We start from the raw sequence: 54686 nt of genomic DNA on the forward strand, positions 1-54686 counted from the left end.
CGCCGTCGCCGTCCCGGTGCGGGTAGTCGCCGCCGAGAATCCGCGCGTACTCCCCCGAGTCGATCCACTTCCGCAGCTCAGCGGCCCGAGCGACGGGTACGGGGTGACTGTTCCACGCGGTCAGCCCGATCTTGTGGATGCTGTCGCGCAGGTCGCCGCCGCCCTCGTACTCCGCCGCCTGCTCAAGGAACGCGGCCGTGTCGATCTGCGACAGGTCCCCACCGCCGGCCAGCTTCATCAGCAGCCGCAGCGAGGCGGCCGGGTCCTGACCGGCGAGCAGACCGGCCCGGTCGGCGGACAGCTCCGCCTTGCGCCACCACTCCAGCATCGCCGCGATGATCCCGCGCAACGCGATCGCGCCGACCGGCAGCCAGCTCAGATTCGCCGCCCAGCTGGTCAGGATCGTCATGATGGTCTTGTAGACGGCGTGGCCGCTGCGCACGTGGCCCAGCTCGTGCCCGAGCAGCGCCCGCAACTCGTCGTCGTCGAGCTTCTCCACGGCGCCGGTGGTCAGCGCGATGAACGGCCGGTCCAGACCGATCGCCTGACCGTTGATCCGCGGGTCCTGCGTCACGTACAGCTCCGGCAGGTCGGGCACGTCCAGCGCCGCCGCCGCCTCGGTGAACCGTTGGTAGACCCGCGGGTACTGCCGGTGGTCCACGCGAATGCCGCCGGCCAGGAACATGAGCCGGAAACCCCGCTCGTTCCACATGCCGAAGAACGTCTTCACCACGTCGTCGAACCCGCGCAACTCGCGTAGGGCGGAGAGCGCGCCCTTGTCGGCCGGATGCTCCCAGGCGCGTGAACTGATCCCGGTCAGGGTCACCCGGCGGCGCACCGGCCGGCTGTCGTCCTCGGTGGTCATCTGTGTCACCCCGTCCTCGCCGCTGCCGCGGCGCAGGGCCGCGCTTCCGGGCCCAACGTACGCCCGCGACGCAACGCGTGTCCCTGCCGGCGACCCGGAGAAGACCCGGAGATCGATCCCTAGGGAGCACCCGGGGGAAGGAACGGCAACCCCGGTGGGGCACCCTGCTCGATCAGCCGCCAGAGGGCGGCGGTGTCCAGGTTCTCCTCGACCAGATCACCGAGTACGTCCAGCGCGCGCTCGCGGACGGCCGCGAACCGGGTGTCCGGGGCGACCGTGAACCCGCGCCGGCCGGCCTGCCGGGCCACCTCGGTGAGGAAGCGGCGACGGAACTCGTCGGACTCGAAGGCACCGTGCCAGTGCGTGCCGTGGACGTTGCCGGCCACCGCGCCCTCGGGACGGCCGTCGTCGTACCGCAGCAGCGGGTCGGGGGTGCCCGCGGAGACGTACCCGTGATGGATCTCGTAACCGCTCACCGGCGCGCCCAGGCCGCTCCCCGCCGGGCGGGCCAGCGTCTTGCGGGCCGCGAAGGTGATGCCGACCGGCAGCAGGCCCAGGCCGGGCACCGTGCCGTGGCCGCTCTCCACCTCGTCGTGGATGGTCTCGGCGAGCATCTGGTAGCCGCCGCAGATGCCGAGCAACGGCCGGCCCGCGGCGGCGTGCGCGCGGATCGCGCCGGCCAGGCCGGTGTCGCGCAGCCAGGCCAGATCGCTCACGGTGGCCTTGGAGCCGGGCAGCACGACCAGGTCGGCGTCGGCGATCTCGCCCGGCTCGATCGTCAACCTGACCTGTACGCCGGGCTCGGCGGCGAGCGCCTCGACGTCGGTGGCGTTCGAGATCCGCGGCAGGCGGACCACGGCGACGCGCAGCCACTCGGTTCCGCGTGGCGGTCCGGGACGGCCCAGGACCCGGCCGTACGCGAGGGAGTCCTCCGCGTCGAGCCAGACGTCCAGATGGAACGGCAGGACACCGTGCACCGGCCGGCCGGTCGCCTTGGTGATCATGTCGAGTCCGGGGCGCAGCAGGCCGGGGTCCCCGCGGAACTTGTTGATCACGAAGCCGGCGACGAGCTCCTGGTCCTCCGGGGCGAGCAGGGCCAGCGTGCCGAAGAAGGCGGCGAACACGCCGCCGCGGTCGATGTCGCCGACCACCACGGTCGGCAGGCCGAAACGGCGGGCCAGGCCCATGTTGACGAAATCGCCGTCGCGAAGGTTGATCTCGGTGGGACTTCCGGCCCCTTCACAGATCAGGACATCGTACGCGGAGCGCAGCTCCTCGAACGCCGCGAAGGCCGTCTCGGCCAGGCGTGGGCGCAGGGTGCGGTAGTTGCCGGCGGTGACCGTGTCGACCGCCTCGCCCAGGAGGACGACCTGGCTGGAGCGGTCGCTCCCGGGCTTCAGCAGGACCGGGTTGAAACGCAGGTCGGGGGCTATGCCGCAGGCGGCGGCCTGCATGGCCTGGGCTCTGCCCAGCTCGCCGCCACGGCCGTCCGCGGTGACCACGACGGCCGAGTTGTTGGACATGTTCTGGGATTTGAAGGGGGCGACGCGTACGCCGTTGCGATGCAGCCAGCGGCAGATGCCGGCGGTGAGGATGCTCTTGCCGGCGTCGGAGGTGGTGCCGGTGACCAGGAGGGCGCCGGTCATCGACGAGACCCCCGGACGGGCGTCATCAGGCCCCGTGCCGCCGCCAGGGCGGCCGCCATCCCCAGAGCCACCACCCCGACCGCCCCCGACACCCGGGCGGCCCGTCGCAGATGCCCCGCCGACGGCCGCGGCCCGTCCCCCAGGAGCGGCCGCACCTCACTGCGTCCGAAATAGACGTTCCGCCCACCGAGCCGCACTCCCAGCGCCCCGGCCATGGCGGATTCGCACTGCCCCGCGTTGGGCGACGGATGGTCCCCGCGATCCCGCCGCCACACCCGCAGCGTCTCCCGGACGGACCCGCCCGCCACCGGCGAGACGGCCGCCGTGACGACCCCGGTGACCCGCGACGGCGCCAGGTTCAGGAGATCGTCCAGCCGGGCGGCCGGCGTCCCGAATCGCGCGTACCGCTCGGACCGGTGCCCGACCATGGCGTCGAGTGTGTTCGCCGCCCGGTATCCGAGCAGTCCGGCCGGCCCGAGCAGCGCTCCCCAGAAGAGTGGGGCGACGACCGCGTCGGACGTGTTCTCGGCGACGGACTCCACGGTGGCCCGGGCGAGTTCCGGCTCGTCGAGTGCGGACGGATCCCGCCCGCACAGGTGCCCGAGCCGCCCCCGGGCCGCCGGCAGGTCCCCGGCTTCCAGGTGGCCCGCCATGATTCGCGCTTCGCGCCGGAGGGTACGCCCGCCGAGCACCGTCCACGTGGCGGCCGCGGTGACGGCGGCCCGGGCGACCGGCCGGTTGCGGGTGGCCCGTGCGGCGGCGAGCCCGGCGAGGACGGGCACACCGACGGCGATGGCGGTGTACGCCGTCCCCGCGCGCCGGTGGGGCCGGTAGAGCCGTCGCTCCAGCGCCGCGGCGGCGGTGCCGTAGCCGGCTACCGGGTGCAGCCGGCGTGGGTCACCGAGTGCCGCGTCGAGCAGGTAGCCGCCGATGAGGCCGGCCGCGTCCGCGGTCCACCGTGGCATCACTCTCAGCGGCCGAACGGGGGTGAGGTCGAACGCCCAGACGGCGAGCGCGGGTGGTTCGACGCTGTCGGGGTAGGGCACGGGTTCGAGTTCACCCCAGGCGATGGAGCCGGGGGCCCGGTCCTCGAGGAACTCGACGACGATGCCCCGGAGGTCTTCGGTGACCTGGTATCCGTCGTTGAACGGCAGGTCGCTGGGTTTGCGGGTGCCGGCGGAGCAGCGGAGCTGCCCGGCGATGGTGTCGTGCCAGACGTAGAAGGTGGCGGTGCCCCGATGACCGGAGCCGGCCACCTGGTCGCGTAGTACCGCCGCGGTCTCCTCGAACGCGGTGACGACCTCGTCCGCGGACAGCCCCATGCGTTCATGGGGTGGCGCACCGAACCAGTTGGTGTTGGTGTCCTCGGCCGTCTGGTCCTCCGGCGATAGCACCATCTGCTCGGTCACGATGGCGCGGATGTCCTTCAGCAGCACGGGTTCAGTCTGCCCGGTTGCCGTACCCGGGGCCTAGCCGGGCCGCTCCGACTGGCGGCCGGTTGCTTCGGCACGATCGGCCCATCCTGATAGAAGGAACCGCCGGGGCCGGCCTCGCGGTGGCCCGGCCGGGGGTGCTTCCGGCCGGGCCACCCGGGCGCCGCGCACCTGGCGATCGGCAGGGTGATCGATGCCGGTGGCGGCGGTGGGGAAGGTCTCAGGCGGCGACGGGTTCGCGCCGTTTGACCCGGCGGACCGGGCGGGTCTCCGGTGTGCCGGGGTCACCGCCGGGCTCGTCGCCGGGCTCGGCGGTCTGGTCCGCGATGCCGGCGACGACCTCCTGGAAGGTGGGTCCCTCATCGTCGGGGTCGCGCTCGGGCAGGCCGTCGCCGAAGGTCACCGGGATCTCGTCGTCGGGAAGGACGGCGGAGGGTTCGCCACCGATGAGGGCGTCGGTGTCCGGGCCTTCGACGGTGCTGTCGGCGGGCGCGGGCTTGTTGCGGAAGAACTGGGAACGGCCGCGGGCGAGGTCGTGGCCGATGGCGAAGGCCTCGACCTCGTAGGAGACGCGGTTGTTGTTGGCGTCGTCGACCCAGTCGCGGGTGTAGATGCGGCCGTAGACGATGACGGGGTCACCGACGGTGATGGAGGAGGCCACGCCTTCGGCGAGCCGGCGCCAGGCGGTGACCCGGACGCGGAGGCTGTTGCCGTCGGTCCAGCGGCCGGTCTCGCGGTCGTAGCGGCGGGCGGTGGAGGCGAGCCGGAAGTTGGTGACGAGCCTGTTGCTGTCGCCGACGCGTCTCCACTCGGGTGCGGTGAGCACGTTGCCGACGATGACGATGTTGGTCTCGAACACGGTGCCGTCTCCCTGGTGGGGTGTGGGGTGTTTCGGTCGTCGCCGAGCTTGGCGGATGCGGAGGGGCGGCCGGGTCGACGGCTGTGGACGGCGGCGGGTTGTGGACGGCGGCCGGTACGGGCGGGATTTTGGTATGGCGCGCCGGGCGGTACTCATGGGTAACCTGTGGTCGTGGAGACCGACGTCCTCGGATGGCCGTACGAGCGGCACACCATCGAACTGGGCAGTGACGACGAGGGGCCGGTGGTGGCGACGCTGGTGCGCCGCCGGGCGGAGACGCCGACGCGGCGGGCGGTGCTGCACGTCCACGGGTTCGTGGACTACTTCTTCCAGACGCATCTGGCGGATTTCTTCGTCGAGCGGGGCTGGGATTTCTACGCGCTGGATCTGCGGAAGTACGGGCGCAGCCTGTTGCCGCATCAGACGCCGAACTTCGCCCGGAGCATGACCGACTACTTCCCGGAGCTGGACGAGGCGGTCCGGATCATCCGGGAGCAGGACGGTCACGACCAGCTACTGGTGAGCGCACATTCGACGGGCGGCCTGATCACGTCGTTGTGGGCGCACTGCCGGCATGAGCGGGGCATGATCGACGGTCTTTTCCTGAACAGCCCGTTCTTCGATTTCAATCTGCCGTGGCTCATGCGGCGGCCGTTGATGTCGATGGTGCTGGCGGTGACCGGCCGCAGGCCGTACCGGAAGATACCGACGGCGTCGCTGGGCCTGTACGGCAAGAGTCTGCACGCGGACCACCACGGCGAGTGGACCTACGACCTGGCGTGGAAGCCGATTCTGGGTTTCCCGGTGCGGATGGGCTGGCTGGAGGCGATCCGGCGGGGACAGCGCAAGCTGCGCTCGGGCCTGGCGATCGACGCGCCGGTGCTGGTGGCGTGTTCGACGCGGACGTTCCGGGGCCGGCAGTGGCATGACGATGTGCAGGTGACCGATGCGGTGCTGGACGTGGAGCACATCGCGCGGTGGGCTCCCGGTCTGGGTCCGCGGGTGACGATCGCCCGGTTCGACGGTGGCATGCACGATCTGACGTTGTCCGGCAAGGATGTGCGGGCCGAGGTGTTCCGCGAGTTGGGACGCTGGGTGGACGCGTTCCTGCCGGCTCCGGGGACTCCTGAGGTGGATGTTCCGCCCGCGCCGGAGGATCAAGCGGGCATAGCCACCGTTCTGGAGGCGGCCGAGGCTGTGGTGGAGGGGATCGCCGCGGACGAGGCGGACGACAAGTCCGGCACGACCGCCTAGTATGTGCTGGCCAGCGCTCGTAGCTCAGCGGATAGAGCAACGGACTTCTAATCCGTCGGTCGCAGGTTCGAATCCTGCCGGGCGCGCACAGGTCAGAGGCCATCTCTGATGCAACATTGATCGCGGCATGGAGCCATGTGTGGAGCGAGACGCTACCGTGGCTCCATGCCGACCGGATCGAAGGCACGTCGCCGCTCGCGCGGCGAGATTGAGACGCTGCCCAGCGGGTCGCTCAGGGTGCGGGTCTATGCGGGCATCGACCCCGTGTCGAAAAAGCGCCACTACCTCGTTGAGACTGTGCCGGCCGGTCCGACAGCCGCGAAGCAGGCGGAAAAGGTACGCACGCGGTTACTGAGCGAGGTTGACGAGAAGCGCAACCCGAAGACGAAAGCGACTGTCGACCGGCTCATAGATCGGTACTTCGAGCTGGTCGATATCGACGAAACAACGCGTGTCACCTACGAGGGATACGCCCGGAACCACATCCGGCCGCTTCTCGGCCATCTCCCCCTCGGTCGCCTTGACGGGGAGACCCTCGATTCCTTCTACGCGCAGTTGCGCGCGTGCCGCGCACACTGCCGCGGGCGGCGATTCGTGGAGCACCGAGTCACGCAGGAGCATGAGTGCGACGACCGGTGCCGACTGCACGTGTGCAGCCCGTTGGCGGACAACTCGATCCGACAGATCCACGCAGTCTTGAAGGGGGCGTGCGCCCGGGCGGTGCGGTGGCGCTGGCTGGGCACGAACCCGATGGATCAGGTGGATCCGCCGGCCGCCGGCGCGCCGGATCCACAGCCTCCGAGCCCAGAGCAGGCGGCGCGCATCGCCAACGAGGCGTGGCGGGATCCCGATTGGGGGATGCTCGTCTGGGTCGCGCTGATGACGGGAGCCCGCCGCGGCGAGGTGTGCGCGCTGTCGTGGGACAGGCTCGACTTTGGCACCGGTGTTGTCACGATCCGTTCGAGCATCGCGCAGCTCGGCTCCAGGACGTGGGAGAAGGACACGAAGACCCACCAGCGGCGGCACATCACGCTGGATGACGGGACCATGGCCCTGCTGCGTGCCTATCGGCAGCGCTGCGAGGATCAGGCCGAAGCCCTCGATATCGACCTTCCGCCGACCGCTCGGGTGTTCTCTCGCTCGCCGGACGGCAGCACGTGGCTCAAACCGGATTCGGTGGGCCAGCGATACACACGGATGTGTCTGCGGTTGGGCTGGGACATGAACCTTCACCAGCTTCGCCACTACTCCGCAACTGAGCTGATTGCGGCGGGCGTCGACGTTCGAACCGTAGCCGGTCGCCTCGGGCACGGCGGCGGCGGCGCCACGACGCTACGGGTCTACAGCGCGTGGGTGGCCGAGGCGGACCAGCGCGCCGCAGGCGCGCTCGCCGGCCGGATGCCGGAGCTTCCGGCCGGGGTCGACGTCGGCCAGGTGGTCGTGCCCGCTCCTCGGACCGCCGCCGAGGACTCGGCGCCGTACCGGCGCATTGCCGAAGACGTCCGCGGCGCCATCCGATGTGGCGCACTGGCGCCGGGTGACGCGGTGCCCGCGGTAGCCGATCTCGCAGCCCGATATGGAGTCGCGGTGAGCACGGCTCACCGAGCAATTGCAGAGCTGTCCGCGGAAGGTGCGGTGCGTACCTCCCGGGGGAAACGAGCGCGAGTCGCTGCCTGCTAGGCAGGCGATGTCTCGTCCAAGATCCACTGGATGTACGCGGGACTTCCAGCGGCGATCGGAAGAGCTATTACGCACGGCGTCTCGTAGGGATGTTCTTGGTTGGCGCGCTCGATGATCGCCGGGACGAGGTCAAGCCGCGTGTGGAGAGCAACCCGGGCCTCTTCCTCATCATGAACATCACCTCTCCACCGGTAGATGGATCGGATGGCCGCGATGTTGTGGCCGCATGCGCTCAGGCGCTCGTCGATCAGTTTCCGAGTGAAGTTCGCCAGCCAGTCGGCATTCGGCGCCGTGATGATCACTTCGCAGACCTCGGTCGTCATGTCAGCCCCTGCCCCTTCAACTCAGCAATGATCTCCGTGGCTCGGACCTTTTCACGCGCCATTGCGCCCCAGCCTGTGACGATCTTTCCGTCGTAACTCATGCCTACCCAGCGGCCGGACATCCACTGGCCGTGAGGGTGAAGGATGAAGTACATCGTCCCCTTGGACCGGACGGACCCGTCAGCAGCGGCGTACCAGCCCATCAATACCTCGTTGTCCCATAGACGAAGCTCGCCGCGCCAGTGGTATCCGCCCTCTTCGACTGTGACATTGCCGCGCGTCGTCGTCTCAACGTCAAGCAGGTCACCTTGCTGGCGGAAGCGGACCTCCTGAAGCGTGATGACCTCCTCCCCGTCCTTCGAGGTCTGCCACGACGCCCACCACTCTCCCGAGAGCTTGACGCCGTGGGTGGGAATTCCGGCTAGCTCCCCCACGGAGATCTTTAATGCGTCAGCGATCGCGACGGCGACCGACAGAACCGGCTGCTGCTCCGCAGCTTCGTACCGCCTGATTTGACGCTTATCTACGCGAGCAAGGGCTGCTAGGTCTGCCTGGGACATCCCCAGTTCGGTACGCCTACGTCGTAGCACTTCGGCCATCATCTCGATCTGCACCCCTCCATCATCGGGGACGTTTTGGTCCCGCTCTAGGGGACCCTGTGGGTTCACTGCGGTCTTATTAGTCCTTGACACCAGACGCTTCCGTCCCCATCATGGGAAGCAGAAGTCCCTACTAGGGACTTATAGGTCCTTAGGGCTTGAGGGTAGAGGAGGGTCCCGTGTTAGGTCTAAGCGTGGAGTCAGCAGGAGCTGACAGGCGCTTCTTCACCGTGGCGGAGGCTGCCGAACTGCTCGGCCTGTCAGAGCCGACGGTCTACCGCGCGATTCGCGCGGGTGAGTTTCCGGCGATCAAGGTCCGCGGTCGGTACGTAGTGCCGGCAAAGGCGATTGACGAGATGGAGGCGGCCGCGATCGCGGCCGCCGCGATCGAGCGGCCCATCGGGAGCGTGGCGTGATGCGCGTGTTGGAGTCCGCCGCGGGCGGTGTAGTCGCGACCGTCGTGGTGCTCATGGTGGCGAGCCGGATGCCGGTCAAGCTTGACCTTGTGATCGCGGGTGCGGTCGCGTTCTTGGTCGGCTTCCTAATGGTGATGTTGCGGCCGGACCGTCAGTACGTGGAGAAAGGCCGCAAATGAACGGGCGGCTTCTCTGGGACGTGGCCTGTGAGCTGGTGACCGGTCGGCCGCGGCTGACCGTGCGCAGCGCGGCGGTGGAGTTCGGGCCGCCGCCCGGCGCGGTCTACGAGGCGGAGTTGTCGGCGTTCAGCGACGCTGAGCTGTACGCCCACGGCGATGAGATCCTCGCCGTGGCCCGGCGGTACCACGAGCGACGGATGCGGCGGTGGGCGAGTCAGGGCGGAGGTTCGGACCGGGTAGCAGCCGGCCCGAACCCCGGAGGCTCATCGTCGCACGGGCAGCGGCGCCGCGGTGAGATGCGCAGAGTGCAGCCTGTTCTGCCGGGCAGCGGGCTAGGCCCGCCCCTCAAGGCCGGGGCCGGCCGAGAAGCCCGGTAGGAGCTGCCGCAAGCGGCAGCCGTTCCTTCTAGGGCTAGCACCCTGGCTACACCGCCCCGTCTCCCGGTCAAGGGGTCCGAAACATCTTGGCCGCCCTTCGGGCCGCTTCGCTCGGCCAACATCTTTCGGCCTGATCCCTTGACCGCGAGCCTCTCGGGGCGGTGACGGCGCCAGTAAAGGCGGCAGGCACAGCCGCCGCCTCGCCCCAACGGGCGCTAGCAAACCCGCCGTTCCTCTCCCGCTTGTGAGGAGGCAAGGACCGTGATCAAGCGATTCGACGCTCTCGGCATGGACGACACGGTGTGGTTGGAGCCGCGGACGTTGGGCTGTCACCGGATCTGCTACCTGCGGCCGTCCGGGAAGGTCAAGAGCACCGCGGAGTGGCCGTTCGTGATCGTCGAGATCCGCGGCGTCCGGTACCGGGTGCACGCGGACAACCTGTGCCAGTCCAACCCGGCGGCGCGGCAGACCGAACGCAAGAGCCCTCGTCGGCTGACGTTGCCGGACGGATTTGAAGAGCAACCCCTTTTCTGACCGGCTCATGGAAGAAGGCACCGTGATGAACGACGTTCGGATCCGGACCTTCGAGGACGCGACGAGGGTTGGCGCATACGAGCTGTCCCGCCGGTGGGCCGACTCGGTCGGCAAGGTCGGACGCACGGCGGACGGTGAGATCCAGGAGCTGGCCACCATGGCGGCGCTGGCGCACTGGCTGACGCGGTGGCTTCCGACGCAGACGCATCGTGCGGCTCTCGCCGGTGCCGATCGAGTGACCATCGCTGCCGCCTTGGGCGTGACCGTGGAGGAGGCGGCCGCCCGCTGGAGCGAATGGGCGCGCGGGCAGCGTGACCTCTACGAGGCGACCGGGCGGGACGGCAAGACCCCGATCGGTATCAGCGCGGGAGAGTGCGCCCAGGTCGCGGCCGTCCTCGGAATCCCCGGGCGGAGGCCCTGATGGGCAAGCGCAGGCAGCAGAACAGGACGCCGGGCACGGGTTCGTCCGTGCGGACGTTCATCGAACCGGAGGAGCCGCACGGCTGCGGCAGCAGCAGCTTCCGACGTGTCGAGACGGCGCGGGACGTGCGGATCGCCTGCAACGGCTGCGGCCGGCAGGACAACTACTGGCGCAGGTAGGCGTCAACCCGGAGCGCGACCAACGGCCTGGAAAACCTGGTCGCGCCCCGGTCTCCCCTTTCAGCTCTAACCCCTCAAGGAGAGGCCCCAATCATGTCCGACAAGTGGCTGAACAACCAGCACACCGAGGTCAAGCAACGCAACAAGGACCAGCGCGAAACCACGATGCGTGAGGCGCAGCGGCTGGCCGACGAGCGCCGCAACCGGCAGGAATCCCGGCCGTGAGCCGCCGACCGAAGGACCCGCAGACCAAGCAGCTGATGGCAACGATCGATTCGGAGTCGCGGCCGTACACCGACCGCGCTGCGAAGTACCCGCGGGCACGGCAGTACCAGCAGGCCCGCGACGAGGGCGTCACGCGTAGGCGCTGACGGCTTCCGTGGTCGCCCGGTCACTTCCCCGACCGGGCGCCCGCGGTGGCCGCCGGACAGTCCGGCGGGCAAGAGGGGTTGGGACGAGTAGCAGTCGCCTCAACCTCCCCGCAAATCCCGGATCAACGTGGAGAGGTTCGACGTGAGTCAGCAGACCGCAGTTGCAGAACAGGAAGCCGCGGCGGCCCGTAAAGCGTTGCCGCTACCCGCACGGCGGCAGGCCGCGCGGGTCATGTACCGCGAGAGCGTCAGCGCCGGCATGCCGATGACCCCGGCCGAGGTGGGCGAGGCGTTCGGGATGAGCGTGCGGTGGAGCCGCGAGCGAGTGGCCGAGGTTGGCGCGGATCTTGCCGAGCTTGCCGACTTGGCCGATCCTGCCGAACGTGCCGAGCGTGCCGAGCCCGTGACCAGCGACGACAGCCCCAGCGGCGAGGACAACACGGATCCGGCCGCCGGGCGGGGATGGGGATCAGCCGAGGCCCGAGCAGCGTGGCAAGGTGACCTGCTACGCCGCGCCGAGCGCGTAAGCGACCCGGAGGAGGCCGCCGACCTCCGAGAGCAGGCCGCCGAGGCAGTGGCAGCCGACCAGCCGACCGCCGCCAGGGTCATGGCTCCCGCTGACGGTTCGCTGGCGCAACACAAGCGGATCCGGTGGGGTGTACGTGCCGCGCTGACGTTGGGCGTGGTCGCCTCGACGGTGGCCAACGTGCTGCACGCCGTGGACAACCCGATCAGCCAGACGATCGCGGCGTGGCCGCCGCTGGCGCTGCTGTTCACTGTCGAGCTGATCTCCCGGGTGCCGGTGCACCGCCGCTGGCTGGCGACCGTGCGGCTGGTCGCGACCGCGGTGATCGCCGGGATCGCGGCGTGGGTGTCGTACTGGCACATGGCAGACGTGATCGCCCGATACGGCGAGACCGGCGCCAGCCCCTACCTGATCCCGCTGACCGTTGACGGCCTGGTCATCGTCGCCTCCGTGTGCCTGGTCGAGCTGGGCAGCCGGATCCGGTCGCTATCCGAGCAGGTGACCCAGTGACCAGCCTCGCGAAGGTGGCATACGTGACCAGCCCGGAGACCAACGTGTGGCGCGAGTGTGCCGGCTGCGGGGCGTCCACCCCGCTGCCGCCCGACGTGGACCGCTGCGACAGGTGTGTCGCCGCTCCGGCTTCGCCGCGGCGGCGACCCCGCTCGGACGCTGGACAGGTCCGGCTTACCGAGCGGGATCTGGCGGTGTTCCGCTGGCTGTCCGACATGAAGGCCGTTTACGAGGACGACCTGGGTCCCTTGCTGCGGCGGATGCCAGGGACGGCGTGGACGGCTGCCGGGCAGCGGCCCTCTCCGCGGCGGCTACGTGGCATGGTCACCCGGTGGCAGCGCGCCGGCTATGCCGACGTGCGTAGGTTCGTCAACGGTGTGCCACGGATCGTGCGGCTGTCGAGGGCTGGGGCCGCGCTCGCTGGCGTCGATGGTTTTCGTGAGACGGCGACCGTGACGGCGATGCATCAGTGCGAGGTGTCTCGGCTGCGGCTGGTACTGGAGGGCCGGCCGTCGCCGTCGCTCGGCCGGTTGGTGGCGTGGGAGTCGGAGCGAGCCTTCCGGTCGGATCTTGACGCGCTGGGATTGGCCCGTCGCGGGCAAAGCCCACGGGATCGGGTGCACGTGCCGGACGGCGTGGCCACCTACGAGCAGGGCACGCGGGTGGCGATCGAGGTCGAGCGCAATGTGAAGGCTCCCGCGCGGCTGGTCCGGATCGTGGAGGAACTGCTGACCAACTACGCAGTGACCCTGTACGCGGTAGCCGGTAACGAGGTCCGAAACGCGGTGGCCGCGGCCGAGCGCAACGCCCGGACCACGTTGACGCATCGGCAGATCAGCGCCGACCGGATCGGCGCGCTGTCCATCATCGACATGCCGAGCGAGGTGGCGAGGTGAAATTCCTGCTCGGGAGCCACCATCCCGCATGGCTGGGCTCGGCCCAGGTCCCGCTGTTCATCTCGGATCGTCGGCTGCGGGGCTACCGCCGGATGCCCCGAGCGGCGATGCCGTGGGCTTTGGACTCGGGCGGGTTCACGGAACTGTCGACGTACGGCAGTTGGGAGCAGGGGCCGACTCCACAGCAGTACATCGCCCGGGTGCGCCGTTACTACGACGAGATCGGCAGGCTGGAGTGGGTGGCTCCGCAGGACTGGATGTGCGAGCCGTGGATCCTGGCCAAGACCGGCCTGACGGTGCGCCAGCATCAACGGCTGACGGTGGACAACTACTGCCGGCTCCGGGATCTCGCCGTCGCCGCGGACCTACCGGCCGACCTGATCAAGCGGGTGGTGCAGGGCTGGACACCGGACGAATACCTGTGGTGCGCAGACGCGTATGACCGGGCCGGCGTCAACCTGGCCGACGGATCGCTGGTCGGGGTCGGCACGGTGTGTCGACGCCAGGCCACCGACGACGCGGGCCGAATCTTGGCGAACCTGCACAGCATCGGTGTCACGCGGCTACACGGGTTCGGTTTCAAGGTCAAGGGATTACAGCGCTTCGGAGCGCTGCTGGCCTCGGCCGATTCGCTGGCCTGGTCGTTCACTGCTCGCCGCCGGCCAGCGTTGGCGGATTGCACCGGTCACAAGAACTGTGCGAACTGTCCGCGTTATGCCTACCAGTGGCATGAACAGCACATCCGGCCGCTGCTCGAAGGCGCTGACCACGCCAGTTTCGTTCAATCGACACTGTTTGATCTGGCGGGGGTGGCCTAGTGCGTGCTTTCCGCTGGACATGCGGGGTGCTGTTCGCGCTGGCGCTGCCGGTGGCCGCCGCGATAACCGGGCTGGCCTACCTGGCGTTGCGGCGCCGCTGGCCGGACCGCCTGATCGCAGGAACAGCAGTGTTGCTCGGCTCACTGATGTCGTGGTGGGCGCTGTCAATGCTGTCGTACTGGACAGCGTGGCAGCGCATCGGCGCTTGGCTGGTGCGGCTTTCGGACCGGCCGGCAACCGGAGCGGAGTGGGCGACGGTGACCGGTGTCGGCCTGGTGATCGGCCCGGCGCTCGGCGGCCTGTTGTGGCTGGCCACGCAGCGGCACAGGGAGCGGTCGCCGTTCGACGGCGCCGACGAGCGGGAGCATCGCCTGCGGTGCGAGGAGCGACGCCGCCTGGTCGTCACGCACGCCGCACAACGTGCCCGGCACGCTGGGCGGCGGCCGGTGGCGATCGCCGCCTGGCCGTTCACGGTCGGTTTGGGTGACGAGAACGGCCCGATCCTGGGCCGATTCCAGCGCGGCGACCTACGCGGCCCGTGGCGCACGCACGGCCGCACTCGGCTGCCGATGCGGCACCCCGACAACCGGCACCTGTTGATCCTGGGAGCGACCGGGTTGGGCAAGACCGAGACAGCCTTGGAGATCGCGGAGTGGGCAGCGAAGCACGGCCGTCAGGTGATCTACCTGACGTGCAAGGAGCCGCCGTCCGCGGGTAAGTCGGTGGCGCCGCGGCTGGCTGCGGTCGCCGAGGAGCATGGGTTGCGGTTCCGGTCGCTGACCGCTCGGACGGCGCCCTACGATCCGATGCGCGGCCCGACGACTGAGGTACGTGACCGGCTGATCCGCATCGAGGAATGGGGAGACCGGTACTGGGCAGCGGTCGCGAACACCCTGGTGGCGTTGGCACTCGAGCTCAACGCGGAGCAGGGCCAGGCCGTGGACGCGCTACCGGACCTGGTGTATTCGCTAGTGCGTGGACGGTTGGCGAACCTGGCCAAGAACTCCCGCGATCCGCGGGTGGCCGAGCTGGTCGACGCGTTCAACTCCAACGACCTCGGCGGCGCGCTGATGCGGTACGCGTCGCTGGCGATCCACCTGCGCGGCTGGATCGGCCCGGAGACCGCGGGCGGCTGGGCATTCGAGGACGCCGACATCGCGTGTATCGAGCTGCCCACGGTCAGCCGCCCCGAGGCGGCAACGGCGCTGATGCGGCTGATCCTGCGGGACTTCGGTTCGTACCTGGTGGACCCGCGGCGGCGGCAGGTCGGCCCGGACGGTCAGCCGCGGCCGGTGGTCATCGTCATCGAGGAAGCCGGGGCGGTATCCGGAGATCCGGTGATAGGCCGCGAGTTCGTCAACCAGGTCGAACGGAACCGGGACGCGGGCGCCTACAGCGTGTTGACCGCCCAGGACCCGACCGGGTTCGGGGGCGGGCACACCTGGTCGGCACTGTCGACCAACGCTGTGGTGCTGAGCTATCGGCAGAGTGAACAGGCCGAACCGATCGCGAAGCTGGCCGGCACGGAGCGGGTGACGGAGGGCGGCGCCGACTACGACACCGACAACACGCTCAAGCTGCAAGGTGTCGCCCGGCGACAGCACGCGTTCAAGGTGAACCCGCAATTGCTGCGCACACTGGGTGTGGGCGAATTCGTGCTGATCTCGGCGGGCCGGTACGCGAAGGTTGCGGCCGCGCTGTCGCGGCTTTCGTTCGGGCTGCCGGACGTGCCCGCGGTTCGCGAGGCGAGGGCAGCTATCGAGGCAGCGCGGGTAGCAGCCGCACTGCCGCCGAAGCGCCGGCCCCGGCCGCGGCCCGAACCGGAGAGCAGCGTAGAGCCGGGTGGTCAGCCGACCGCCCGCGGGCCGGTCTTGTTCTAGTTCTAGGCGGTAGCCGCCGGAATGCCCGCCAGGGCTGTGGAGGCCCTGGCGGGCATTCCGGCGGGTTTGCTAGCGCCCGTTGGGGCGAGGCGGCGGCTGTGCCCGCCGCCTTTACTGGCGCCCTCACCGCCCCGAGAGGCTCGCGGTCAAGGGATCAGGCCGAAAGATGTTGGCCGAGCGAAGCGGCCCGAAGGGCGGCCAAGATGTTTCGGACCCCTTGACCGGGAGACGGGGCGGTGTAGCCAGGGTGCTAGCCCTAGAAGGAACGGCTGCCGCTTGCGGCAGCTCCTACCGGGCTTCTCGGCCGGCCCCGGCCTTGAGGGGCGACAGCAACGATCGCCGGACATGAGCCGCCCCGGGAGCACACGTCGAGTGCAGGCTAAAACCCGGCTAGAACCCGCCTAAAACCCGCCGTGACCGGAAGGGTTTTAGACCGGGTTTTGGGATGGGTTTTGCTGGGCGTTGTGGCTGCTCACCCACCCTGCCCAGGGCAGCCCATACCAAACCCCAACCACAATCAAGCTTCGCTATTTGATCGTGGTTGGGGTTTGGTATGGGCAGGGCAGGGTGGGTGAGCAGTAGGTGGGTGGGTGTTGTGGGTGTGGGTTGGTGGTTGAGGTGGGTGGGTTAGTGCGGTGGGTGGGTGGTTGCGGTGGGGCGACGACGCTTCGCGCGTCGCCAAGATCGGATCGAGCTGCGCTCGATTCAAGGTCAACACCTGTAGGTGTTGGTGCTGGTGCATGGGCCGACCGACCGGGTGGAGCACTCGCGGCCCGCTACTCTCACAGAGGAGCAGTCATGAACGTCAAATTGTTTTGGCGTCGAGATAGTGCCAATCCGCAGTATCGCCTCAGGCTTGTTGATTAGCGCGCCCCCGCCGCTGCTCTGGCACGACTGCACCTTGCCGGGGCCGGATTCTGGACCGAGCCTTCTGCGAATCTCGCAAAATGCCGACATCGCTATCGACAAGACCGCCCTCAATCCATGCGTGGCATTGGTTCTCCATGGTATGCGGGCTGATCCATTGAACGCGTTTGATCGGATCGTGAGCGGCCGCAACCTCAGCGGCCAAGCGACCTGATCGATTGTCGCTCGAAATCACCGCGCAGGTATATGAAATGGCTAACTCTAGAAGATGAACGTCCTTTAGGAGAGCGGCCACGTCAGCCGAATCCTGCAACGTGTTTCTGATCATCTTCCGCAAAAGTCGATTGGGTCTATCCTTGACCCGGATTGCAAGACCGCGCGACTCCATGGCGGCACGCCATCGCACAGAAAACGCTGAAGCATGCCTCTGCCACTCCGCTATTACACTTTCTGAGAATAGGACGTGAGCCTTAGATCGCTGAAGCTGCATAAGCGCAGACCGCGCCTGCCCTGAGTAGGGGTGGTTGCCTTCCGTCGCCGACTTCGCGACGCAGGCATCCACTACTGCAGAGCGCATTCCTGGTGACCATGTCCTCTGGCTGGTCACTCGACGGCGCCCTCCGCCAGCCCATCCAACTCTGCCGCGGCGGCCTCCGCCGCTTCGAGCTCATCCTGCCTACGGTCGGCCGCGTCTAAGTAAGCCATGTCTGCCTCCATCGCAACGTCATCGAAGTCAGCCGGCCAGTCGTAGAAGCGGCCGATGGGGTCTGGCTGAGCTGTTGAAACCTGGGAGAAGCCATCCTCGGGCGATCGAGTGAACCAGTGAAGAGCTACGTCGCGTGAACGGATCTTTTCAGTCGCTATTGCCGTCTGGACGCCTCGAATGAGAAGCGAACTGTGGGTCTCCGTGACAACGATCACGCCGCGCTCGGCGTGTTCGGCGAGGATAGCCGCGAGATGAGTTTGGGCACGTGGGTGCAAATGAATCTCCGGCTGCTCTAAATAGACGATCTGCCCGGGGCGTGCGGCCACGAGCGCCACGAGCACTGGCAGAGTCTGCGAAACACCGAAACCTACGTCTGCGATGTTCACTAGGTCGTGGGCGCCGCTGCGCTGAGCGTGCGGAAGTCGCCCGACCAATAACTCAACGCTGGTATCGTTCGGAGCCTTCGCGGCGATCTTCCAAGTTAATCCAAGCATTTCCAGGTGACTATTAAGCATCGCTAAGCGATTTTGATCCGCCGCCAGCTTAGAGTCCTGCCACTTATGGATAATGCTTGCGACGTATTGCTCAAATGTTCCCGGAAACTGTCCGCCGAACGCTGACCGCGGGTAAACCCGCTCCGGGTTTCCGCGCAATCCCGGCACATGGATTACTTCGAGTAATCTGGTGCGAATTGCAGCGACGTTGAGAGGGCTACGATCCGTTCGGAGCGCGCCATACATTTTCCCCTCGCGCTGAAATTCTAGGTCGAAGAACAGAAAGCATCTGTTCCGACTCGCGCGGGCGACTAACTCGTATCCGTCCTCATTGGACAATGAACGGGGCAGCGCCGCTTCGCCCTGCGGTCGGAGAACTTCGAGTAGCCGTTCATCGACGATACCTTCGCGGACCGTGTACTGCTCACCACTCACGGCGACTTGCATGGATTCGAGACCAACTGGCTGCCCGGATGCGCGCTGAAACGACAGTCTAATCTGTCGCCTGTCGAATTGAAGGCCCACCGAAAAAATCTTTGCAACTTCGGACTTCGATCGACCCTTGCTGAACATCTGATCAGCCGATGTAAGGGCCACGTTCGGACCATTTAGAAGCAGTGCGCCTGGATCGAACTGTGCCTCAAGCGTTTGCTTTAACAGCAGCAGCGCCTGCATAAAGCTAGATTTCCCGGAACTGTTGGTTCCAGCGATAATTGTTAGCGGCCTAAGCTCGATCTTGGTTTCGTCCCTGATCGACTTGTATCCCTCGACAGAGATCACGATCATCCGGGTCTTGCGCCTGATCCGTGGTAGCTCGGTCATTTCGTCCATCTCAATGATCTTCTACGTCTTCTGGTCTTCGGAGCCTAGACAGAGGGACAGCGCCAGCGACAGCGCCATATCGGACGATGCGAAATCTTCGTCCTACTGGTATCTGCGTCCGAAGGCCGGCTGGCGTTGCTGGCTCCAACAACCTTCGGGCCAGCCGAGAAAGCCTCATTTTGATGACACCGACCAGTGCGCTCTCCGCCTGGTCCGTGCACTGGTTGCGGTTGCAAGCCGTTAGTCATGCCAGGGGCCAGTTGTGGGGGTTGGTGTCGCGCAATAGCTCCCTACGGGCTACCTGACAGTCGGGGGCGGGGCAAGGCCAAGCCGCTGCGCGGTCGCCTTCGGCGAACCTTGCCCCGCCCCCGCCCGTCAGGTCGGGACTGGGCCAGCTACAGCGCGACACCAACCCCCACAACTACACAGCGACAGCCCTCATCACAGGCGAAACCACAGGGCCGCGAAGACCCCCAGCACGTGCGGGTAGGCGAGCGGAAGCCGGAGCCGGCGTGCATGGGTCCGAGTGGCTGGCAGCCACCGGGGGTTCGAGGCCCCGGCACTCACGTAAGCGGGAGCGTCCAGCAGCACCCATTGAGCGTGCTCCGTTCCCGCGTAGGAGCAGCAGTGAACGTCAAGTACCAGGTGGTCAAGCTGATCGTGAAGCTCTACTTCTTCGGCGCCCTGGCCGTGAGTTTCACTCACGTCATCGAGGCGAGCCACAAGCTCGACCTGCACGGCTGGCAGGCGTGGACGACGCCGTTCGCGATCGACGGGATCGCGGTGATCGGCATGGTCATGCGCGGCGCGGCTTTCAGCCGCGACACCCGCCGGCTGGGGTTCCGGGTTCAGGTTGCGGCCGGACTGCTGAGCCTGGCGTGCAACGTGTTCGCCGGGAGCACGGTAGGTGAGCGGGTGTACGGGGTGCTGATCGTGGCGCTGTTCGTGTTCAGCGAGTGGCTGTCGGACCGGATGCAGGGCCGCGAGGTCGACGTCGAGCGGGAGCGGGTAGCGAAGCGGGCCGCGGCGGCTGAGAAGGCGAAGGCGACGCGGGCGGCGAACAAGGAGGCGGCCGAGCGGCTGGCGAAGTCGGGCAGGCGCCGACTGAATCGGGAGCTGGCGAAGCTCACCGCTTGAGGGTCTTGGTGCGGGCGCCCCGAGGGAGCCCGCACCAAGACCCGTGGTTGAGGCGAGGCCGCAGGACGCGCGACTATCGAGAAATCTCGATTTGGAGGTGGAGATGTCGTCGGACCCTTCGGCCAGCATTCGCACGACGCCGTGGAATGCGCCTGATCCTGCTCAGGTCCCCGATCTGCGGGCGGCGCTGGCTGCACAGATGCGGACGCCGTTCGAGATCTCTCGGACTGCGAAGGTGATCGCGGCAGGCCGGGGCTCGTTCATCCCACCGTCGCGAAATCCCGAGGGAGCCGCCCGGACGCTGTGTGAGCAGGAGTACGAGCGGCTTACTGGTGCGGATCTCTACGCGGTCACCGCAGAGATGACGCGCTTGGCGGTGGTCGCTGGTGAATCTCTTCCGGATTTCCGCCTCGAACCGGAGGACCTCCCAGCCCCAACCGGGTTCATGGTCTTCGCCCAGCCCATCGGTTCCTACCTCAACACTGATGGCCCTGCACCGGAGCGGTTCCCAATAGTCGCGGTGAGCTGGGGACAATACAGCCGCCCCGGTTTTCCGCGGGGCGGTGTCTGGATCACCTTCTATACACCCGTCGACCTCGACGGTTTGGAGCGGCAGGCCGCCGAACTCGCCGGTCGGCCGCTGCGTGAACGGGAACGTACGCGCATTCGGTCTCTGTCTGGCCCATTGAACTGGGACAATGAAGCGATCATCGGCTACGGCAGCGAGAGGAAGGCGAGCTACGAGCCTGGCGCCAGCCATGATGCAAAGCTGGATGAGTTCGCGCCTTGGAGCCAGACGCTACGCGCCGCTTGGCTCCTGATGAGCCAGCCGCAGATCGCGGATGTCGAGGAACTGGAGCCGAGCAGGGCCGTCCGGCGCCGAGCGCAGAAGGCGGGGCTAGATATCCACGCCGTGCGCGTACTTCACCTCCGGCGCCTGGAGCGCGACCACGAGGCGGCGCAGGACGACTCGGCCAGCCGCGAATACACCTGCCGATGGATGGTCCGTGGGCATTGGCGCCAGCAGTGGTACCCAAGCCGCGGCGTACATCGGCCAATCTGGATCAACCCTCACATCAAGGGTCCTGATGGCAAGCCGCTCAGGACCGGAGAAACCGTACACCTGTGGGACCGATAGCTGGACAAAGATCGTGGAGCCACATGTGGAGCGAACCACAGGCCAACGGCGAGTTTCCGGGGGCTCCGAGACATCGACGTGCCTATGTAGTTGCTGCTAGAGGGTCCAGACCAGAGAGGCGGAGCCACTTCTAATCCGTGGGTCGCAGGTTCGAATCCTGCCGGGCGCGCTTTGACCTGCCGATCTATCTTCGTGGCAACCAGATGAAGATGGATCGGGAGTTCTGATTACGTTGTTCGTGTTCGGTGTCCTTCTGGCCGCGGTCGCCCTGTTCGCGCTGGCCACCGCGGTGTTCGGTAAGGCCGATCGGGTGCGCCGTGGGGCGTGGGCCACGTTCGGTATCGGTCTGTTCCTGTCGCTGGCGTTCATCGTGGGGTCGTGCATCTCGGTGGTGCCGACGCGGAACGTGGGCATCGTCACGAGCTGGGGAAAGCCGACGGGCCGGACGACGGGCGCCGGCCTGCAGTGGACGGCGCCCTGGCAGGACATCGACGAGTGGGACGCGTCGGGTCAGACGTACGCGCATCTGGGTGACCAGTGTGTGTGGGTGACGATCGCGGCGCAGCGGCGGGCGTGCATTCCGGTGCAGATCGAGTGGTCGGCGAAGTCGGAGAAGGCGCCGGAGAACTGGGCGGCCTACCGCGAGGTGGGCGGGAAGACCCGGTTCGAGGTGTTCGTGGAGCGACGGGTGAATCCGCAGATCAACGGTTCACTGACGTCGATCTTCGCCTCGTTCGATCCGCTGGGTTCGGTGGACGTGACGAGCGGGGACGCTCCGGCGCCGGATCTGAACAAGACGTACAAGGATCCGTTGATCAAGGCGCTGACCACCGCGCTGGGTGACGAGATCGTGGTGAAGTCGGTGGCGTTCGAGTCGCCGCGGTACGACGAGCCGACGACGCAGGCGATCGCCGCGTACGGTCAGAAGATCCTCGAGGCCCGGAACCTGGAGATCGACAAGGCGAACGCGAAGACCCGGGCGGAGATCACCCGCACCGATGCGAGTGTCGACCAGGTGGCGCGCTGTCTGCAGATCGCCGAGAAGCTGGGCAAGGAGCCGGGCCTGTGCATGGGCGGCTCGGTCTCGCTGACCCGCCCGGTCCAGTCGGACTGAGCGGGCCGCGAGAGGATCGAAAACCCGAAACCCAACGGACCCTGATCCGTACGGAATCGAGCGCGGGCGTCTGGTTGGCGCCATCGCGATCGATCGCTTCGATCATCGGTACGGGAACGCTCCCAGGTCGGATCGAACCGGCGGAACGCCACCGCCGGTTCGATCGTCAGGCGGCGGCGAGCGCTTCGGTGGGGGCCAGCCGGGCCGCCCGGATGGCCGGGTAGAGGCCGGCGACGGCGCCGATGGCGAGGGTGGCGCTGAGCCCACCGGCGATCGCCCAGGGTGGTACGACGGTCGGCCAGTCCTGGGTGCCGGCGTAGACGGCGGTGACCGCGAATCCGCCGAGGACGCCGCCGGCGCCGCCGAGCAGGGACAGCAGCAGTGCCTCGGAGACGAACTGGGTGCGGATCTGGCCGCGGGTGGCGCCGAGGGAGCGGCGCAGCCCGATCTCGGAGCGGCGTTCCAGCACGGAGATGACCATGGTGTTGGCGACGCCGATGCCGCCGACGAGCAGTGCGACGCCACCGAGACCGAGCAGCAGCGCGGTGAAGCTGGCGTTGGCGGTCCTTTTGGCGACGAGCGCGTCGGAGGGGCGGGAGACGTCGACCTCCTCGGGACTCTGCGGGTTGGCGGTCCGCCCGAGGACGGCCTTGACGGCCTCGATCTGGGATTCCACGGCCCGCGTGTAGACGGTGGTGAAATGCCCGTCGAAGCCGAGGTACGACCTGGCGGCGTCCCAGCCGATGAGGACGGCGGTGTCGAGTTCGGGGGCGAGCGGGACGCTGTCGAGGACGCCGATCACGCTGTACCAGCGGCCGTCGATGTAGACGGTCGGAACGTCGCCGAGGCGGCGTGCCGCGCCGGAGCCGAGCACGACGGCCGGGTACCTGGCGGTGGCCGCGTTGAGCCAGGTGCCGTCGGCCATCGTGGCGCCGACCGTCTCGAGCAGGTCGAGCTGCGCCGCGAGGACGGACAGACCGCCGGTCTCCTGTTCGGGGATCCGGTCGCTGCGGTAGACGGAGGTGTCGGTGACGCTGCCGGTGGCGGTGGCCGCGATGACCGGCCCCACCCTTTTGATCATGGAGAGGGCGTCATCGGGCAGGGTGGCGTCGTCGCCCATCATGGTGTGGCCGGGCGAGACGCGCAGCATGTTGGTGCCGAGGGCGGCGAGTTTGCGGTCCAGGTCGGCCTGGCTGGAGGAGGAGATGCCGACGACGGCGACCATCGCGGCGATGCCGATGGCGATGCCGAGCGCGGACAGCACCGCCCGCAGCGGCCGGGAGCGGAGGCCGTAGCCGCCGAGGCGCAGCAGGTCGGAGGGGCGTAGCCGGGCCGGGCGGAGCAGAGCCATCTCAGACCACCCGCCCGTCGCGCATCGGCACCTGCCGGGGCAGCGTGTCGGCGATGTCGTGGTCGTGGGTGATGACCAGGACGGTGGTGCCGGCCGCGTTGAGTTCCCGCAGCAGGTCCATGACGCCCTGGCCGGAGGCGGTGTCGAGGTTTCCGGTGGGTTCGTCGGCGAGGAGCACCGCGGGGTCGCCGGCGACGGCGCGGGCGACGGCGACCCGCTGCCGTTCACCGCCGGACAGCTGGTGGGGGCGGTGTCCGAGCCGGTCGCCGAGACCGACCCGGACGAGGGCGGCTTCCGCACGCCGTTCCCGTTCCCTCTTCGGCAGTCCGGCGTAGAGGAGCCCGTCGGCGACGTTGGCGACCGCGTCACGGCCGGGGGCCAGGTGGAAGGACTGGAAGACGAATCCGATCCGGTTCGCCCGCAGTGCGGAGAGCTGCCGGTCGGAGAGCCGCGCCACGTCGTGCCCGTCGATGCGTACGGTGCCGGTGGTGGGCCGGTCGAGGGTACCGATGACGTTGAGCATGGTGGATTTGCCGGAGCCGGACGGGCCGACGATGGCGATCAGCTCACCCTGGTCGACGCTGAGGTCGACGGACCGCAGCGCGTGGACCCCGCCCGGGTAGCTCCTGGTGACCTCGGCCAGCTCGATGACCGGGCTCATGCCGGGACACCCACCTTCGTGCCCTCGGTGAGGCCGTCGCCGGTGATCTCGACGCGGCCGTCGGCGAACAGGCCGGTCTCGACCGCCACGATGCGGCTGCCGGTGCCGTCGACGATCTGCAGCCCATATCCGCCTTCGGCGAGCGCGAGCAGGGCGTTGACCGGCACGGTGAGCACGTTCTCCCGCTGAGAGGCGACAAACTGTACGCCCACCGAGGCTTCTTCCAGCCCTTGTGGAGCCTGGTCGAACCCGATCGTCACATTGATCGTGGTCCGGTCCTCCTCGGTGGGGTTGTCGGCCGTTTCGATGGTCGTCCCCACGTCGATGATGTGGCCGGTGACCGCCTTGCCGTCCGGCAGGGTCACGTCGACCTTGGTGCCCTTCTTGGCCAGCCGCTGGTCGCTCATCTCGAGTTCGACCGTGGCGACCCGCCCGGTTCCGGTGGTGGTGAGCAGTTCGGTGCCGGGCTGAGCGGTCGCGCCGACCTCGACGGACCGGTCGGCGACCCGGATCGCGCCGGTGGCGTAGACGATGCGGCCCAGTTCGACGGTGCCGGTCTCGTCCAGGCCGAGATCCTCCTGCCAGTCCTCGACCGCGGCCGCCGTCGACGAGGTGTAGTCGCCGTCGACGGTGAAGCCGCGGTAGCCGAGTGCCCACAGGTTTCTCTCGAACTGCTTCACGTCGGGGCCGTCGAGTCCCGGGGAGAGCGCGCGGTACGCCGGCAGGGTTCCGTACAGCAGGACCACCGGGTCGTTGTCGAGCCGGTGGAGCGGCCTGCCCCGCTTGATGGTGGCGCCTTCGGCGGGCAGCCAGGTCACGGTGCCGGACAGCCGGGTGGCGAGGCCCACGGCGTCGCCGTACCCGAGGGAGCCGTCGTGACGCTCCCTGTCGATCAGTGTCTGCCGGGTGATGTCCGCGGTCGCCGTGGTGGCGGCGCTGCTCGCCCGCGCGCCGTTGCCCTCGGTCTCCGGCAGGCCGGCCAGCAGGAAGGCGGCGGCGCCGCCGGTCACCAGGACCACCGCCACCGCGGCCGTCGTCCATTTCCGGCTCCGTCTCACGTCGTACCCCCCTCGTGGTGCTCGTTGCGGATGCCCTGGCCGTCGTGGTACTTGGCACACGCCTTCTCGGCGGCGTCGAAGGTGGGGTCGCCGGGGCCGGTGCCGAGCTTCGAGCCGTCGATGGCGATCTCGCCCTTCTCGTTCGGGTCCGGGTAGTTGCTCACCCCGTTGTCGCGCATGCACTGGGAGAACTTGCGCTCCTGCTCGATGTCCTCCGCGGTACGCGGCGGGGGCTCGCCGCCGTTGGGCAGGAACTTCTTGCAGACCTTCTCCGCCTCCTGCATGACGTCCATGTCGACGGTCTGCGGGACCGCGACCTCCATCCGGCCGTCCGCCTTCGGGTCCGGGAACCACTCCAGCCCCTGCTCGCGCATGCACTTGGCGTACTTGAGCGATGCGTCCGGATCGGGGCCGTTGTCGGCCGCCGCGCTGCTCACCGGGCCCGGATCGCCGCTGGCGGCGGTGGCCACCGCCGGATTGTCGTCCTGGCCCGTCGAACATCCCGCCGTCATCACCGCGAGCAGGACGCCGAGCGCGAGCACCGTCCTGGTTCTCATCTCGTCTCCTCAGCCGGCGGCCGGTCGGCCGCCACGCACCGAAGTCAAGCGGTGGGCGCGTATCCCGGCCGTCACGGAAAACGATGACGCCGAGTTGACAGCGAACCGGTTCAAGATGGAGACATGCGGATCCTGGTGGTGGAAGACGAGCCCCTGCTCGCCGACGCGGTGGCGCAGGGTCTGCGCCGGGAGGCGCACGCGGTCGACGTCGTCTACGACGGCGGGTCCGCGCTGGAACGCATCGACGTCAACGATTACGACGTCGTGATCCTCGACCGGGACGTGCCGGTGGTGCACGGCGACAAGGTGTGCGAGGTGCTCGCCGAGCGCAAGGCCGACATCCGGGTGCTGATGCTGACCGCCGCGGCCGGGATCGACGACCGGGTGTCCGGGCTGGCCCTCGGCGCCGACGACTACCTGCCGAAGCCCTTCGCCTTCCGGGAGCTGTCGGCGCGGGTCGCGGCCCTGGGGCGGCGGGCCCGGCCGGCCGCTCCGCCGGTGCTGCGCCGGGCCGGGATCAGCCTCGACCCGTACCGGCGGGAGGTGCACCGCGACGGCCGGTACGTGCCGCTGTCCCGCAAGGAGTTCGCCGTGCTGGCCGAACTGCTGCGCGCCGACGGCACCGCGGTGTCGGCCGAGATGCTGCTGGAGAAGGCGTGGGACGAGAACGCCGACCCGTTCACCCACGCCGTCCGGATGACGATCCTCAAGTTGCGCCGCAAACTGGGCGATCCCCCGGTGGTGCTGACCGAGCCGGGAGTGGGGTACCGGATCCGATGAGACTCACCGTGCGCGGCCGTCTCACCCTCGTCTACGGCGGCCTGTTCGTGGCCGCCGGGATGGTGCTGCTGGCGGTCATCTACATCCTGATCGACCGTCGGGCGCCCATGGTGTTCGAGGGCAACTTCACCGGGGAATCGGTCAAGCTGGAGGCGGGGGTGGGCGCCGCGCACCCCGACGCGGTCACCCGGCAGACCGTCGAGGGCTTCCAGGCCGGCACCCTATACACGGTGCTGACCCAGGGGGCGATAGCCCTGGCCGTGGTGAGCGCCGCGACGATCGCGCTGGGCTGGCTGATCGCCGGCCGGATGCTGCACCCGCTGCACACCATCACCGAGACGGCCCGGCGCATCGCCGAGTCCCCCGCCGCCGACCGTGGCCTGCACGAGCGGATCGCCCTGGACGGGCCGAACGACGAGCTGAAACAGCTGGCCGACACGTTCGACCTGATGCTGGCCCGGCTGGACCGGTCGCTCGACGGGCAGCGGCGGTTCATCGCGAACGCCTCGCACGAGCTGCGCACCCCGCTCACCCTGAACCGGACGCTGCTCGAGGTGGCGCTGGAGCCGGAGACCGTCTCACCCGAGGTGCGGCAGCTAGGCGCCACGCTGCTCGCCATCAACGACCGGCACGGGCGGCTGATCGACGGCCTCCTGCTGCTGGCCCGTTCCGAGCGCGAGGTGAGCGAGCGCTCCTACGTGGACCTCGCCGACATCGTCGACCACGTGGCCGTCGCGGACACCGTCAAGGTCGTCGCCGAACCGGGCGAGGCCGCCGTGCTGGGCGACCCGGTGCTGCTGGAGCGCCTGGTGCAGAACCTGGTGGAGAACGGCGTCCGGCACAACGTGCCGGAGAACGGCTGGGTGCAGGTGTCCACCCGCACCCGGCCGGACGGCTGGGTGGAACTGCGGGTCGCCAACTCCGGCCCGGTGGTCCCCCGCTACGAGGTGCCCGGCCTCTTCCAGCCGTTCCACCGCTACCACCGGGAACGCCTGGCCGGGCCCGGCGCCGGGCTGGGTCTGTCGATCGTCCGGTCGGTCGTCGAGGCCCACCACGGCCGGGTCCACGCCGACGCCCGCGACGAGGGCGGGCTGATCGTCACCGTCCTTCTCCCCCGGGCCCCCTGACCGGCTCCGGGACCCCGGTCCCGGACGAGGCGGCGGACCGCCGCGCCAGGCCCACCACGCCCCACCCCATGATCAGCGCCGCGGCGCCCACGGCGACCAGCCCGGCCGCCCCGAACCGTGCCCTCTCCTCGAACAGGAGAGCGCCGGCGAACGCCGCGACCAGCGGATTCGTCACGCTCACCGTGGCCAGTGGCGCGGCCAGCCCGGCCCCGCGATAGGACAGCTGGCCGATCGCGTAGCCGGTGACCGAGAACGCGCCGACCAGTGTCGCGGCGGTCACGGACACCGCCGCGAGCCCGCCCGTGGTGAAGGCCGCCAGCACCGCCTTGGACAGCACCGAGGCGATCCCGAAGGCCGTCCCGGCGGCCGCCGCCAGCAGCACCGCCCGCATCCGCGGACCGGACCGCCACCCGGCCAGCGAGCAGGCGAACACCACCCCGGCGGTGACCGCCCCGACCACCTCCACCGCCGGCTCGGTCAGCAGCGCCGGGGCCTCCGACTCCACCGACAGCGACAGGATCAGCGCCAGCCCGGCCACCGTCATGGCCGCCTCCAGCCAGGCCGCCCGGCTGAGCCGGGTGTGATAGCGGATCACCTGGATGGGCAGCGCGAACAGCAGGGTGAGCGTGCCGAGGGCCTGCACCACGGCGACCGTGCCGAAATTCAGCGCCAGCAGGTGCAGCGCCACCCCGGTCCCGGTGAGCAGCAACGCGACCGCCCACCGGGACCGGCCGCGATGCCCGCGCCCGGCCAGCCTCTCCTGCGCCACCGCGGCGCCGGCGTAGGCGGCCGCGGACAGCACGGAGAGCACGACGGCCCACCCCAGCGATCCCATCGCCCCCACCTCGCTGTCGCGCGGCCGACCAAGACCGGTCCTTACCATCGACGATACCGAGCGCCGACCGCATCGGATCGCTCTGAACCGGCAGGATCTACCCGGAATCGTCGGCGATAACCCGGCTCCGCCGCGCCGTGGCGCGGGCGCGTGCCCGGGCCGGCCGGGCCACGTTGCGCTCCACCGTGCCGTGCGCCCGGCGGCTGGCCGCCTCCCGCCGCGCGTCCCGCGCCACCCGCGGGGCCGCCCGCCGCCCGGATCCGTCTCGCCTCACGTACGCCTCGCTCATACCCGCATCCTCACCCACGGGTACGACAGTTCCACGCTCGTCCACAGACCGCCGGGACCTTGTCCACAGGGTGGCGAAAATCTGTTTCGCGGCTCGTCCGCGGCCTGCCACGATCCCCGGCATGACAACGGCGGCGGCGGGTGGCACGCGGATCGGCTGGGCGGATCTGCCCGGCTCGGTCCAGCACGCGGTGGAGGAGATCATCGGCGGCGGCCCGGTCGTCGCGGCGGCCTCCCAGCCGGGTGGCTTCTCCCCCGGCACCGCCGACCGGGTCCGCACCGCGTCCGGGGCCCAGGCCTTCGTCAAGGCCGTCACCCCGGCGCTCAACCAGGAGTCGGCCGACCTCGCCCGCCGTGAGCTGCGGATCACCGCCGCCCTGCCGGAGCACGCGCCGGTGCCGCGGATGCTGGGCGGCTTCGACGACGGCGCCTGGGTGGTCCTGGTGCTGGAGGACGTGGCGGGCACCCACCCACGCGTCCCGTGGGTGGCCGCGGAGATCGACGCGGCCGCGGCCGCGCTGCGCGACCTGGCCGCCGCGCTGACCCCGGCGCCGGTGCCCGGCCTGCCGACGGCGGCCGGGCGACTCGCCGCCGACTTCGCCTCGTGGGACCTGATCGCCGCCGCGCCGCCCGACGACCTCGACCCCTGGGCCGCACGCCGGCTCGGCGCGCTGCGCGCGGCCGCCGACCACGGCATCGCCGCGTTGTCCAGCGGGCAGACCATGGTGCACGCCGATCTGCGGGCAGACAACATCCTGGTCCGGGCCGACGGCCGACTGGTCTTCATCGACTGGCCATGGGGTTGCGTGGGCCCCGCCTGGCTCGACTCCGTGCTGCTGGCGATCAACGTGATCGTGCACGGCGGCGATCCCGGCCCGCTGCTCGGCGGCGTCGACCGCGACGCCGTGGTGGGTGTGTTCGCGGGCGCCGCCGCCTACTTCCAGCACCGCTCCCGCCTCGCGCCACCACCGGGCCTGCCGACGGTCCGCGCCTTCCAGCGCTTCCAGGGCGACGCCCTGCTGCCCTGGTTGCGCGACGCCCTCGGCGACTGACGCGACGGAGCCCACGCAAGGAAAAGAACGGATCCCGCGCAAGGAAAGGGAACGGATCCCGCGCAAGGAAAAAGAAAGGTCCACCCGTTAGCGTCACGGCCGTGAAACCGGACTGAACCACACCCGCAGCCGTCGCGTAACAGTTACGGGGTTGACCGGTAGATGGGACCTCAAGCACACCGCACCGGACCCGGCATGCCGGAGGACTAGGCTGGACGCCCTGAACTGGGCTTCGGCGTGGCGGCCCGGGCGGCCAACCGAAACATGGAACGGAAGATGATGATCGACCAGCCCAAGGTGCGTGTCCTGCTTCTCGAGAGCATCCACCCCGACGCCGTCTCCCGGCTCGAGGAGGACGGATTCCAGGTCGAGTCCCTGCGCAACGCGCTCGACGAGGTCGAGCTGATCGACCGCATCTCCGGAGTGCAGTTGCTCGGTGTCCGGTCCAAGAGCCAGGTGACGGCGAAGGTGCTCGAGGCGGCTGACAGCCTGGTCGCGATCGGCGCGTTCTGCATCGGCACCGACCAGATCGACCTGCCGGCCGCCACCGCCGGTGGCGTCGCGGTCTTCAACGCGCCGTTCTCGAACACCCGCTCCGTGGTGGAGCTGGCGATCGCCGAGATCATCGCGCTGACCCGGCGGCTCACCGAGAAGAACACGCTGATGCACTCCGGCGTCTGGGACAAGTCGGCCGACGGCGCCCACGAGATCCGCGGCCGCCGCCTCGGCATCGTGGGCTACGGCAACATCGGCACCCAGCTGTCGGTGCTCGCGGAGAACCTCGGCATGTCGGTCTCGTTCTACGACACCGCCGACAAGCTGGCGCTGAGCAACGCGCACCGCTGCGCCAGCCTGGACGAGCTGCTCGAGTCCAGCGACATCGTCACCCTGCACGTGGACGGCCGGCCCGGCAACGCCGGCTTCTTCGGTGCCGAGCAGTTCGCCAAGATGCGGCCGGGCAGCCTGTTCCTCAACCTGTCCCGCGGCATCGTGGTCGACCACCTGGCCCTGCGGGACGCGCTGCAGAGCGGCCACCTGGCCGGTGCCGCGGTCGACGTCTTCCCCACCGAGCCGAAGGGCCGCGGCGACGAGTTCCTGTCCGAGCTGCGCGGGCTGCCGAACGTGATCCTCACCCCGCACATCGGCGGTTCGACCGAGGAGGCCCAGTCCGACATCGGCGGCTTCGTGGCGAACAAGCTGGCCAAGTTCGTGACCGACGGCAACACCACGCTCAGTGTGAACCTGCCCGGCGTGACCCTGCCCGAGCTGCCCGGCATGCACCGCATCGTGCACATGCACAAGAACACGCCGGGCGTGCTGGCGCAGGTCAACCGGATCCTCGCCGAGCACGGTGTCAACGTCGAGGGCCAGATGCTCAGCACCCGCGGCGAGTTCGGCTACCTGATCACCGACATCGCCCGCGGCTACAGCGACGAGGTGCTCGACCAGCTCCGCGCCATGGAGCAGACCGTCCGCCTGCGCGTCCTGAACTGACGGCTCAGCGGTTCGAGACCGCCTGACCGGGAAGGTCAGGCGGTCTCGACCGTCAGCAGGGTGACCGGGGCGACCGCGTCGACGTCGTAACGGTTGCCGCTGGTCCAGTCCTTCGGGGTGAGCGTGGACCCGGGCGCCACGTTCCGTAGCGTTTTCGAGCCGGCCGTCACCGTCCCGGCGCCACCGCCGACCTTTATCCGGACCGGGCTGCCGCTGGGCGCCCGCAGGATCAGCTCCTCGATCCCGCCGGTGATCTTCATGGGCACCGTGCCGGAGGCGTCGGCCAGGGTCATCTCGGCCCGCCGGGTGCCGCCGACGATCTCGATGCCCCGGATCCGTCCCTCGCTGAGGTCGACGATCCGTTCGGCCGAGTAGCCGGAGAAGCGGATGGTCCACCGAACCTTCGCGGACAGCACGACCTCCACCTCGCCGCCGGTGCCGGTCTCGTCCCGGGCCACGTCCACCCGCAGCCGGTCGTCGCGGAACTCGGCGTTGGGCCGGATGCCGGCGTTGTCGGGCGCGCTGATCCGGTACATGTCGGTGCCCAGGTCGGCGATGGTCAACCGCACCCGGTCGGTGGCGGCCAGCATCTCGAACGTGGCGATGGTCCGCGACTCCAGCGGCCCGGTCACCACCCGCTGGTCGTCCCCGAGCTGCAGCATGTCGCTGATCTGGCTGTCGTCGCCGGTGTAGTAGACGACGCCGGTGAACGCCACGACGGCCAGCGCCACCACGCCGAGCAGCGTCATGCCGGCGGTGACCAGCCGGGACTGCCGCGGTCGCGGACGGACGGCGGGCGGAGCCGGGGCGGAGGACGCCGGGGTCTCGCTCCAGACGGCCGGCTCGTTGGGCCGCTGGTCCCGCGCTCCACTCCAGAACGTCTCCCCGGCCGGGCTCCCGATCGGGCCCCAGGTGGGCGGTTCCGCGAAAGCCGCCGGCTCCGCGGCGGGCGGCTCCGGGAAGGCAGGCGCCGGATTCCCCGTCGTACGTACGACGGGAAGTTCCTCGGAGGGCACACCGGAGCGGTTCCTCCGCCTGCGGGCGGGCAACTCGTCCGTCACCGGCAGCGCACCCGAGGCGGCCGCAAGCGCCCCCATCGAGCCGCCGGCCGGCCTCGGGTGCCGTGACGGCTCCCCATCGCCGCCGGTGTCGCCCTCACCGGGCGCACGCCCCGTCCGCGATCGACCGATCGGCCCGTCGCTGAAGCCGAAGGACGTCCGTCCCGGCCCGGCCGGCGACGCGGGCCCGAACGCGGGCGGTGACGACACCGAACGCGGCGACGGTTCCGACGGCGCCGATTCGGGCGGCGGTGCCGCGACCGGCGACGAGAGCGAGCCGGTGTCCGACTCGCCGCCGAACCACGAGACCGGCTCCCCTTCCGGTTCGAGCGGTGGTTTCTTGGGCCGCCGCAACGGCAGCCCCGAAGCCGTACGCTCTTCCCCCGCCCCGGCCCCAGCCGAGTCGGGAGATGAGCCGACGGCGGCGGTACGGTCCACGCGATTCCTCCCTGCAGCGCAACCTCGGTATGTCCCCCGATGGAAGTACGTAAGGAATCGCCTATCGGATGAGTGACAAGGATGTTTACCGTGGGTCAGGTCGAAGGAGCCCGCGCCTGGTGGCGATGGCGACCGCCTCCAACTGGCTGTGCGCCCCCAGTTTGGCGAGCACGGCCTTCTGATATCCGCGGCAGGTGTGCACGCTGATGCCCAGCCGGCGAGCCACGGTCCGGGCGTCCAAACCGGCCGCCATCAGCTGCAACACCTCGTTCTCCCGGACCGTCAGCCCACCGCTGGCGACGCCGCCGCGCGGGGCGGTGGCCGGTGTGGTGCTGCGCAGCAGCCGGGCCAGGATGTCGGTGGAGACGGTCATGCTGCCCCGGTGCGCGGTACGCAAGGCGTTCAGCACGTCACCGAGCGCACCGTTTTTGGAGAGGAATCCGGCCGCTCCGGCGGTGGTGGCCCGTCGTACCAGACTCTGCTCCTCGCTGGCAGTGAGGATTACCACACGTGAATCCGGCTGTCGTACCCGGATGAGTTCGGCGATGGCGATGCCGTCCGCATCGGACAGCTCGGGATCGAGCACGATCACATCGGGTCGCAACTCTGCCGCGAGACTCAACGCCTCGGCCCCTGTCCTGGCGTGTCCCACCCAGCGCAGATCGGGCTGACCAGCCAAAGCGTGCCCGAGCAACTCGGCGAAGGTCTGGTGGCCATCGACGACGAGCACCGTGATCGCCTCGTCGCTGTCCATACGTCACCTTCCTCAGTCCGCCCCGTCGGGCTCCGCGCAGTCTAAGGATTACCCGAAGGAATGCCCGACCTACCAACAGGCTGCCCGCCGGTACGGCCGACGACCGGTTGCCTCCGAGCGGACCGGATGCCCCGTCGTTCGGCCGACTCACCCCCTCGCTTTGGGGCTTGCCGCAACGGACGCCGGACAAGCAGAGTTCTGGATCATGTTCGACATCCAGCTCTTCGGCCCGATCGAGGTCCGGACCCGCGGCATCGTTCTCTCCGGGGAGGACTTCGGCGGCGCCCGGCCCCGCCTTCTGCTCGCGCTCCTGGCGCTGCGCGGAGGCCGGTCGCTTGTGGAGCTGGCCGACACGCTGGGTGTCGCCCCGGCCACGGTCAAGTCGGATCTGGCGGTGCTGCGCGACCGTCTGGAGCCGGGCGTCCGGGACCGGGAGTCGGTGATCATCGGCCGCCGGGGCACGTTCCGGCTGGACCCCGATCGGGTGCACGTCGACGCCGCCACCTTCGATCAGCTGCTCGCCGTGGCGGCCGGCCGTTCCGCGGACCGGGCCACCCGCCCGCTGGCCGCCGCCGAGGTGCTGGCGTCGCGTCCGCTGCTGGAGGACGAGGACGCGCCCTGGGCCGCCGAGGCCCGTGCCGAGTACCGCGCCAAACTGATCATGGCGAGCACCCCGCAGCCGATCAGGTAGGACGAGCAGAATCACGGGGTGCTGCCCACCACCCTGACGCCGGTGCCAATGGCCCCGGAGATCTCCCTGTTCCTGGTGAACCGCCCGGTCGGCCTGTTCGATCTGACCGGCGGCGAGTTCCGTAGCGACCTGCCGCCCCCGTTCTGGGCGTTCGCCTGGGCCGGCGGCCAGGCGCTGGCCCGTTTCCTGCTGGACCATCCGGACGAGGTGGCCGGCCGCCGCGTGCTCGATGTGGCCACCGGCTCCGGGGTGGCCGCGATCGCCGCCGCCCACTGCGGCGCCGCCGCGGTGGCCGTGACGGACATCGACCCGGCCGCCGTCGAGGCCGCCCACCGCAACGCGTCGGCGAACGGCCTGTCCCTGGTGGGCCACCTCGACGAACCGCAGGTGGTGCTCGCCGGGGACGTCTTCTACAGCCCCACGGTCACCCCGAAGATGGTCGCCACCCTGCGCGCGGCCCGCCGGGCGGGCGCGACCGTGCTGGTCGGCGACCCGGGCCGCGGCTTCTTCCCCGGGCACCTCTTCGACCTGGTCACCGAGTACCTGGTGCCGGTCCCGGCCGCTCTCGAGGACACCGAGTCCCTGGTCACCGGGGTGTGGCGGCTCAAAGGTAATTGAGCCGTACAACAAGTTGTAGGCTACACGCATATTCCCCTCTGGAGGCCGCGAGTGCATGAGCAGGAATCCACCCGCCTGGGCGACGAGATCGCGCGGTTGGTCCGGATGGGCGCGCGATTCCGGGGCATGTTCAAGACCGGGGATCTCGGCGCCGAGTTCTCCGCGCTGATGCTGCTGCCGCCGTTGCGTGCGATGGGCCCGATGCGAGTCACCGATCTCGCGGAGTTCAAGCAGGCCGATCCCTCGACGGTCAGCCGCCAGGCCGCCCAGCTCGTCAAGGCCGGCCTGGCCCGCCGGGAGGCGGATCCGGTGGACGGCCGTGCCTCGCGGCTGGCCGTCACCGAGGCCGGGGTGCAGGCGTGTGAGCGGGTGCGGGAAGCCCGTGCGGCGATGCTCGAGCGGGCCCTCGCCGACTGGCCGGCCGAGCGGATCACCGCCTTCACGGACCTGTTCGAAGAGTTCAACCACGCGGTCGAGGCGCTGCTGCGCACCGATCCGACCACACCCCGACGGGAGCCTGCGTGAGTCACGCCAAACCGGTGGAGTTCACCCACCGCCAGATCCTGACGATCCTCGGCGGGCTGATGATGGGCATGTTCCTCGCCGCGCTCGATCAGACGATCATGGCAACGGCGACCCGGACCATCGCCGACGACCTGCAAGGCTTCGACCTGCAGGCCTGGGCCACCACCGCCTTCCTGATCACCTCGACCATCTCCACGCCGCTGTACGGCAAGCTCTCCGACATCTACGGCCGGCGGCCCTTCTTCCTGCTCGCCATCGCCATCTTCATCCTCGGCTCGTTCCTGTGCGGTCTGTCCGACAGCATGTGGCAGCTGGCCGCCTTCCGGGCCATTCAGGGTCTCGGCGCCGGTGGTCTGATGTCGCTCGCTCTGGCGATCATCGGTGACATCGTTCCGCCCCGTGAGCGTGCCAAGTATCAGGGCTTCTTCCTGGCCGTCTTCGGAACCGCGAGCGTGCTCGGCCCGATCCTGGGCGGCTTCTTCGCGGGCGCCGACCAGATCCTCTGGACCGACGGCTGGCGCTGGGTGTTCTACCTCAACGTGCCGATCGGCCTGGCCGCCATGGCGGTCGTCGCCCGGGTGCTGCACCTGCCGCACCACCGTGTCGACCACCGGATCGACTGGCCCGGCGCGCTCACCCTGATCCTCGGCCTGGTGCCGCTGCTGACCGTCGCCGAGCAGGGCCGGGACTGGGGCTGGACCTCCGGCCGCTCGATCCTCTGCTACGTGATCGGCGTGGTCGGCCTGATCGGTTTCGTGCTGGCCGAGCGGGCCTACAAGGACGAGGCCCTGCTGCCGCTCGCCCTGCTGGCCAAGCGCACCGTCGCGGTCGGCGTCACCGCCAGCACCATCCTCGGCATGGCGATGTTCGGCGGCCTGATGACCGTCCCGCTCTACCTCCAGATCGTGAAGGGCTCCTCGGCCACGCTGGCCGGTCTCCAGATGATCCCGTTCGTCGTCGGCATCATGGGTGGCTCGATCATCTCCGGCCAGCTGATCTCGAGGACCGGCCGCTACCGCATCTTCCCGATCGTCGGCAGCGTCTTCATGGTCGTCGCGCTGTTCCTCTTCTCGCTGATCGGCGCGGACACCCCGCTCTGGCGGACCATGCTGGTCATGGTGCTGATGGGCCTCGGCCTGGGCAGCAACATGCAGCCGATGATCACCGCCGTGCAGAACGCCGTCTCGCCGCGCGAGATCGGCACCGCCACCGGCGCGGTCACCTTCTTCCGCTCGATGGGTGGCACGCTCGGCACCGCGGTCTTCCTGTCGGTGCTGTTCAACGTGCTGCCCGGCAACATCAGGGACGCCTATGCCTCGGCCCGGGCGACACCCGAGTTCCAGCAGGCGCTGGCTTCCGACCCGGCCCAGGGCGAGCTGCTCAAGACCGCCATGGGCGGCGCCGGCCTCGCCGACACCTCGTTCCTGAGCCGGCTCTCCGACGTGATCGCCCACCCGTTCAAGGTCGGCTTCGCCGAGAGCGTGCACGTCGTCTACCTGATCGCGTTCTTCGTGATGATCCTCGGCCTGATCGTGGTCTTCTTCCTGCCGGAGCTGCCGCTCTCGCAGCGCTCCGCGCAGCAGGCCCGCGCCGAGGACGAGCTCCAGGCCACCGGCGACGGTCCCGCTTAGATCAAACCTTCGGGGTACGGGTGGAGCACACGCCCGTACCCCCGCCTTCGACGCCTTCCCAGGCAGGCGCAGTAGCGTGACCACATGGCTGTTGTGAAGATCAACGCGATCGAGGTCCCCGAGGGCGCCGGCCCCGAACTGGAGAAGCGGTTCGCCGCCCGGCACGGCGCGGTCGAGAACTCGCCCGGTTTCCTCGGCTTCGAGCTGCTGCGCCCGGTCGCCGGCGAGACCCGCTACTTCGTGTACACCCGCTGGGAGAGCGAGGAGGCCTTCCAGAACTGGGCGAACGGCGACGCCAAGGCCGCACACGCCGGCGAGCGCGCCAAGCCCGTGGCGACCGGCGCCTCCCTCCTCGAGTTCGAGGTGGTCCAGCAGGTGGAGAAGAGCTAGGTTCCCGCGTTCCGGGCGGCTGCGGCGACCAGGCGGCCCGCGACGGTGGATCGGTCGAGGCCGAGACGCTGGGCGCTCTCCTGGAGGACGGCGTAGGCCTCCTGCACGCCGCAGCCGCGCTGCGCGATGATCACACCGACCGCGCGGTCCACCTCGGCGCCCTCGGTGAGCGCCTCCCGCCGGTGCAGCTCACCGAGCAGCACCTCCGCCTGCCCGGCCAGCGCCATCGCGGTGACAAGCACCTCGGGCTTCACCTCACCGGCCCGATCCGGGTAGACGCTGAGCGCCCCGACCGCGCTGCGCCGCACGTCCATCGGGACCGCGGCAACCGCCGCCAGCCCGTCGGCCCGGGCCGCGGCGTGCAGCTGCGGCCAGCGCTCGTCGCCCGGGAGGTCCGCGGAGGTCACCACGGAACGCGTGCGGGCCGCTTCCAGACCCGGGCCGGCGCTTCCCGCGTACTGAAGCTGGTCGAAGGTCTCGCCCGCGGAGCCGGCGGCGGCCCCGGTGAGCGGCCCGCCCTCACCGATCAGGGCGACCGAGCAGCGGACCACGCCTGGCAGCGCACCCGCCGCGAACGCGGCGAGCCGGTCGAGCGCCTGGGTGAGCGAGTCGGCGGAGAGCAGCCGGACGGTCAGCTCGTGCAGCAGCCCGGCCAGTTCCACCGGGTGCGGGCCGGCGGACGGCGCTCCGGAGAACCGGGGCGAGCGCCGGGCGCTCCCACGGCGGGACGGCTGGATCGGGCCATCGGCGGGGGTGCGCCGGGTCAGCCGGGCGCCACGCTGCGCGGCCGGGACACGGCGTTTCGGTGCGGACACCCGAGGGATATTGCCACGTCTATCCGGAAAAGCGCGCCACGAGGTGCCCCTAATGGGGGGTGTTGCCGGAATAAACCGTCTCGTCAGAACGACGTTTTTCGAGGAACGAGCCGGGCGCCGCTCCGGGGTCGTCCTCACGCTCGCCGGATTCGGCGAGCACCGCTTCGGCCTGGAATTCCGGGTCGGCGCTGCCGGTCACGGCCTCTTCCGGAAGCAGATTCGCGGCGCGCCGCCCGATGCGATCGTCGGTCATGTGCGGGCGGATACCCCACAAGTGGCCCGGAAAACCGCGACGCCCTCCCGGTGAGACCGGGAGGGCGGACGCGGAGGCCGGTGTGCAGGTCGCCTCGCGGCGAGTGGCTCAACACGGCTCCAGCCGAACGGTCGAATCGCCCCCACATGCGTGGGGACAACCGCTCACGGTATTCCGTGCAGGCGATGGGTGAGGCCCGGGGACACTGGGCACACCGGCATCCGTTCATAACCGTCGGCATAGCCGCATGATTCCGTGAGCATCTGTGACCTGGATCACTACTTGAGGGTTTGACCGGGCCCGCCCCGGGTAGTCCACCCGCCGTGACCGACGACATCCGAGAGCTGGACACCTTCCTGGACGCCGCCTACGACGCCCAGGAGCGGCTGACCAGCGGAGACCTGCGCCGGCGAGCGATCGCCGCGGACCTTCCGGCGGCCGCCCTGACCCGCATCGACGCCCTGCCCGAGGGCGAGTACGCCCAGGACGAGGCCGCCGAGGCGCTGCGTGCCATCAACGTCTGACCCGGATCTACTCCCGGCCGACGCGCTCCGCCTTCTCCTTGGCGATCGAGTAGGCCATCTGGAGGAAGTCCGAGACGGCCGTGGCGGTCAGCGCGGTGGCCGCCAGCCGGGTCAGCCGGGGCGACAGCACCAGCCCACCGGTCAGCCCGGTGGCGACCCAGACGGCCAGACAGAACGGGCAGGTGATCAGCTCACCGATCCCGTGCCGTACCGAGCTGCCCTCGTCGCGCACCTCCTCGTTGAGCTCGGCCGCGCCGGCCGGCTCCGCGTACCGGGTGAACGGGGCACGCAGCGGGCTGGTCACCGCGTCCTTGGCGACCAGCCGGCTGAGCTTGTGGGTGGCGATGGAGAGCAGCGCCACATCGGACATGGCCGGCCGCTCCGGTATCGGGCGGCCGCTGAGTTTGGCGGCCGCCGCCAGGACCCCGGTCATCGCACCGAAGGCGCCCATGGCGACCAGATAGCCGTCCAGCGGCCGGTGCTCGTGCGGCGCGTACCGCCGGGCCATCCGGGTCACCCGCTCACGCACCACCGTCAGAAGTCCTGGGTGAGCCGGTCCGGGTCGACCTCACGGCCCGGTTTGCGCGCCATGTACTCGGTCTCCAGCTCGGCAGTGCGCTTGAAGTGGTTCTCCAGTGCCGCGTCCGGGCCGTGTCGCAGCGTCTGCAACCGGGTCCGGTAGAGGCTCGCCAGCTCCCTGAAGAGGTCGTCGTCGGCCAGGCCCGCGGGGTCGATGCCGATGTCGAAACTCACCATCGCCCCTTCCTCCAACCGCGCTTCCATCATCGTCCGTCTCCGTTCGCGTCAATCCGCCAGTGAGCACGGGTTGCCCATGCGTGCGCCCGCCAAACCCGCCGGTACGCTCGGGGCATGAAAGGGCTGTGGACTCCGGCGTGGATGGCCCGGCATCTGCTCGCGATCGTGCTGACCGCGGGCTGCCTGGCTCTCGGCTGGTGGCAGTTCAGTCGCGCCGCCGACGGCAACGCGATCAGCTGGGGCTACATGTTCCAGTGGCCGGTCTTCGGGGGCTTCGTCGTCTTCATCTGGGTCCGCGAGATCCAGGTGGCCCGTCGCAGGGCGGCAGGTGAGCCGCTGACCGCCCCGGAGAAGCCGGCCCCGCCGCGCGCTCCGGGTTCCGCGGTCACCCTGGGCCGCCCGGTCCGGGTGGGCTCCCGCCCGGCGGCGCCCGCCGAGGCGGATCCGGAGCTCGACGCGTACAACGACTATCTGGCCTGGCTCGCCGCGAACCCGGGCGCCCGCCCCGCCGACTACCCCGGCCGCATCCCCCAGTAGATACCGATCAAGGAGTCACCCGCCGTGCAGGGAGCCCTCACCCGTTACCGGATCATCGCCTGGATCGTCGGCGTGGTCCTGATCGCCCTCGTCGTGGTCGGCATGCCGCTCAAGTACGGCCCGGCCGACAACCCGATCGTGGTCGAGACGGTGGGCCCGTTCCACGGCTTCCTCTACATGGTCTACCTGGTCTGCAGTTTCGACCTGGCCCGCCGGGCGAAGTGGCCGTTCAGCCGGATGGTCCTCGTCATGTTGGCCGGCACCATCCCGTTCTTCTCGTTCTGGGCCGAACGCCAGGTGACCCGTCACTGGGTCCCGGCCGCCGAACCGGCCCTGAGCGAATAGTCCGTTTATCGCGTTGTAATAACGCTCAGCGGCGATCAAATAACAGCCCGTTATCGGGATTAATGACGTGATCCCGGCTATTGGTAAAAATCACTCGGTCAGGCCTTGATTTCTTTTCTTTCGTCGATAGGTTAATGCGGTTGGTCCGGTCCGCAGCCACAACCCCTCGGGTGGCGCCGGCCAACGCCGCCGATTGACGCGCGGCGATCCGGCGCCCCACCCCACGGGCGGCGGCCGCCGTGAACCGGGCCGGGAGCAAACGCGGACGGGGCCTCTCTTCCAGCCCTGCCCTCCCGCCGACCCGGTGGGCGGCCAAGCGGAAGAAAGGCCCCTGACCAGTGCCACACCCCCGAACCCGGCTCCGGGCGCTCGTGGTCGCGTTGACGGCGTTCGCGATCACCACGTCCGGAGGGACGGCCGCACACGCCGCCCCGTCCGCCAGCGAGCTGAAGAAGAAGATCGACGCCGCTTCGGAGAAGCTCGAGGACGTCACCGAGTCGTACAACAAGATGCGGCTCGACCTGAAGAAGACGAAGACCGACGCGGTGAAGCTCGAGGCCTCGCTCAAGCCGGCCCAGACGGCTCTCGCCGAGGCCACCGAGAAGGTCCGGACCATCGCCGCCACCACGTACATGCAGGGCCGTGTCGGCCCGATGAACGTCCTGGTGAGCGGGGATCAAGAGAGCCTGCTGGAGCGGATGACGTTCCTCGAGCAGGTCACCCGGTCGAACCAGCAGGACATCGACGCCTTCACCGAGACGACCCAGACCTTCGCCGAGCGCAAGGCCGCCCTCGCTCAGACCCAGACCAAGCAGACCGCACAGGTCAAGGAGCTGGCGGCGCGCAAGGACAAGATCGAGGACGACCTCGACGACCTGTACGACATGCGCGAGGCCGCCTTCGGCAGCGCCACGGAGGACACCGGTTCCTACACCGGCGAGATCCCGGACATCCCGGGCTCAGCCGGCAAGGCGGTCACGTTCGCGTTCAACCAGATCGGCAAGCCGTACGGCTACGGCGACGCCGGCCCGAACTCGTACGACTGCTCGGGCCTGACGCAGGCGGCCTGGGCGGCGGCGGGCAAGTCCCTGCCGCACAACGCCGCCGCACAGTACAGCGCCACGGCCCGGATCAGCCGATCCGACCTGCAACCCGGTGACCTCGTGTTCTACCGCGGCAACGGCCACGTGGCGATCTACGTGGGCAGCGGGAAGATCATCGACGCCCCGTCCGCCGGCCGGGACGTGCTGCACCGCACGATCGACATCATGTCCCCGAACGGCTACGGCCGGATCAAGTAACTCCGTACCGACGGCGAAGGCCGGTGCCCCCACGGGGCACCGGCCTTCGCCGTTTCGGTGAGCCGAGGCTCAGGCGGCCTGCAGGCCCTCGGCCCGGGCCAGCTCGCGCAGCCGGCCGAGCGCCTGGATCTCCAGCTGGCGGATCCGCTCCCGGCTCAGCGAGAAGCGGGACGCCACCTCGGTCAGGGAGTGCTCCCGGCCGTCCTCCAGGCCGTACCGCGCCCGCATGATGCCGGCCGACCGGTCGTCCAGGTGGTTCAGCAGGCCCTCGATGCGCTGCCGCTCGAGCGCGTTGAGGACGATCTCCTCCGGGCTCGGGGCGTCGCTGTCGGCCACCAGGTCGCCGAGGTTGGTGTCGCCGTCGTCGCCGACCGGCGTGTCCAGGGAGACGGTGTCCTGCGCCCAGCGGGTGAGCTCGTTGACGCGCTCCACGGTCACGCCCAGAGCGGCCGCGACCTGCTCGGGCTCCGGGTCGCCGCCCAGCTCGCGGACGAGCTGACGGGTCACGTTACGCATCCGGTTGACGTCCTCGACCAGGTGCACGGGAAGCCGGACGGTCCGCTCCTGCTGGGCGATGGCCCGGCTGATCGCTTGGCGCACCCACCACGTGGCGTACGTCGAGAACTTGTAGCCGCGCACGTAGTCGAACTTCTCGACGGCGCGGACCAGGCCGGTGTTGCCCTCCTGGATCAGGTCGAGCATCGGCATGCCGGACCGGACGTAGCGGCGGGCGATGGAGACGACCAGCCGCAGGTTGGCCCGGATGAACAGGTCTTTCGCGCGCTGGCCCTCGGTGACGAGGCGCTCCAGTTCCTCCCGGCTGACGCCGCGACGGTCCTCGCCCGTTTCGATCAGGTGCTCGGCGTAAAGGCCCGCCTCAATCGCTTTGGAGAGCTCGACCTCCCGCTCGGCGTCCAACAACGGCGTCCTGGAGATCTCGTGCAGGTAGACTCCGACGAGGTCGCGCTCTTCGGCGACCTGATCGGTACGCATCACGGTGCTCTTCTCCACGTTGCCCACGGTCCCCTCATTGCCGTCACTAACCCTGTTACGGGCATTACCTGCGTCCATCAGCCCTCTCCCGTAACGTCCGCAGCTCGTGCATTGCGGTTGCTGACACATCTACACAACAAAAAGCTGGCCGCACTGATTCCGGCTGGCGGGTCGAAAGTGTCACGAATGCCTGGGTAATAGCTGAGAGCCCAGTGCGCGGTACCTGAGTGCGACGTCGTGCAGACGTTCGGATACCCTTCGCGCGTTCCTCATAACACCATCGGCCTCTTCTCGTCACAGCGACGGGCATCACCCTGGGCACCGCGATGCTCGTCACCCCCGAGTACGGGTTTGGCGCCCGCGGGGTTCATATGCACTGTCGGCCGGGTAAAGACGGGCCTGAAACAAACGCCCGCGAAAGATTCGGGATCTCGAGGGCCCAACGGGACCACCGGTCACGATGCGCCTCGACTCGCCACACATCACTCGCCCACACGGGTGACGCTTCAGCGGCCCGGAACAATCGCAGGTCGGGGGCGGGATCGCCGGGTGAGTGAGGAAAAGCACATGCCCTACGGTGTGACAAGCTGCTCCCCATGACTGCGACGCGTACGGCTCTGGTGACCGGCGGCACAGGTGGGCTGGGGTCGGCCACCATCACGGCGTTCCTGGCCGACGGCTGGCGCGTGGTGGCGCCGGTCCGCCCCGGGACGACCGGCCGTCTGCCGGAGGGCGCGATCGCCGTGGACGCCGACCTCACGGTCGAGGCGGATGTCCGTACGGTGGCCGCGGTGGCCGCCGAGGACCCGGCCGCGCCGCTGCGGGCCGTGGTAAACCTGGTCGGCGGGTACGCGGGCAGTGGCCTGATCGCCGACACCCCGGTCGCCGAGTTCGAGGCGATGCTGGCGGTCAACCTGCGGCCCACCTACCTGACCACGGCGGCGGCCCTGCCGCACCTGGTCGCGGCCGGCGGCGGCTCGGTGGTGTGCGTGTCGTCACGGGCCGGGGTGTCACCGTTCCCGGGCGCGGCCGGCTACGTGACCGCCAAGGCCGCCGTGCTGGGCTTCGCCGGGGCGGTCGCCGTGGAGTACCGCAAGCACAACGTGCGCTGCAACACCGTGCTCCCCAGCATCATCGACACGCCGGCGAACCGGGCGGCCCAGCCGGACGCCGACCACGGCCGCTGGGTGAGCCCGGCGGAGATCGCCGCGGTGATCCTCTTCCTGGCCTCGGACGCGTCGGCGCCGACCAGTGGCGCGCAGATCCCGGTCTACGGTCAGGCCTGATCCAGGCCGAGCTCGGTACGGAGGGCCTTGAGGACCTGGTCGGGCGTGCCGTTGGCGTCGATCACGACGAAGCCCGAGTACTCCGGCAGCGACCGGTAGGCGTCGGTCGCGGCCCGCAGGTACTCGATCGACTCGTGGTCGTAGCCGCGCCGCTCGATCCGCTCCTGGGCGATCTCCGGGTCGACGGCGAGGAAGAACGTCACGTCCGGCCGCGGGAAGAGCCGGTAGGCCAGCCGGGCGAACCGTTCGGCGGCCGGGCGGGCGCCGTGGGCCCGGAGACTGGCGAACTGGCAGACCGCGTACCGGTCCATCACCGCGATCTCCCGGCGCACGGCCCGGCGCAGCAGGGTCCGGGCGATGGCCAGCCAGCGCAGCGCCGACTCGACGGCGAGCGTGCCCCGGCGGCCGAACAGGTCCTCGGCGTCCGCCCGGCCGAGAAGCACCGCGATCCGGCCGAACCAGTGCCGGCCACCCGCGTTCTGCCGGTAGGCGGCTGGGAGCCCGTCCGCGATCAGACGGGCGGCCAGACCGCGGGCCTGGGTGGTCTTGCCGGAGCCGTCTATGCCGACGAGCGCGATGGTGCGCGGCGACCGTCGGGCGCCGCGGGCGGGCAGCGCCGCCGGCCTTGACTGCGCGGGGAGAGCCATACCAACCGACGGTAGCCGGATACCGCACCTTCTGTTCCACACCGCAGGGGCGAGCCCGTCCTCCAGAATGAGCGCAGGGGTTCAAGGTGTCGCGACTCCGGGTAGTCGGTCATCCACCGGGAACGGACAGGAGGTCGCCATGCCACACCGTGTGGACCAGGGTTTGGCCATCACCCTCAAGCGCGTCGCATCGACGTTGAAGAGCGCGGACATACCCTTCGCCCTGGGCGGGAGCTTCGCGGTGTACGCCAGAGGCGGCTACTCCAGTGATCACGACGTCGACTTCCTGATACGCGAAGAGGACAAGGACCGGGCTCTCCAGGAGCTGGCCGCGGTCGGCTGCAGTACCGAACAGCCGCCCGAGGACTGGCTGGTCAAGGTGTACGACGAGGGCCGGATGGTGGACCTGATCTACCGTCCGGTGGAGTCGCCGGTGGACGACGAGACACTGCACGACACCGATCAGATCTCGGTCGAGGCGATCTACATGCCGGTGCTCTCGGCGACCCGGCTCATGGTGCACAAACTGCTCAGCTACAGCCAGCACTACTGCGACTTCGCGACCGGGCTGCCGGTCGCCCGCTCGCTGCGGGAACAGATCGACTGGGGCCGGGTCCGCCGGGAGACCATCAAGTCGCCGTACGCCGAGGCGTTCCTGGTGCTGCTCGACCGTCTGGACGTCGTCTCCTTCCCCGGCGAGACGGAACTCAAGGTTGGGGGATGACGTGACGAACCAGATCGATTTCGAGGCCGAGATCCATCGCCTGCTCATCGAACACGAACAGATCGCCGAGCAGGGCATCACCGTGCACCACCGGGACAACGTGGTGGTGCTCAGCGGGGAGGTGGAGAGCACCCACCGGCGGGACGAGATCTGCCGGCAGATCACCTCGCACTTCCCCGGCGTTGCTATCACCTGCGACATCGGCATCACCCGGGCACAGGCACCCAGCGAGGTGGAGGAGATTTCATGATCAGGATCGCCGCCGTGGGCGACGTCCACGTGGACAAGGACGTGGTGGGCCGCTACCGTCCCGCTCTCGAGCAGTTGCCCGACCGGGCCGACGCGCTGCTCGTCGCCGGTGACCTGACCCGGCACGGGACGGTCGACGAGGCGAAGTGCTTCGCCACGGAGTTCGGCGGGCTGGCCGTACCGGTCGTGGTGGTGCTCGGCAACCACGACCACCAGAGTGACCAGGAGCAGCAGGTCACCGAGGTGCTGACCGACTCCGGGATCACCGTCCTGGAGTGCTCGGCCACGGTGCTGGAGATCCGCGGGCACCGGCTCGGCATCGCCGGCGCCAAGGGGTTCGGCGGTGGTTTCGCCGGCGCCTGCGCCAGCAACTTCGGCGAACGGGAGATGAAGGAGTTCGTCGGCACCACCGAGGACATCTCGGCCCGGCTCGGCGAGGCGCTGCGCTCGGTCCGGTGTGACGCGCTGGTGGCGCTCACCCACTACTCACCGGTGCCGGACACCCTGGTCGGCGAGCCGCTGGAGATCTACGCGTTCCTGGGTTGCTACCAGCTCGGCCACGCCGTCGACTCGGCGCCGACCGCCCTGGCCCTGCACGGGCACGCCCACCACGGCTCGGAGCGCGGCCGTACGCCCGGTGGCGTGCCGGTCCGCAACGTCGCCCACCCGGTCATCAAGCAGGCATACAACGTGTATCAGTTGCTGTCCGAGTCGGTGGACGCGTCGCTCGTACCCGCCTGATGTCAGGTTTCCGGTTTCGGCGGTCCGGGTAATCGCTGAGACATGGACCTACTGCTTTGGATTCTCGCCGTAATCCTCGTGGTCGCCGGCATCCTCGCGCTGTTCCGGCGGCAGATCCTGTGGGGCGTTGTGCTGATCATCGTCGGTCTCCTGGTGGGTCCCGGCGGCGTCAGTATCTTCACCTGATCCTCCTCGTCATCAGCCCTATAGCCGACCCGGACCGGGGTCGCCGCGGCCGCGTCCGAATCGGACACCGCCCCGGTGGCCCCGGTTCTCTTTAGGGACCCACCGCACAGCGGGTGCGATGTACTGCCGCTGATTTCTGACTCAATGCCGGGCGTGGCCGACGTCCATCACTTCGCCTACGGCGTGTTCAATCCGATAGCCGCGTACATGCTGGCGTTCCTCGGCTCGTTTCTCGGGCTGCTCTGCACCGGCCGGGCCCGGGACGCGCGCAACCGCGGCCGGCGCAACCGGTGGCTGGTGATCGCGGCGTTCGCGATCGGCGGCGGCGGGATCTGGCTCATGCACTTCTCCGCGATGCTGGGCTTCGAGGTGCCGGCCAGCCCGGTCCGTTACGACCTCGCGATGACATTGCTGAGCCTGGCCTTCGCGGTGCTGACGGTCGGCATCGGGCTGCTGGTGGTCGGCCACGGCCGGCGCAGCGTCCCGAAGACCCTGGCGGCCGGCCTGCTCACCGGCACCGGTGTGATCGCCATGCACTACACCGGCATGGAGGGCATCCGGCTTCCCGCCACCATCCACTACTCACTGCCGCTCATGGTCGCCTCGGCCCTGATCGCGATCGCGGCCAGCACGGTGGCGCTGTGGTTCGCCGTCTCGGTCCGGGGCGCGGTCAAGGTCACCGGCGCCGCCGCCGTGATGGCCGTCGCGGTCTGCGGCATGCACTACACCGGCATGGCGGCCATGTCGATCGAGCTGCACCCGGGCGCACCGACGTCCGGCGGGATCCGGCCGCTCAGCATGCTGGTGCCGATCATCCTGATCACCACGGCCACCATCGTCGGCGTGGCGCTGAGCGCGTTGCAGGCGATGACCGAGGAGGAGTTCACCGACGGGGCCGGCACCCCGAAACGGGGTGTGCACGCCGAGTCCCCGCAGCCGTGGTCGCTCAAGCAGTCGTCGATGGGAGCCATGCGGCTCACCCCGGCGGCGCGGGCCGTGGTCGGCAACCGGAACGCCGGCGCCACCCGTCCCTCTCCCGGGCCGCGGCCGTCACCCCGGCCCGCCGCGGCGCCGTCGCCGGCGGTGCCACCCGCGACATCCGGTAGCTGATCGAAACCCGTCGCCGCCTCCGATCCGGTATACCTGAACGGCATGGCGCCAAGGATGCTGCTCTCGATGCCACTGCACGCCATCACGGAGGTGTACGGGGAAGCCGGCTTGCGGGACCGTTTCGCTCTGGAACTGGAGTCCTTCCCGACCGGCGACCGCAAGACCCTCACCGAGGCGCTGGACCTGGCCTCCGACCTGCACGCCGCCGACCGCCGGGTGCGCGAGCCGTACCTGAACCACCTGCTGCGGGTGGCGATCCGGATCATCCGCTACTACGGGGTGCGGGACACCGACGTCCTGGTCGCCGCGCTGCTGCACGACGCCGTCGAGGATCACCCGGCCGAACTGGGCGGGATCGACCCGGACGCGCCCTGCGCCGAGCACACCGAGGCCGCCCTGGCCGAGCTGTCGCGCCGCTTCAACCCGCGGGTCGCCGAGCTGGTCCGGTCGGTCACCAACCCGGAGTACGATCCGGCGCGCGACAAGCACGAGCAGTACCGCGCCCACGTGGCGGAGAACCTGGAGCGCGACCCGTGGGCCCGGATCATCAAGATCTCCGACTTCACCGACAACGGGGTCGGCGTGATCCACACCACGATGGACAAGGCGCACCGGTCGGCGACGAAGTACCGGCCTCTCGTACCCAAGCTGCGTGAGCTGGTCGGGCGCCCGGACACGCCGCTCTCCACCCCGGCCAAGGAACACATCCTGGACCAGCTCGACCTCGCCGAGGAGCGCTTCGCCGCGATCCTGGACGAGTGAGCGCGAGGCCCGACCTATGGTGGGGCCATGCCTACTGAAGCCTGGTGGCGCGATGCGGTCATCTATCAGATCTATCCCCGGTCGTTCGCCGACTCGGACGGTGACGGCATGGGTGACCTGCCCGGCATCACCGCGCGCCTGCCCGGGCTGCGCCGGCTCGGCGTCGACGCGATCTGGCTCTCGCCCTTCTACCCCAGCCCGCAGCACGACGCCGGGTACGACGTGGCCGACTACCGCGGCGTCGACCCCCGCTTCGGCTCGCTCGGTGACGCCGACAAGCTGATCGACACGGCCCATGAGCTCGGCCTGCGGGTGATCGTCGACCTGGTGCCGAACCACACGTCCAGCGAGCACGCCTGGTTCCGGGCCGCCCTGGCCGCCGGACCGGGCAGCCCGGAGCGGCAGCGGTACATCTTCCGGGACGGCGCGGAGCCGCCCAACTCGTGGCAGAGCGTCTTCGGCGGCCCGGCCTGGGAGCGGCTGCCGGACGGCCAGTGGTACCTGCACCTGTTCGACGCATCCCAGCCCGACCTGAACTGGGATCATCCGGAGGTCCGCGCCGAGTTCCTGGACATCCTGCGGTTCTGGCTGGACCGCGGCGTGGACGGGTTTCGGGTGGACGTGGCGCACGGCCTGATCAAGGACGCCGACCTGACCGACTGGACCGCGCCGTCGGTGGTCCTCGGCGGTCTGGAGCCGGCCGGCCCGCCGCCGCCGATGTGGGACCAGGAGGGCGTGCACGAGATCTACCGGCAGTGGCGGTCGGTCCTGGACGAGTACCCGGGCGGCCGGATCCTGGTGGCCGAGGCCTGGGTGCAGCCGGAGGAGCGGCTGGCCCGGTACGTACGCCCGGACGAGATGCACCAGGCGTTCAACTTCCCCTACCTGGAGGCGCCCTGGGCCGCCGGCGAGCTGCGGGAGATCATCGACTCGTCACTGGCCGCCAACGACGAGGTCGGTGCGACCACGACCTGGGTGCTCTCCAACCATGACGTGGTGCGGCACGCGTCCCGGCTCGGTTTCCCGCCCGGTGAGCGCCGCCGGCCCGGCATCGGGATCGGCGACCCGCAACCGGACACCGGGCTGGGCCTGCGCCGGGCCCGCGCGGCGGTCCTGCTGATGCTGGCGCTGCCCGGCTCGGCCTACCTCTACCAGGGCGAGGAGCTGGGCCTGCCGGAGCACACCGGGCTGCCCGACGAGGCGCGGCAGGATCCGGCGTGGGAGCGGTCCGGGCACGCCGAGCGCGGCCGGGACGGATGCCGGGTGCCGATCCCGTGGGAGGCCGACGCCCCGTCCTTCGGGTTCGGCCCGACCGACGCGAGCTGGCTGCCGCAGCCGGCCATCTGGGCGGAGTACGCGCTGGACCGGCAGGTGGGCGTGCCCGGCTCGACGTACGAGCTGTACCGGTCGGCGCTGAGCACCCGGCGCGCCCACGAGCTGGGTTCCGGTGAGCTGGTCTGGCTGGCGACCGATCCGGGGGCGCTGGCGTTCCGTAACGGCGACATCGTGGTCGTCACCAATTTCAGCGCCGAGCCGGTGGCGCTACCCGGTGGGGCCCGGATCCTGCTGAGCAGCGAGCCGCTGGACGCGGGTGGGCTGGTCCCCACCGACGTGACGGTCTGGGCGATGCTCTGAGGCGACCGCCAGCAGGGCGGTGTGCGTCTCGTCCATGTCCTTCGCCACCGTTCTGCTGGCCAGCCAGTACATGATCCCGGTCGGGATGAAGAAGAACTGGAAGGCGGCCAGCCCGACCGCGTAGTTGAGCGGTGGCGGGAAGGCCCCGGCGAGGCCGGCGAAGGCGACCGCCACCAGCACGTTGCCGCCCGCCCGGCCGGCTCCGTTGACCAGGTTGCCGAGGCTGTAGACGGTGCCGCGGTGCTGCGGCGGGTTCACGTCGGCGATCATGGCGAACCAGTTCGGCGAGTTCGCCGAGGTCAGCATCACCGCCACGACGGCCACCGCGAGGCAGATCCCGACGGTCGGCTCGGTCAGGACGTTGGTGAACACCCCGCTGATCACCGCGCCGGTGCCCGCGCCGTCCGGAACGGTGATCTTCATGGGCACGAAGAACAACACCACATAGAGGGGTACGGCGGCGAGCACCCCGATCGACGCGACGAGTGCCCGGCCCCGGGGCGTACGCCGTTGCAGCCGGTCGCCGGCCAGCCCGCCGAGGATCGACAGCGCCGCCCCGAGCTGGAAGACGGTCGCGAAGACGCTGCCGATCAGCACCGCCGTGCCGGTGGTGTAGCCCTGGTCCTCGGCCCGGGCCCGGAACAGCACCGGCAGCCACACCATCGAGCCGAACGCGATCTGCGCCGTGCCGCCCTGGAGGATCAGCCAGACGTTGGTGCGCCGTTTCAGAATGACCGGCAGGTCCTCGTGGTGGATCCGCTCCTCGTAGTCGACCCCGGCCAGTTCGGGCTGGCTGTCGCCGCGCGGCACGCTGTAGGTGAACAGGTAGGCCAGCAGGGCGACCACCCCGGCGGCCGACGCGAACAGGAACGGCCGCCGCCAGTCGTCGTGCCCGAGGATCCCGCCGACCAGGGTGCCGGCCAGGGTTCCGACGCCCTGCGACAGGCCCCAGAAGCTCATCACGAGGCCCCGGCGGCGCGGCGAGATCAGGTCGCTGACCACCGAGAAACTCACCGAGGCGACGCCGCCGAGCCCGAACGCGGCGACCGCCTGGGAGGCCAGGAACTGCCCGTAGTCGCCGGCCAGCCCGGACCACACGGTGCCGGCCACCCAGATGACCGTGCCCACGATCAGCACCGGCTTGCGGTCGGTGCGGTCCCCGACGTACGCGAAACCGATCGCCGCGACCGCACTGACCAGGAACATGGTCGTGGTGGCGAGCGCGATGTGGCCCTCGCTGACCCCGAGATCGGCGGCGATGCTGCCGTAGAGCGGGGGGACCAGGCCGATCGCCACGTTGTCCAGCGCGGCCAGGATCACGAACACCACCACGCTGTACGCCCGGTGCACGCTTCCGCCCCTGCTGGTCACCCGGTAGAGGCTATCCGGAGATCCGCCGAACACGAGGGGCGGCGCCGCCCCAGGCAACGCCGCCCCTCTCTCACCCCCCGGTGATGCTCAGCCGCCGATGTCGGCCTGCGGCCCGGCGTACTTCGCCAGCAGCGCCGGAACGTCCGCCGCGGCGTCGAGGGTGTACGGGTAGAAGCTCTTCGGGTCGAAGGCGGAGCCGTTGGTCTGCTGCTTGCCCGAGGAGTTCTTGACGATGCTGCCCGACTGCTTGAGCTGGGCGGCCGACGTGTCGTTGTAGTACGGGTTCACGACGTTGTCGAAGTAGCTGTTCTCCAGGACCATCTTCGTGGCGCCCCGGGACAGGTTGCCGTACGAGGTGATGTTCTGCATGTAGTTGTTGTAGAGGTGCGCGAACGCGACGTTGTCGGTGCTCGGGTTCCGCTGCACGGTGTTCTTGATCCAGTTGTGGTGGATCGTCATCCGCGACGTCACGTTCTCGGTCCAGCCGATGCCGAACGCCTTGTTGCCGGTGTCCAGGATATTCCAGGACACCGTCAGGTAGGTGGTGTCCTTACGGCTGTCGATCATGCCGTCGTTCATCCGGGTGATCTTATTGTGGTCGATCCAGATGTGGTCCGCGGTGTCCATCTGGATGCCGTCGTAGTCGTAGGTCTTGTCGTCCGGGTCGTCCTCGGTCATCCGGGTGTCCCGGATGGTGAGGTTCCGGATGATGACGTTCCTGACCCCGGCGCCGAGGAAGAAGCCGCCGCCGACGATCTCGCCGGTGGCGCCGGCGCCCACGATGGTCTTGTTCGACCGGACCTTGAGCTCGGTGCCCTTCGGGGTGATCGTGATGGCGCCGGCCACCTTGATCACGTACGGCTCGGCCGCGGTGACGTATCTGGTCAGGTCGGCGAGCGTCGTCACGGTGACCGTGGTCCCGGCCGCGCCGCCGGTGGTGCCGCCGCCGGTGGAGGCGAAACCGTCCGGGGTGGACGCCCAGGTGCGGCCGGTGGAGGACGCGGTCACCGGAGTGAACGCCCACTGCTTGTTGGAGTTGGCGGTGCAGGTCTCCTGGATGATCGACGCGCCGTTCGCGGTCGACGCGCCCTGGTCGGAGACGCACAGGCCGTTGCCGACGTTGACGATCTGGTAGGTGTCGGTGCCGGACGCCACCAGCTTCCACTGCTGGTTCGTCTGCGACGAGGCGCAACCCCACTGCTGGAGCCGCTGGCCCGAGGTGGTCGAGGCCGCGGGCACGTCGACGCACTTACCGCTGTCGACGTTCTGGATCAGGAAGTTCGAGCCCGCGGCGACCAGCTTGAACTGCTGCCAGGCGGCGCCGGCGGTGCACCCCCACTGCTGGAGCAGGGCGCCGTTGTCCTTCGACGCGGACGGCACGTCGATGCACTTGCCGCTCTTCTTGACGATCAGCTGGTAGGTGTTGCCCGCGGCCGGGGCGGCCGCCGCGTTCGACGGGATGATCGACCAGCCGATGAAGGCGGCCGGCACCGCGAGAACGGCCGTGGCCAGAAAGACGCGCTTCTTCATGATCAACCCACCGGGTTCCAGTTGTCCGTGCCCGCGAGGTACTTCTGCGGGGTGTAGTTGGCGGCCTGCGCGTCACTGAGCTGCGGCCGGTTGCTGTTGGTCGTCGCGCCGGAACCGGTGTTCCGGTATTCCAGGAACCGGGCGTTCTGCCACGTGTTGCCGGACATGTCGGTCCACGGCTGGGCGGTCTTGATGGTGGCGCTCAGGCTCGACTCACGGAACAGCACCTGCGCGCTCGGGCCCCACGGGCGGCCGAGCTGGGTGGTGTTGCTGGTCGCGCCGGTGATCGTGCTCTTGTAGACGAGGAAGCCGTACGCGTTCGCCGCGTCGGTGCGGGCCGCCGTGATCGGGCCGCCGGTGCTCCGCTTCTGGTAGATCTTCGTGCCGTTGAACACCGCGGTGCCGGCGCCGAAGATGAAGTCGACGGTGCCCTCGACGTAGCCGCCCTTCACATAGGAGCGGCCGCTGTTGACCAGCAGGGTGTCCTGGGCGCCGAGGAACCGGACGTTGTCGAAGACGAGCCGGTCGGCGTTCAGGTTCGCGGCCACCGCCTGCGACCCTTCGCCGTAGTCGTTCGAGATCGTCAGGTTGGTGGCGTTGAACTCCTTGCCGTTGGCGAAGAGTGTGGCGCTGCCCGAGGTGCCGTAACCGCCGGCGTTGCTGCGGTTGTTGACGATCACCACGTCGTCGTTGGAGTCGCCGCCGCCCTGGAGCGTGATGTACGGCTTGTTCGACGGGACGGTCACGATCTCCCGGTAGGTGCCGGGCTTGATGGTGATCGTCTTCCGGCCGGCGTTGTTCGCCCCGACCGCGTCGATCGCCGCCTGCACGGTCCGGTAGGTCCCGGTGCCGTCGGCGGCCACCGTGAAGGTGCCGGTGGCGCCACCGGAGACCAGGGTGAACGCGAACTGCTTGTTCGAGTTCGCGGTGCACGTCTCCTGGATGATCGACGCGCCCGAGGCGGTCGAGGCGCCCTGGTCGGAGACGCACAGGCCGTTGCCGACGTTGACGATCTGGTAGGTGTCGGTGCCGGACGCCACGAACCTCCACTGCTGATTGGTCTGGCCGCTCGCGCAACCCCACTGCTGCAACCGCTGACCCGAGGTCGTCGAGGCGGCCGGCACGTCGATGCACCTACCACTGTTGACGTTCTGGATCAGGAAGTCGCTGCCCGCGGCGACCAGCTTGAACTGCTGCCAGGCGGCGCCCGCGGTACAGCCCCACTGCTGGAGCAGTGCGCCGTTGTCCTTCGACGCCGACGGCACGTCGATACACATACCGCTCTTCTTCACGGCCAGCGTGTAGGTGTTGCCCGCGGCCGGGGCGGTCGCCGCGTTCGACGGCACGATCGACCAGCCGATGAGCCCGGCCGGCACGACCAGTACGGCCGCGACGCCGAGCAGTGCCCGCTTCCGGACCTTTCTCTCTGCCATTGCGGTTCTTCCTCACGTGCGGGGATGACGGCCGATCGGGGAGGCCGGCCGGTGTTCCTGTGCACGTAGATGCCGTTTCGGCAGGGCGACAACAAAAAATCGAAAACTTTGAGGGTACGGGTACGCGAACGGCTCC

Annotated in this window: 62 protein-coding genes and 1 tRNA gene (1 of these 63 only partly in view); 39 read left to right on the plus strand and 24 right to left on the minus strand. The window is 69.5% G+C overall.

All coding sequences use genetic code 11. The features are described from left to right. From KZ829_RS00285 to KZ829_RS00305, 4 genes are all read right to left on the minus strand, one after another. On the minus strand, positions 1–865 hold the 5' portion of the coding sequence (locus KZ829_RS00285; protein WP_220141876.1) for a M48 family metallopeptidase. 215 nt of this gene lie to the left of the window's left edge; 865 of the gene's 1080 nt are visible here — the first part of the coding sequence; the start codon lies at positions 863–865; its stop codon lies beyond the left edge, outside the window. A gap of 119 nt (positions 866–984) precedes the next feature. Then, positions 985–2511 (minus strand): cobyric acid synthase, encoded by a 1527-nt coding sequence (locus KZ829_RS00290; protein ID WP_220141877.1) that lies wholly within the window; start codon positions 2509–2511, stop codon positions 985–987. Then, positions 2508–3476, minus strand: a complete 969-nt coding sequence (locus KZ829_RS00295) for a cobalamin biosynthesis protein (RefSeq protein ID WP_220142387.1) — start codon at positions 3474–3476, stop codon at positions 2508–2510. Before KZ829_RS00295 ends, KZ829_RS00290 begins: the two co-directional genes overlap by 4 nt. Positions 3477–4164: 688 nt before the next feature. Beyond that, positions 4165–4803, minus strand: coding sequence for a single-stranded DNA-binding protein (locus tag KZ829_RS00305; protein WP_220141878.1), 639 nt, complete (start codon positions 4801–4803; stop codon positions 4165–4167). A gap of 171 nt (positions 4804–4974) precedes the next feature. Here KZ829_RS00305 and KZ829_RS00310 point away from each other — a divergent pair, with 171 nt between their 5' ends. The 3 genes from KZ829_RS00310 (at position 4975) to KZ829_RS00320 (ending at position 7737) form a co-directional block, all read left to right on the plus strand. Beyond that, positions 4975–6057, plus strand: a complete 1083-nt coding sequence (locus KZ829_RS00310; protein ID WP_220141879.1) for an alpha/beta hydrolase — start codon at positions 4975–4977, stop codon at positions 6055–6057. 13 nt (positions 6058–6070) lie between these two features. After that, a tRNA-Arg gene (locus KZ829_RS00315) sits at positions 6071–6143 on the plus strand. Between the two features lie 79 nt (positions 6144–6222). Beyond that, positions 6223–7737 carry a tyrosine-type recombinase/integrase gene (locus KZ829_RS00320; RefSeq protein ID WP_220141880.1) on the plus strand — a complete coding sequence of 505 codons (1515 nt, stop codon included), beginning with the start codon at positions 6223–6225 and terminating at the stop codon, positions 7735–7737. Here KZ829_RS00320 and cutA read toward each other — a convergent pair. Together cutA and KZ829_RS00330 are read right to left on the minus strand one after the other, a co-directional pair. Next, positions 7734–8060, minus strand: a complete 327-nt coding sequence (cutA, locus tag KZ829_RS00325) for a divalent-cation tolerance protein CutA (RefSeq protein WP_220141881.1) — start codon at positions 8058–8060, stop codon at positions 7734–7736. The two genes, KZ829_RS00320 and cutA, sit on opposite strands and share 4 nt — an antisense overlap. After that, positions 8057–8674: a helix-turn-helix transcriptional regulator gene (locus KZ829_RS00330; RefSeq protein ID WP_220141882.1), complete on the minus strand. Its 618-nt coding sequence runs from the start codon at positions 8672–8674 to the stop codon at positions 8057–8059. The genes cutA and KZ829_RS00330 overlap by 4 nt, the downstream gene beginning before the upstream one ends. Before the next feature lie 179 nt (positions 8675–8853). On the opposite strand from KZ829_RS00330, the gene KZ829_RS00335 reads away from it, so the two are divergent. The 12 genes from KZ829_RS00335 to KZ829_RS00385 all read left to right on the plus strand — a co-directional run bounded on the left by KZ829_RS00335 (position 8854) and on the right by KZ829_RS00385 (position 15766). After that, positions 8854–9075: a helix-turn-helix domain-containing protein gene (locus KZ829_RS00335; protein WP_220141883.1), complete on the plus strand. Its 222-nt coding sequence runs from the start codon at positions 8854–8856 to the stop codon at positions 9073–9075. Continuing rightward, positions 9075–9254 (plus strand): hypothetical protein, encoded by a 180-nt coding sequence (locus KZ829_RS00340; protein WP_220141884.1) that lies wholly within the window; start codon positions 9075–9077, stop codon positions 9252–9254. The genes KZ829_RS00335 and KZ829_RS00340 overlap by 1 nt, the downstream gene beginning before the upstream one ends. Beyond that, on the plus strand, positions 9251–9631 hold the full coding sequence (locus tag KZ829_RS00345) for a hypothetical protein (RefSeq protein WP_220141885.1): 381 nt from the start codon (positions 9251–9253) through the stop codon (positions 9629–9631). The genes KZ829_RS00340 and KZ829_RS00345 overlap by 4 nt, the downstream gene beginning before the upstream one ends. A 261-nt stretch (positions 9632–9892) precedes the next feature. After that, a complete protein-coding gene (locus KZ829_RS00350; protein WP_220141886.1) occupies positions 9893–10165 on the plus strand; it encodes a hypothetical protein in 273 nt (90 codons plus the stop codon). A 25-nt stretch (positions 10166–10190) separates the two neighbouring features. Continuing rightward, on the plus strand, positions 10191–10586 hold the full coding sequence (locus KZ829_RS00355) for a hypothetical protein (protein WP_220141887.1): 396 nt from the start codon (positions 10191–10193) through the stop codon (positions 10584–10586). Continuing rightward, positions 10586–10765 (plus strand): DUF951 domain-containing protein, encoded by a 180-nt coding sequence (locus KZ829_RS00360; protein WP_220141888.1) that lies wholly within the window; start codon positions 10586–10588, stop codon positions 10763–10765. The genes KZ829_RS00355 and KZ829_RS00360 overlap by 1 nt, the downstream gene beginning before the upstream one ends. 93 nt (positions 10766–10858) lie before the next feature. After that, positions 10859–10990: a hypothetical protein gene (locus KZ829_RS43750; RefSeq protein WP_281428009.1), complete on the plus strand. Its 132-nt coding sequence runs from the start codon at positions 10859–10861 to the stop codon at positions 10988–10990. Continuing rightward, positions 10987–11136, plus strand: coding sequence for a hypothetical protein (locus KZ829_RS00365; protein WP_220141889.1), 150 nt, complete (start codon positions 10987–10989; stop codon positions 11134–11136). The genes KZ829_RS43750 and KZ829_RS00365 overlap by 4 nt, the downstream gene beginning before the upstream one ends. Positions 11137–11278: 142 nt before the next feature. After that, on the plus strand, positions 11279–12172 hold the full coding sequence (locus KZ829_RS44365) for a DUF2637 domain-containing protein (protein ID WP_308285280.1): 894 nt from the start codon (positions 11279–11281) through the stop codon (positions 12170–12172). Between the two features lie 194 nt (positions 12173–12366). Then, complete coding sequence (locus KZ829_RS00375; protein WP_220141890.1) at positions 12367–13068, plus strand: hypothetical protein; 702 nt, start codon at positions 12367–12369, stop codon at positions 13066–13068. Further along, positions 13065–13886 (plus strand): deazapurine DNA modification protein DpdA family protein, encoded by an 822-nt coding sequence (locus KZ829_RS00380; RefSeq protein ID WP_220141891.1) that lies wholly within the window; start codon positions 13065–13067, stop codon positions 13884–13886. The genes KZ829_RS00375 and KZ829_RS00380 overlap by 4 nt, the downstream gene beginning before the upstream one ends. Continuing rightward, complete coding sequence (locus tag KZ829_RS00385) at positions 13886–15766, plus strand: ATP-binding protein (protein ID WP_220141892.1); 1881 nt, start codon at positions 13886–13888, stop codon at positions 15764–15766. The genes KZ829_RS00380 and KZ829_RS00385 overlap by 1 nt, the downstream gene beginning before the upstream one ends. Before the next feature lie 1470 nt (positions 15767–17236). Here KZ829_RS00385 and KZ829_RS00390 read toward each other — a convergent pair. Continuing rightward, the gene (locus KZ829_RS00390; protein ID WP_220141893.1) at positions 17237–18664 is read right to left on the minus strand and encodes an AAA family ATPase; all 1428 of its coding nucleotides are present in this window, start codon (positions 18662–18664) and stop codon (positions 17237–17239) included. A gap of 618 nt (positions 18665–19282) precedes the next feature. On the opposite strand from KZ829_RS00390, the gene KZ829_RS00395 reads away from it, so the two are divergent. From KZ829_RS00395 to KZ829_RS00405, 3 genes are all read left to right on the plus strand, one after another. Then, entirely contained in the window at positions 19283–19792 is a 510-nt protein-coding gene (locus tag KZ829_RS00395) for a DUF2637 domain-containing protein (protein ID WP_220141894.1), read from the plus strand. Between the two features lie 103 nt (positions 19793–19895). Further along, positions 19896–20930, plus strand: a complete 1035-nt coding sequence (locus tag KZ829_RS00400) for a hypothetical protein (protein WP_220141895.1) — start codon at positions 19896–19898, stop codon at positions 20928–20930. Positions 20931–21168: 238 nt separating this feature from the next. Continuing rightward, positions 21169–22044 carry an SPFH domain-containing protein gene (locus tag KZ829_RS00405; protein WP_220141896.1) on the plus strand — a complete coding sequence of 292 codons (876 nt, stop codon included), beginning with the start codon at positions 21169–21171 and terminating at the stop codon, positions 22042–22044. A gap of 166 nt (positions 22045–22210) precedes the next feature. Here KZ829_RS00405 and KZ829_RS00410 read toward each other — a convergent pair whose 3' ends face one another. Genes KZ829_RS00410 through KZ829_RS42565 form a run of 4 tightly spaced genes read right to left on the minus strand, consistent with a single transcriptional unit; the run spans position 22211 to position 25671 of the window. Beyond that, the gene (locus KZ829_RS00410; protein WP_220141897.1) at positions 22211–23395 is read right to left on the minus strand and encodes an ABC transporter permease; all 1185 of its coding nucleotides are present in this window, start codon (positions 23393–23395) and stop codon (positions 22211–22213) included. Position 23396: 1 nt separating this feature from the next. Continuing rightward, positions 23397–24056 (minus strand): ABC transporter ATP-binding protein, encoded by a 660-nt coding sequence (locus KZ829_RS00415; RefSeq protein ID WP_220141898.1) that lies wholly within the window; start codon positions 24054–24056, stop codon positions 23397–23399. Next, entirely contained in the window at positions 24053–25114 is a 1062-nt protein-coding gene (locus tag KZ829_RS00420; RefSeq protein ID WP_308285281.1) for a peptidoglycan-binding protein, read from the minus strand. Before KZ829_RS00420 ends, KZ829_RS00415 begins: the two co-directional genes overlap by 4 nt. Continuing rightward, positions 25111–25671 carry a hypothetical protein gene (locus tag KZ829_RS42565; RefSeq protein ID WP_246634877.1) on the minus strand — a complete coding sequence of 187 codons (561 nt, stop codon included), beginning with the start codon at positions 25669–25671 and terminating at the stop codon, positions 25111–25113. The genes KZ829_RS00420 and KZ829_RS42565 overlap by 4 nt, the downstream gene beginning before the upstream one ends. A 123-nt stretch (positions 25672–25794) precedes the next feature. Between KZ829_RS42565 and KZ829_RS00425 the strand changes: the two genes are divergently transcribed. Both KZ829_RS00425 and KZ829_RS00430 read left to right on the plus strand, forming a co-directional pair. Then, positions 25795–26451, plus strand: a complete 657-nt coding sequence (locus tag KZ829_RS00425) for a response regulator transcription factor (protein ID WP_183224775.1) — start codon at positions 25795–25797, stop codon at positions 26449–26451. Then, the gene (locus KZ829_RS00430) at positions 26448–27578 is read left to right on the plus strand and encodes a HAMP domain-containing sensor histidine kinase (RefSeq protein WP_220141900.1); all 1131 of its coding nucleotides are present in this window, start codon (positions 26448–26450) and stop codon (positions 27576–27578) included. The genes KZ829_RS00425 and KZ829_RS00430 overlap by 4 nt, the downstream gene beginning before the upstream one ends. Here the strand turns inward: KZ829_RS00430 and KZ829_RS00435 are convergent. Then, entirely contained in the window at positions 27550–28413 is an 864-nt protein-coding gene (locus KZ829_RS00435; protein ID WP_220141901.1) for a DMT family transporter, read from the minus strand. The two genes, KZ829_RS00430 and KZ829_RS00435, sit on opposite strands and share 29 nt — an antisense overlap. Positions 28414–28510: 97 nt before the next feature. Then, on the minus strand, positions 28511–28702 hold the full coding sequence (locus tag KZ829_RS00440) for a hypothetical protein (RefSeq protein WP_220141902.1): 192 nt from the start codon (positions 28700–28702) through the stop codon (positions 28511–28513). Positions 28703–28823: 121 nt separating this feature from the next. On the opposite strand from KZ829_RS00440, the gene KZ829_RS00445 reads away from it, so the two are divergent. Both KZ829_RS00445 and serA read left to right on the plus strand, forming a co-directional pair. Continuing rightward, positions 28824–29753 carry a phosphotransferase gene (locus tag KZ829_RS00445; protein WP_220141903.1) on the plus strand — a complete coding sequence of 310 codons (930 nt, stop codon included), beginning with the start codon at positions 28824–28826 and terminating at the stop codon, positions 29751–29753. A 276-nt stretch (positions 29754–30029) separates the two neighbouring features. Next, a complete protein-coding gene (gene serA, locus KZ829_RS00450; RefSeq protein ID WP_220141904.1) occupies positions 30030–31247 on the plus strand; it encodes a phosphoglycerate dehydrogenase in 1218 nt (405 codons plus the stop codon). A gap of 35 nt (positions 31248–31282) precedes the next feature. Here the strand turns inward: serA and KZ829_RS00455 are convergent, their stop codons facing one another. Next, positions 31283–32308 (minus strand): hypothetical protein, encoded by a 1026-nt coding sequence (locus tag KZ829_RS00455; RefSeq protein WP_220141905.1) that lies wholly within the window; start codon positions 32306–32308, stop codon positions 31283–31285. 520 nt (positions 32309–32828) lie between these two features. Continuing rightward, on the minus strand, positions 32829–33497 hold the full coding sequence (locus KZ829_RS00460; protein ID WP_220141906.1) for a response regulator: 669 nt from the start codon (positions 33495–33497) through the stop codon (positions 32829–32831). A gap of 205 nt (positions 33498–33702) precedes the next feature. On the opposite strand from KZ829_RS00460, the gene KZ829_RS00465 reads away from it, so the two are divergent. The 5 genes from KZ829_RS00465 to mhuD all read left to right on the plus strand — a co-directional run bounded on the left by KZ829_RS00465 (position 33703) and on the right by mhuD (position 37352). Next, entirely contained in the window at positions 33703–34188 is a 486-nt protein-coding gene (locus tag KZ829_RS00465) for an AfsR/SARP family transcriptional regulator (RefSeq protein ID WP_220141907.1), read from the plus strand. Positions 34189–34236: 48 nt separating this feature from the next. Continuing rightward, the gene (locus KZ829_RS00470; protein ID WP_246634945.1) at positions 34237–34806 is read left to right on the plus strand and encodes a class I SAM-dependent methyltransferase; all 570 of its coding nucleotides are present in this window, start codon (positions 34237–34239) and stop codon (positions 34804–34806) included. Between the two features lie 51 nt (positions 34807–34857). Then, positions 34858–35331, plus strand: a complete 474-nt coding sequence (locus KZ829_RS00475; protein WP_308285282.1) for a MarR family winged helix-turn-helix transcriptional regulator — start codon at positions 34858–34860, stop codon at positions 35329–35331. Next, positions 35328–36962 (plus strand): MDR family MFS transporter, encoded by a 1635-nt coding sequence (locus tag KZ829_RS00480; protein ID WP_308285283.1) that lies wholly within the window; start codon positions 35328–35330, stop codon positions 36960–36962. Before KZ829_RS00475 ends, KZ829_RS00480 begins: the two co-directional genes overlap by 4 nt. An 84-nt stretch (positions 36963–37046) precedes the next feature. Next, a complete protein-coding gene (gene mhuD, locus KZ829_RS00485; RefSeq protein WP_183224785.1) occupies positions 37047–37352 on the plus strand; it encodes a mycobilin-forming heme oxygenase MhuD in 306 nt (101 codons plus the stop codon). Here mhuD and KZ829_RS00490 read toward each other — a convergent pair. Together KZ829_RS00490 and KZ829_RS00495 are read right to left on the minus strand one after the other, a co-directional pair. Beyond that, a complete protein-coding gene (locus KZ829_RS00490) occupies positions 37349–38167 on the minus strand; it encodes an ANTAR domain-containing protein (protein WP_220141909.1) in 819 nt (272 codons plus the stop codon). The two genes, mhuD and KZ829_RS00490, sit on opposite strands and share 4 nt — an antisense overlap. Before the next feature lie 49 nt (positions 38168–38216). Next, positions 38217–38420 carry a hypothetical protein gene (locus KZ829_RS00495; RefSeq protein WP_220141910.1) on the minus strand — a complete coding sequence of 68 codons (204 nt, stop codon included), beginning with the start codon at positions 38418–38420 and terminating at the stop codon, positions 38217–38219. Positions 38421–38743: 323 nt separating this feature from the next. Here KZ829_RS00495 and KZ829_RS00500 point away from each other — a divergent pair, with 323 nt between their 5' ends. Beyond that, on the plus strand, positions 38744–38944 hold the full coding sequence (locus KZ829_RS00500; protein ID WP_307798169.1) for a hypothetical protein: 201 nt from the start codon (positions 38744–38746) through the stop codon (positions 38942–38944). 7 nt (positions 38945–38951) lie between these two features. Here KZ829_RS00500 and KZ829_RS00505 read toward each other — a convergent pair whose 3' ends face one another. Further along, positions 38952–39482 carry a DUF1360 domain-containing protein gene (locus KZ829_RS00505; protein ID WP_220142391.1) on the minus strand — a complete coding sequence of 177 codons (531 nt, stop codon included), beginning with the start codon at positions 39480–39482 and terminating at the stop codon, positions 38952–38954. Next, a complete protein-coding gene (locus tag KZ829_RS00510) occupies positions 39479–39730 on the minus strand; it encodes a DUF6158 family protein (RefSeq protein WP_372453806.1) in 252 nt (83 codons plus the stop codon). Before KZ829_RS00510 ends, KZ829_RS00505 begins: the two co-directional genes overlap by 4 nt. A gap of 84 nt (positions 39731–39814) precedes the next feature. On the opposite strand from KZ829_RS00510, the gene KZ829_RS00515 reads away from it, so the two are divergent. The 3 genes from KZ829_RS00515 (at position 39815) to KZ829_RS00525 (ending at position 41883) form a co-directional block, all read left to right on the plus strand. Further along, a complete protein-coding gene (locus tag KZ829_RS00515; protein ID WP_220141913.1) occupies positions 39815–40237 on the plus strand; it encodes an SURF1 family protein in 423 nt (140 codons plus the stop codon). 24 nt (positions 40238–40261) lie between these two features. Continuing rightward, positions 40262–40582 carry a DUF3817 domain-containing protein gene (locus KZ829_RS00520; RefSeq protein WP_183224790.1) on the plus strand — a complete coding sequence of 107 codons (321 nt, stop codon included), beginning with the start codon at positions 40262–40264 and terminating at the stop codon, positions 40580–40582. Between the two features lie 338 nt (positions 40583–40920). After that, complete coding sequence (locus KZ829_RS00525; protein ID WP_308285284.1) at positions 40921–41883, plus strand: C40 family peptidase; 963 nt, start codon at positions 40921–40923, stop codon at positions 41881–41883. A 69-nt stretch (positions 41884–41952) separates the two neighbouring features. Here the strand turns inward: KZ829_RS00525 and KZ829_RS00530 are convergent, their stop codons facing one another. Next, a complete protein-coding gene (locus tag KZ829_RS00530; protein WP_183224791.1) occupies positions 41953–42954 on the minus strand; it encodes a sigma-70 family RNA polymerase sigma factor in 1002 nt (333 codons plus the stop codon). Positions 42955–43472: 518 nt separating this feature from the next. On the opposite strand from KZ829_RS00530, the gene KZ829_RS00535 reads away from it, so the two are divergent. Next, positions 43473–44162 carry an SDR family NAD(P)-dependent oxidoreductase gene (locus KZ829_RS00535; RefSeq protein ID WP_220141914.1) on the plus strand — a complete coding sequence of 230 codons (690 nt, stop codon included), beginning with the start codon at positions 43473–43475 and terminating at the stop codon, positions 44160–44162. Here the strand turns inward: KZ829_RS00535 and KZ829_RS00540 are convergent. Then, positions 44153–44809, minus strand: a complete 657-nt coding sequence (locus tag KZ829_RS00540) for a dTMP kinase (protein WP_220141915.1) — start codon at positions 44807–44809, stop codon at positions 44153–44155. The genes KZ829_RS00535 and KZ829_RS00540 overlap by 10 nt on opposite strands. 139 nt (positions 44810–44948) lie before the next feature. On the opposite strand from KZ829_RS00540, the gene KZ829_RS00545 reads away from it, so the two are divergent. From KZ829_RS00545 to KZ829_RS00575, 7 genes are all read left to right on the plus strand, one after another. Next, positions 44949–45533 carry a nucleotidyltransferase family protein gene (locus KZ829_RS00545; protein ID WP_220141916.1) on the plus strand — a complete coding sequence of 195 codons (585 nt, stop codon included), beginning with the start codon at positions 44949–44951 and terminating at the stop codon, positions 45531–45533. A gap of 1 nt (position 45534) precedes the next feature. Then, complete coding sequence (locus tag KZ829_RS00550) at positions 45535–45783, plus strand: hypothetical protein (RefSeq protein ID WP_220141917.1); 249 nt, start codon at positions 45535–45537, stop codon at positions 45781–45783. Further along, positions 45780–46523 carry a metallophosphoesterase family protein gene (locus tag KZ829_RS00555; protein WP_220141918.1) on the plus strand — a complete coding sequence of 248 codons (744 nt, stop codon included), beginning with the start codon at positions 45780–45782 and terminating at the stop codon, positions 46521–46523. The genes KZ829_RS00550 and KZ829_RS00555 overlap by 4 nt, the downstream gene beginning before the upstream one ends. Positions 46524–46565: 42 nt before the next feature. Further along, the gene (locus KZ829_RS00560; protein WP_014688232.1) at positions 46566–46709 is read left to right on the plus strand and encodes a GPGG-motif small membrane protein; all 144 of its coding nucleotides are present in this window, start codon (positions 46566–46568) and stop codon (positions 46707–46709) included. Positions 46710–46862: 153 nt separating this feature from the next. Then, positions 46863–47819 (plus strand): MHYT domain-containing protein, encoded by a 957-nt coding sequence (locus KZ829_RS00565; protein ID WP_220141919.1) that lies wholly within the window; start codon positions 46863–46865, stop codon positions 47817–47819. Positions 47820–47885: 66 nt separating this feature from the next. Beyond that, on the plus strand, positions 47886–48581 hold the full coding sequence (locus tag KZ829_RS00570) for an HD domain-containing protein (RefSeq protein WP_246634879.1): 696 nt from the start codon (positions 47886–47888) through the stop codon (positions 48579–48581). A gap of 27 nt (positions 48582–48608) precedes the next feature. After that, positions 48609–50216, plus strand: a complete 1608-nt coding sequence (locus tag KZ829_RS00575; RefSeq protein ID WP_220141921.1) for a glycoside hydrolase family 13 protein — start codon at positions 48609–48611, stop codon at positions 50214–50216. On the opposite strand, the gene KZ829_RS00580 is transcribed toward KZ829_RS00575, so the two are convergent. From KZ829_RS00580 to KZ829_RS00590, 3 genes are read right to left on the minus strand one after another with little or no spacing between them, the layout of a single operon-like run. Beyond that, positions 50124–51620 carry an MFS transporter gene (locus KZ829_RS00580; protein WP_372453831.1) on the minus strand — a complete coding sequence of 499 codons (1497 nt, stop codon included), beginning with the start codon at positions 51618–51620 and terminating at the stop codon, positions 50124–50126. The genes KZ829_RS00575 and KZ829_RS00580 overlap by 93 nt on opposite strands. 54 nt (positions 51621–51674) lie before the next feature. Beyond that, positions 51675–53117 (minus strand): RICIN domain-containing protein, encoded by a 1443-nt coding sequence (locus KZ829_RS00585; protein ID WP_220141923.1) that lies wholly within the window; start codon positions 53115–53117, stop codon positions 51675–51677. 2 nt (positions 53118–53119) lie between these two features. Further along, positions 53120–54550: a pectinesterase family protein gene (locus KZ829_RS00590; protein ID WP_220141924.1), complete on the minus strand. Its 1431-nt coding sequence runs from the start codon at positions 54548–54550 to the stop codon at positions 53120–53122. Positions 54551–54686 lie beyond the last annotated feature (136 nt).

Origin of the sequence: Actinoplanes hulinensis, assembly GCF_019429605.1 — a bacterium.
GTDB classification, from domain to species: Bacteria; Actinomycetota; Actinomycetes; order Mycobacteriales; family Micromonosporaceae; genus Actinoplanes; species Actinoplanes campanulatus.

Coding starts and splice junctions, on each gene's coding strand:
- KZ829_RS00290 (WP_220141877.1), bottom strand. CDS start 2,511: ATGACCGGCGCCCTCCTGGTCACCGGCACCACCTCCGACGCCGGCAAG.
- KZ829_RS00295 (WP_220142387.1), bottom strand. CDS start 3,476: ATGCCACGGTGGACCGCGGACGCGGCCGGCCTCATCGGCGGCTACCTG.
- KZ829_RS00320 (WP_220141880.1), top strand. CDS start 6,223: ATGCCGACCGGATCGAAGGCACGTCGCCGCTCGCGCGGCGAGATTGAG.
- cutA (WP_220141881.1), bottom strand. CDS start 8,060: ATGACGACCGAGGTCTGCGAAGTGATCATCACGGCGCCGAATGCCGAC.
- KZ829_RS00340 (WP_220141884.1), top strand. CDS start 9,075: ATGCGCGTGTTGGAGTCCGCCGCGGGCGGTGTAGTCGCGACCGTCGTG.
- KZ829_RS00345 (WP_220141885.1), top strand. CDS start 9,251: ATGAACGGGCGGCTTCTCTGGGACGTGGCCTGTGAGCTGGTGACCGGT.
- KZ829_RS00355 (WP_220141887.1), top strand. CDS start 10,191: ATGAACGACGTTCGGATCCGGACCTTCGAGGACGCGACGAGGGTTGGC.
- KZ829_RS00360 (WP_220141888.1), top strand. CDS start 10,586: ATGGGCAAGCGCAGGCAGCAGAACAGGACGCCGGGCACGGGTTCGTCC.
- KZ829_RS43750 (WP_281428009.1), top strand. CDS start 10,859: ATGTCCGACAAGTGGCTGAACAACCAGCACACCGAGGTCAAGCAACGC.
- KZ829_RS00390 (WP_220141893.1), bottom strand. CDS start 18,664: ATGGACGAAATGACCGAGCTACCACGGATCAGGCGCAAGACCCGGATG.
- KZ829_RS00400 (WP_220141895.1), top strand. CDS start 19,896: ATGTCGTCGGACCCTTCGGCCAGCATTCGCACGACGCCGTGGAATGCG.
- KZ829_RS00410 (WP_220141897.1), bottom strand. CDS start 23,395: ATGGCTCTGCTCCGCCCGGCCCGGCTACGCCCCTCCGACCTGCTGCGC.
- KZ829_RS00415 (WP_220141898.1), bottom strand. CDS start 24,056: ATGAGCCCGGTCATCGAGCTGGCCGAGGTCACCAGGAGCTACCCGGGC.
- KZ829_RS42565 (WP_246634877.1), bottom strand. CDS start 25,671: ATGAGAACCAGGACGGTGCTCGCGCTCGGCGTCCTGCTCGCGGTGATG.
- KZ829_RS00425 (WP_183224775.1), top strand. CDS start 25,795: ATGCGGATCCTGGTGGTGGAAGACGAGCCCCTGCTCGCCGACGCGGTG.
- KZ829_RS00430 (WP_220141900.1), top strand. CDS start 26,448: ATGAGACTCACCGTGCGCGGCCGTCTCACCCTCGTCTACGGCGGCCTG.
- KZ829_RS00435 (WP_220141901.1), bottom strand. CDS start 28,413: ATGGGATCGCTGGGGTGGGCCGTCGTGCTCTCCGTGCTGTCCGCGGCC.
- KZ829_RS00440 (WP_220141902.1), bottom strand. CDS start 28,702: ATGAGCGAGGCGTACGTGAGGCGAGACGGATCCGGGCGGCGGGCGGCC.
- KZ829_RS00445 (WP_220141903.1), top strand. CDS start 28,824: ATGACAACGGCGGCGGCGGGTGGCACGCGGATCGGCTGGGCGGATCTG.
- serA (WP_220141904.1), top strand. CDS start 30,030: ATGATGATCGACCAGCCCAAGGTGCGTGTCCTGCTTCTCGAGAGCATC.
- KZ829_RS00460 (WP_220141906.1), bottom strand. CDS start 33,497: ATGGACAGCGACGAGGCGATCACGGTGCTCGTCGTCGATGGCCACCAG.
- KZ829_RS00465 (WP_220141907.1), top strand. CDS start 33,703: ATGTTCGACATCCAGCTCTTCGGCCCGATCGAGGTCCGGACCCGCGGC.
- KZ829_RS00470 (WP_246634945.1), top strand. CDS start 34,237: ATGGCCCCGGAGATCTCCCTGTTCCTGGTGAACCGCCCGGTCGGCCTG.
- mhuD (WP_183224785.1), top strand. CDS start 37,047: ATGGCTGTTGTGAAGATCAACGCGATCGAGGTCCCCGAGGGCGCCGGC.
- KZ829_RS00495 (WP_220141910.1), bottom strand. CDS start 38,420: ATGACCGACGATCGCATCGGGCGGCGCGCCGCGAATCTGCTTCCGGAA.
- KZ829_RS00510 (WP_372453806.1), bottom strand. CDS start 39,730: ATGATGGAAGCGCGGTTGGAGGAAGGGGCGATGGTGAGTTTCGACATC.
- KZ829_RS00515 (WP_220141913.1), top strand. CDS start 39,815: ATGAAAGGGCTGTGGACTCCGGCGTGGATGGCCCGGCATCTGCTCGCG.
- KZ829_RS00530 (WP_183224791.1), bottom strand. CDS start 42,954: ATGGACGCAGGTAATGCCCGTAACAGGGTTAGTGACGGCAATGAGGGG.
- KZ829_RS00535 (WP_220141914.1), top strand. CDS start 43,473: ATGACTGCGACGCGTACGGCTCTGGTGACCGGCGGCACAGGTGGGCTG.
- KZ829_RS00540 (WP_220141915.1), bottom strand. CDS start 44,809: ATGGCTCTCCCCGCGCAGTCAAGGCCGGCGGCGCTGCCCGCCCGCGGC.
- KZ829_RS00545 (WP_220141916.1), top strand. CDS start 44,949: ATGCCACACCGTGTGGACCAGGGTTTGGCCATCACCCTCAAGCGCGTC.
- KZ829_RS00555 (WP_220141918.1), top strand. CDS start 45,780: ATGATCAGGATCGCCGCCGTGGGCGACGTCCACGTGGACAAGGACGTG.
- KZ829_RS00560 (WP_014688232.1), top strand. CDS start 46,566: ATGGACCTACTGCTTTGGATTCTCGCCGTAATCCTCGTGGTCGCCGGC.
- KZ829_RS00570 (WP_246634879.1), top strand. CDS start 47,886: ATGCCACTGCACGCCATCACGGAGGTGTACGGGGAAGCCGGCTTGCGG.
- KZ829_RS00575 (WP_220141921.1), top strand. CDS start 48,609: ATGCCTACTGAAGCCTGGTGGCGCGATGCGGTCATCTATCAGATCTAT.
- KZ829_RS00585 (WP_220141923.1), bottom strand. CDS start 53,117: ATGAAGAAGCGCGTCTTTCTGGCCACGGCCGTTCTCGCGGTGCCGGCC.
- KZ829_RS00590 (WP_220141924.1), bottom strand. CDS start 54,550: ATGGCAGAGAGAAAGGTCCGGAAGCGGGCACTGCTCGGCGTCGCGGCC.